This window comes from Solidesulfovibrio carbinolicus (assembly GCF_004135975.1).
Lineage (GTDB): Bacteria > Desulfobacterota > Desulfovibrionia > Desulfovibrionales > Desulfovibrionaceae > Solidesulfovibrio > Solidesulfovibrio carbinolicus.
This window is the reverse complement of the sequence record NZ_CP026538.1, coordinates 2,674,197-2,731,867: the sequence shown is the minus strand read 5'-3', so window position 1 is coordinate 2,731,867 and position 57,671 is coordinate 2,674,197. Positions and strand designations below refer to the sequence as shown.

Annotated in this window: 45 protein-coding genes and 1 tRNA gene (1 of these 46 only partly in view); 25 read left to right on the top strand and 21 right to left on the bottom strand. The window is 65.6% G+C overall.

Annotation, left to right across the window (positions count from 1 at the left end; translation table 11 throughout):
* Positions 1 to 194: 194 nt before the first annotated feature.
* The 7 genes from C3Y92_RS12265 to C3Y92_RS12235 all read right to left on the bottom strand — a co-directional run bounded on the left by C3Y92_RS12265 (position 195) and on the right by C3Y92_RS12235 (position 8,146).
* Complete coding sequence (locus tag C3Y92_RS12265; protein ID WP_129352914.1) at positions 195 to 1,013, bottom strand: hemolysin family protein; 819 nt, start codon at positions 1,011 to 1,013, stop codon at positions 195 to 197.
* 135 nt (positions 1,014 to 1,148) lie between these two features.
* Positions 1,149 to 2,231, bottom strand: coding sequence for a PilZ domain-containing protein (locus C3Y92_RS12260; RefSeq protein ID WP_129352912.1), 1,083 nt, complete (start codon positions 2,229 to 2,231; stop codon positions 1,149 to 1,151).
* 42 nt (positions 2,232 to 2,273) lie between these two features.
* On the bottom strand, positions 2,274 to 4,136 hold the full coding sequence (mnmG, locus tag C3Y92_RS12255; protein WP_129352910.1) for a tRNA uridine-5-carboxymethylaminomethyl(34) synthesis enzyme MnmG: 1,863 nt from the start codon (positions 4,134 to 4,136) through the stop codon (positions 2,274 to 2,276).
* Positions 4,137 to 4,308: 172 nt separating this feature from the next.
* Positions 4,309 to 4,962, bottom strand: coding sequence for a class I SAM-dependent methyltransferase (locus C3Y92_RS12250; protein ID WP_129352908.1), 654 nt, complete (start codon positions 4,960 to 4,962; stop codon positions 4,309 to 4,311).
* Between the two features lie 137 nt (positions 4,963 to 5,099).
* Positions 5,100 to 6,323, bottom strand: coding sequence for a M20 family metallo-hydrolase (locus C3Y92_RS12245; RefSeq protein WP_129352906.1), 1,224 nt, complete (start codon positions 6,321 to 6,323; stop codon positions 5,100 to 5,102).
* A 141-nt stretch (positions 6,324 to 6,464) separates the two neighbouring features.
* Positions 6,465 to 6,707 (bottom strand): PxxKW family cysteine-rich protein, encoded by a 243-nt coding sequence (locus C3Y92_RS12240; protein WP_006917742.1) that lies wholly within the window; start codon positions 6,705 to 6,707, stop codon positions 6,465 to 6,467.
* Positions 6,708 to 6,817: 110 nt separating this feature from the next.
* Positions 6,818 to 8,146: an amidohydrolase gene (locus C3Y92_RS12235; RefSeq protein ID WP_129352904.1), complete on the bottom strand. Its 1,329-nt coding sequence runs from the start codon at positions 8,144 to 8,146 to the stop codon at positions 6,818 to 6,820.
* A 111-nt stretch (positions 8,147 to 8,257) separates the two neighbouring features.
* Between C3Y92_RS12235 and C3Y92_RS12230 the strand changes: the two genes are divergently transcribed.
* From C3Y92_RS12230 to C3Y92_RS12215, 4 genes are all read left to right on the top strand, one after another.
* On the top strand, positions 8,258 to 8,773 hold the full coding sequence (locus tag C3Y92_RS12230) for an adenine phosphoribosyltransferase (protein WP_129352902.1): 516 nt from the start codon (positions 8,258 to 8,260) through the stop codon (positions 8,771 to 8,773).
* Positions 8,774 to 8,895: 122 nt separating this feature from the next.
* Complete coding sequence (gene mtnP / locus C3Y92_RS12225; RefSeq protein ID WP_006917735.1) at positions 8,896 to 9,639, top strand: S-methyl-5'-thioadenosine phosphorylase; 744 nt, start codon at positions 8,896 to 8,898, stop codon at positions 9,637 to 9,639.
* Positions 9,640 to 9,791: 152 nt separating this feature from the next.
* Complete coding sequence (locus tag C3Y92_RS12220; protein WP_129352900.1) at positions 9,792 to 12,638, top strand: FAD-binding and (Fe-S)-binding domain-containing protein; 2,847 nt, start codon at positions 9,792 to 9,794, stop codon at positions 12,636 to 12,638.
* A 311-nt stretch (positions 12,639 to 12,949) separates the two neighbouring features.
* On the top strand, positions 12,950 to 15,817 hold the full coding sequence (locus tag C3Y92_RS12215) for a caspase family protein (RefSeq protein ID WP_129352898.1): 2,868 nt from the start codon (positions 12,950 to 12,952) through the stop codon (positions 15,815 to 15,817).
* Between the two features lie 239 nt (positions 15,818 to 16,056).
* Here the strand turns inward: C3Y92_RS12215 and C3Y92_RS12210 are convergent, their stop codons facing one another.
* On the bottom strand, positions 16,057 to 17,172 hold the full coding sequence (locus C3Y92_RS12210) for an acyltransferase family protein (protein ID WP_129352896.1): 1,116 nt from the start codon (positions 17,170 to 17,172) through the stop codon (positions 16,057 to 16,059).
* Between the two features lie 72 nt (positions 17,173 to 17,244).
* Here C3Y92_RS12210 and C3Y92_RS12205 point away from each other — a divergent pair, with 72 nt between their 5' ends.
* Positions 17,245 to 19,422 (top strand): B12-binding domain-containing radical SAM protein, encoded by a 2,178-nt coding sequence (locus C3Y92_RS12205; protein ID WP_235669471.1) that lies wholly within the window; start codon positions 17,245 to 17,247, stop codon positions 19,420 to 19,422.
* Between the two features lie 264 nt (positions 19,423 to 19,686).
* Here C3Y92_RS12205 and C3Y92_RS12200 read toward each other — a convergent pair.
* The 3 genes from C3Y92_RS12200 to C3Y92_RS12190 form a co-directional block, all read right to left on the bottom strand.
* Positions 19,687 to 19,780 (bottom strand) — tRNA-Ser (locus C3Y92_RS12200).
* A gap of 85 nt (positions 19,781 to 19,865) precedes the next feature.
* Complete coding sequence (locus tag C3Y92_RS12195) at positions 19,866 to 20,399, bottom strand: nucleoside deaminase (RefSeq protein WP_129352894.1); 534 nt, start codon at positions 20,397 to 20,399, stop codon at positions 19,866 to 19,868.
* Between the two features lie 280 nt (positions 20,400 to 20,679).
* The gene (locus tag C3Y92_RS12190; RefSeq protein WP_129352892.1) at positions 20,680 to 21,492 is read right to left on the bottom strand and encodes a phosphoribosylformylglycinamidine synthase subunit PurQ; all 813 of its coding nucleotides are present in this window, start codon (positions 21,490 to 21,492) and stop codon (positions 20,680 to 20,682) included.
* A gap of 174 nt (positions 21,493 to 21,666) precedes the next feature.
* Between C3Y92_RS12190 and C3Y92_RS12185 the strand changes: the two genes are divergently transcribed.
* The 10 genes from C3Y92_RS12185 to C3Y92_RS12140 all read left to right on the top strand — a co-directional run bounded on the left by C3Y92_RS12185 (position 21,667) and on the right by C3Y92_RS12140 (position 30,617).
* Complete coding sequence (locus tag C3Y92_RS12185; RefSeq protein ID WP_043600621.1) at positions 21,667 to 23,298, top strand: CTP synthase; 1,632 nt, start codon at positions 21,667 to 21,669, stop codon at positions 23,296 to 23,298.
* A 210-nt stretch (positions 23,299 to 23,508) separates the two neighbouring features.
* Positions 23,509 to 24,045, top strand: coding sequence for a KdsC family phosphatase (locus C3Y92_RS12180; RefSeq protein WP_129352890.1), 537 nt, complete (start codon positions 23,509 to 23,511; stop codon positions 24,043 to 24,045).
* Positions 24,046 to 24,176: 131 nt separating this feature from the next.
* Entirely contained in the window at positions 24,177 to 25,607 is a 1,431-nt protein-coding gene (rpoN, locus tag C3Y92_RS12175; RefSeq protein ID WP_129352888.1) for an RNA polymerase factor sigma-54, read from the top strand.
* Between the two features lie 50 nt (positions 25,608 to 25,657).
* The gene (gene hpf / locus C3Y92_RS12170) at positions 25,658 to 26,206 is read left to right on the top strand and encodes a ribosome hibernation-promoting factor, HPF/YfiA family (protein ID WP_129352886.1); all 549 of its coding nucleotides are present in this window, start codon (positions 25,658 to 25,660) and stop codon (positions 26,204 to 26,206) included.
* Positions 26,207 to 26,656, top strand: coding sequence for a PTS sugar transporter subunit IIA (locus tag C3Y92_RS12165; RefSeq protein WP_129352884.1), 450 nt, complete (start codon positions 26,207 to 26,209; stop codon positions 26,654 to 26,656).
* Positions 26,657 to 26,744: 88 nt separating this feature from the next.
* Positions 26,745 to 27,632, top strand: coding sequence for an RNase adapter RapZ (gene rapZ / locus C3Y92_RS12160; protein ID WP_129352882.1), 888 nt, complete (start codon positions 26,745 to 26,747; stop codon positions 27,630 to 27,632).
* Between the two features lie 259 nt (positions 27,633 to 27,891).
* Positions 27,892 to 28,329: a PTS sugar transporter subunit IIA gene (locus C3Y92_RS12155; protein ID WP_129352880.1), complete on the top strand. Its 438-nt coding sequence runs from the start codon at positions 27,892 to 27,894 to the stop codon at positions 28,327 to 28,329.
* Positions 28,330 to 28,331: 2 nt separating this feature from the next.
* Complete coding sequence (locus C3Y92_RS12150) at positions 28,332 to 28,790, top strand: PTS sugar transporter subunit IIB (RefSeq protein WP_129352878.1); 459 nt, start codon at positions 28,332 to 28,334, stop codon at positions 28,788 to 28,790.
* Between the two features lie 98 nt (positions 28,791 to 28,888).
* Positions 28,889 to 29,524: a PTS sugar transporter subunit IIC gene (locus C3Y92_RS12145; RefSeq protein ID WP_129352876.1), complete on the top strand. Its 636-nt coding sequence runs from the start codon at positions 28,889 to 28,891 to the stop codon at positions 29,522 to 29,524.
* Between the two features lie 172 nt (positions 29,525 to 29,696).
* Entirely contained in the window at positions 29,697 to 30,617 is a 921-nt protein-coding gene (locus tag C3Y92_RS12140) for a manganese-dependent inorganic pyrophosphatase (RefSeq protein WP_015861248.1), read from the top strand.
* A 227-nt stretch (positions 30,618 to 30,844) separates the two neighbouring features.
* On the opposite strand, the gene C3Y92_RS12135 is transcribed toward C3Y92_RS12140, so the two are convergent.
* From C3Y92_RS12135 to C3Y92_RS12115, 5 genes are all read right to left on the bottom strand, one after another.
* The gene (locus C3Y92_RS12135; RefSeq protein WP_129352874.1) at positions 30,845 to 31,747 is read right to left on the bottom strand and encodes a nucleotide-binding protein; all 903 of its coding nucleotides are present in this window, start codon (positions 31,745 to 31,747) and stop codon (positions 30,845 to 30,847) included.
* 4 nt (positions 31,748 to 31,751) lie between these two features.
* A complete protein-coding gene (gene cooS, locus C3Y92_RS12130; protein ID WP_129352872.1) occupies positions 31,752 to 33,662 on the bottom strand; it encodes an anaerobic carbon-monoxide dehydrogenase catalytic subunit in 1,911 nt (636 codons plus the stop codon).
* Positions 33,663 to 33,781: 119 nt separating this feature from the next.
* Positions 33,782 to 34,432, bottom strand: coding sequence for a Crp/Fnr family transcriptional regulator (locus C3Y92_RS12125; protein WP_129352870.1), 651 nt, complete (start codon positions 34,430 to 34,432; stop codon positions 33,782 to 33,784).
* An 8-nt stretch (positions 34,433 to 34,440) separates the two neighbouring features.
* A complete protein-coding gene (locus C3Y92_RS12120; RefSeq protein ID WP_129352868.1) occupies positions 34,441 to 35,844 on the bottom strand; it encodes an HD domain-containing phosphohydrolase in 1,404 nt (467 codons plus the stop codon).
* The gene (locus tag C3Y92_RS12115; RefSeq protein WP_129352866.1) at positions 35,841 to 36,212 is read right to left on the bottom strand and encodes a response regulator; all 372 of its coding nucleotides are present in this window, start codon (positions 36,210 to 36,212) and stop codon (positions 35,841 to 35,843) included. The genes C3Y92_RS12120 and C3Y92_RS12115 overlap by 4 nt, the downstream gene beginning before the upstream one ends.
* A gap of 200 nt (positions 36,213 to 36,412) precedes the next feature.
* Between C3Y92_RS12115 and ftsH the strand changes: the two genes are divergently transcribed.
* From ftsH to C3Y92_RS12070, 9 genes are all read left to right on the top strand, one after another.
* Positions 36,413 to 38,440: an ATP-dependent zinc metalloprotease FtsH gene (gene ftsH / locus C3Y92_RS12110; RefSeq protein WP_129352864.1), complete on the top strand. Its 2,028-nt coding sequence runs from the start codon at positions 36,413 to 36,415 to the stop codon at positions 38,438 to 38,440.
* Positions 38,441 to 38,537: 97 nt separating this feature from the next.
* On the top strand, positions 38,538 to 39,377 hold the full coding sequence (gene folP, locus C3Y92_RS12105) for a dihydropteroate synthase (RefSeq protein ID WP_235669470.1): 840 nt from the start codon (positions 38,538 to 38,540) through the stop codon (positions 39,375 to 39,377).
* A gap of 29 nt (positions 39,378 to 39,406) precedes the next feature.
* Positions 39,407 to 40,174 carry a diadenylate cyclase CdaA gene (cdaA, locus tag C3Y92_RS12100; RefSeq protein WP_129352860.1) on the top strand — a complete coding sequence of 256 codons (768 nt, stop codon included), beginning with the start codon at positions 39,407 to 39,409 and terminating at the stop codon, positions 40,172 to 40,174.
* Positions 40,171 to 41,067, top strand: coding sequence for a CdaR family protein (locus tag C3Y92_RS12095; protein WP_129352858.1), 897 nt, complete (start codon positions 40,171 to 40,173; stop codon positions 41,065 to 41,067). Before cdaA ends, C3Y92_RS12095 begins: the two co-directional genes overlap by 4 nt.
* A 28-nt stretch (positions 41,068 to 41,095) precedes the next feature.
* A complete protein-coding gene (gene glmM / locus C3Y92_RS12090) occupies positions 41,096 to 42,448 on the top strand; it encodes a phosphoglucosamine mutase (RefSeq protein WP_129355874.1) in 1,353 nt (450 codons plus the stop codon).
* 199 nt (positions 42,449 to 42,647) lie between these two features.
* Complete coding sequence (gene galU / locus C3Y92_RS12085) at positions 42,648 to 43,520, top strand: UTP--glucose-1-phosphate uridylyltransferase GalU (protein ID WP_006919691.1); 873 nt, start codon at positions 42,648 to 42,650, stop codon at positions 43,518 to 43,520.
* Between the two features lie 72 nt (positions 43,521 to 43,592).
* On the top strand, positions 43,593 to 45,971 hold the full coding sequence (gene priA / locus C3Y92_RS12080; RefSeq protein ID WP_129352856.1) for a replication restart helicase PriA: 2,379 nt from the start codon (positions 43,593 to 43,595) through the stop codon (positions 45,969 to 45,971).
* A 26-nt stretch (positions 45,972 to 45,997) separates the two neighbouring features.
* Complete coding sequence (locus tag C3Y92_RS12075; protein WP_129352854.1) at positions 45,998 to 47,104, top strand: hypothetical protein; 1,107 nt, start codon at positions 45,998 to 46,000, stop codon at positions 47,102 to 47,104.
* Positions 47,105 to 47,169: 65 nt separating this feature from the next.
* A complete protein-coding gene (locus tag C3Y92_RS12070; RefSeq protein WP_129352852.1) occupies positions 47,170 to 49,203 on the top strand; it encodes a PAS domain S-box protein in 2,034 nt (677 codons plus the stop codon).
* A gap of 22 nt (positions 49,204 to 49,225) precedes the next feature.
* On the opposite strand, the gene C3Y92_RS12065 is transcribed toward C3Y92_RS12070, so the two are convergent.
* The 5 genes from C3Y92_RS12065 to C3Y92_RS12045 all read right to left on the bottom strand — a co-directional run bounded on the left by C3Y92_RS12065 (position 49,226) and on the right by C3Y92_RS12045 (position 57,167).
* A complete protein-coding gene (locus tag C3Y92_RS12065) occupies positions 49,226 to 50,893 on the bottom strand; it encodes a glycosyltransferase family 2 protein (RefSeq protein ID WP_129352850.1) in 1,668 nt (555 codons plus the stop codon).
* Positions 50,890 to 51,927, bottom strand: a complete 1,038-nt coding sequence (locus tag C3Y92_RS12060; protein WP_129352848.1) for a glycosyltransferase family protein — start codon at positions 51,925 to 51,927, stop codon at positions 50,890 to 50,892. Before C3Y92_RS12060 ends, C3Y92_RS12065 begins: the two co-directional genes overlap by 4 nt.
* 57 nt (positions 51,928 to 51,984) lie before the next feature.
* A complete protein-coding gene (locus tag C3Y92_RS12055) occupies positions 51,985 to 54,114 on the bottom strand; it encodes a methyl-accepting chemotaxis protein (RefSeq protein ID WP_129352846.1) in 2,130 nt (709 codons plus the stop codon).
* 96 nt (positions 54,115 to 54,210) lie between these two features.
* Complete coding sequence (locus C3Y92_RS12050; RefSeq protein WP_129352844.1) at positions 54,211 to 55,914, bottom strand: glycoside hydrolase family 3 protein; 1,704 nt, start codon at positions 55,912 to 55,914, stop codon at positions 54,211 to 54,213.
* Between the two features lie 50 nt (positions 55,915 to 55,964).
* A complete protein-coding gene (locus C3Y92_RS12045) occupies positions 55,965 to 57,167 on the bottom strand; it encodes a GGDEF domain-containing protein (RefSeq protein WP_129352842.1) in 1,203 nt (400 codons plus the stop codon).
* 132 nt (positions 57,168 to 57,299) lie between these two features.
* Here C3Y92_RS12045 and C3Y92_RS12040 point away from each other — a divergent pair, with 132 nt between their 5' ends.
* Positions 57,300 to 57,671, top strand: the start of a protein-coding gene (locus tag C3Y92_RS12040; RefSeq protein ID WP_129352840.1) for a glycosyltransferase family 9 protein. 1,179 nt of this gene lie beyond the right edge of the window; the window shows 372 of its 1,551 coding nt (coding positions 1-372); its start codon is at positions 57,300 to 57,302; the stop codon falls past the right edge of the window.

The following is a 57,671-nucleotide window of genomic DNA, read 5'->3' as shown; positions in this document are numbered from 1 at the left end:
AAAAGTGATTGAGGGTGGTTCGCCTTTGATGGAAACCACCGTTGCTTCGGCGGCCAAGGGACTAACCCCTGAAAATTTTATCAAGCGGCAGCTAGTGTCGCGTCCTAAAAAAATACGCTAGTTTTTTTAAGAAAAATAAATGGTTTTAGCTCGTTGACTATCAAAAACCATATGCGCTTTTCGCGGACGCGATACTAGGCCTCGGCCGGCTCGATGACGATGGAGCGGATCTGGCGGCGGTCGGCCTCGCGGACGGTGAAGCGCCGTCCGTCCAGGGTGAAGGCGTCGCCCTGCCGGGGCACGCGGCCGGCCAGTTCGGTAAGGAAGCCGCCGATGGTCTCCACCTGTTCCGACTCCAGGGACAGGCCCAGGGCAGCGTTGATGTCTTCGAGCATGGCCCGTCCGGAAACCTGATGGACGCCGGGCCGCAGTTCCCGGATCTCTTCGGGCTTGCTCGGATCATGTTCGTCCTCGATCTCACCGACGATCTCTTCCAGCACGTCTTCCAGGGTGAGCAGCCCCGAGGTGCCGCCGTATTCGTCCAGAGCCACGGCCATGTGCTTTTTCTGGCTGCGAAATTCCAGGAGCATCTTCTTGAGGTCCAGCGTCTCCGGGACAAACAGCGCCTCGCGCATGATGGCGCGCAGGTCGGGCGTTTCGCCGCAGACCGGCAGCATGTTGCTGAGGATGTCCTTGGCGTAGAGCACGCCCAGGATGTTGTCGCGGTTGCCTTCGTAGACCGGGATGCGGGAGTGGCCGTGGGTTTTGATCAGGGCGCAGACGGCGTCCAGGCCGTCGTCGATCTCGGCGCAGACGATGTCCGGGCGCGGCACCATGATGTCCGACACCTGCTTGCTTTCCAGCCGCAGGATGTTGAGGAGCATGGAGGCGTCTTCCGGGATGATGGAACCCTCCGCCCGGGCTTCCAGGATCAACTCTTCAAGGGAAATGCTTTTTTGGCGGAAAAATTTGGTCAGGGCATTCCAAAACCGACCATCGGAATCGTCGTCCAACCTGATCCTCCTAAGCGGGGCGCGCCGTCATGCGGCGTTTTTCCGCGAAGTACTCCGGGAATTGCGTCGTTTCCGTGACAAGCCCGGATAGCTGAACAAAAATACTAACAACGATCTTGGCGTTCGTCCATGGGGCTATTCGCCGCGTTGGCGGTAGATGGCCAGATGGCGGCGGTAGGCCCAGTCGTCCAGGGCCGGCACGCCGGCGGCGGCGGTTTTCCAGGACAGCGGCTCGCCGGGCGTGTCGCCGGGCACGGCAAAGCTCGTGATGTGAAAGCCCACGCCGACGATGCCCAGGGCCTTGGGATCGCCGTAGATATTCTGCAGGCGCAGAGCCAGATTGAACTCCACGGGCTGGCCGATTTCCGGCTCGGCCAAAAGCAGCCGGGCGATGAAGCGCGAGGTCGGCTCGAACAGGCGATGCCCCCGGCGGTAGGCCTCGTGCTGGACCTCCAGGCGCAGGCCGCCGCCGGAAATGTTGCGCAGTTCGATGTCGGGGGTGTCGAACTTGGGGTCAAAGCGCAAAAGCGGCTCGCCCCAGGTGGCCGGGTCGGCAAAGCGGCCTCGGTTGTTCTTGATGGTGGACTCGTGCCACAATTCCAATTCGAGAATGACGTTTTGCGGCGGCTCCACCCGCAAGAACCCGCGCTTTTGCTCCAGCTCCAGGCGAGTCGGCCAGTCCACGGTCATGTGGATGAAGTTGTCGCCGGCCTTGCCGATGGCCTGGATGGGGGCCACGAAGTTGTAAAAACTGTGCAGGTCGCGGTGGGGATCAAGGCGCAGGCGAAAATCGCAGGCCACGAGCTTGCCGATCCAGGTCGGGTTGGCCCGCACGAGCGAGGTCATTTCAAGTTCGATGCCGCGCCCCGGCGAGGCGGCGACGATGGCGGCGTCGGTCATGCGCGCGCCGGGATCGTCGCGCACAAAGCTCACCCGAACCTTGCTGCGCTGGGTCAGGGCCGTCTCCACCAAGGCCCGGACCTCGGCCGGCTTGGTGATCCAGGTGGTGGGGCGCACGTCCGTTGGCCGGTACTTGGTCTTCACGAACGCGCCCACGCCGATAATCGTGAAAAACATTGCGAAAGTCCCGGCCATGATGAGCAGGGCCTCGGGCGAGGCATGGCCGGTGTTGGTGTCGTCGAGCATCCGATCCCACCAACCGGGGTCAAAAAGGCTTAAAAAAGCCGGAAGGTGGGCAAACCCCCAGAATTCCGCCATGAATCGGTCATAAGCCATCGTCCGGGCGGGCACAAGGGGCTTTTAGGCCTGTCTGGACAGCTTTTTGAGATGGATTTCCAGGCAGGACACCGCCGCCGGGGTGACGCCCGAGATGCGCGAGGCCTGGCCCAGGCTGCGCGGGGCCACCCGGACGAGCTTTTCCACCACTTCCCGGGACAGCCCGGCCACGGCGGCGTAGTCGAGATCCTCCGGCAGCGCCACGCTCTCGTGGCGGCCGGCCCGGCCGGCCAGCTCTTCCTGGCGCTTCAAGTACCCGTCATATTTGACGCGGGTTTCGGCTTCCACGGCCGCCTCGGCCGGAACTTCGGCCAGTTCGGGCCAGAAACGGAAAAGATCGGGCAGGCTGACGGCCGGGCGGCGCAGGAGTTCGTCCAGGCGCAGGCTGCGCTCGGCCGGCTTGCCGCCAAGGGCCTCCCAGGCCGCGTCGTCGCAGTCTCCGGGCCGCACCCGGCGCTCGGCCAGACCGGCCATGGCCTTGCTGATGGACGCTTCCTTGGCCTCGTAGCGCACCCATTGGGCCTCGCCCACAAGGCCGATCTCCCGACCCAGGGCGGTCAGCCGGGCGTCGGCATTGCCCTCGCGAAGAAGCAGCCGATGCTCGGCCCGGGAGGTGAACATGCGGTAGGGTTCGCTGGTCCCCTTGGTGACGAGGTCATCGACCAGGACGGCCATATAGGCCTGATCGCGGCGCAGCAGAAACGGCGGCCGGCCGGAAAGCGCCAGACAGGCGTTGAGGGAGGCCCAAAGCCCCTGGGCGGCGGCCTCTTCGTAGCCGGAGGTGCCGTTTATCTGGCCGGCCAGATACAGCCCCGGCAAAGCCTTGGTTTCCAGGGTCGGGGACAGCTGCACCGGGTCGGCGTAGTCGTATTCGATGGCGTAGCCCGGGCGCACGATGACCGCATTTTCCAGTCCCGGGATGGTGGCGATCATGGCCTTCTGGGTCTCGATGGGCAGGCTGGTGGAGATGCCGTTGGGGTAGATCTCCGGGCTTTCCAGGCCTTCGGGCTCCAGAAACACATGATGGCGGTCGCGCTCGGGAAACCGGGCCACCTTGTCTTCCACCGAGGGGCAGTAGCGCGCGCCGGTTCCCTGGATGACGCCGGTGAACAGGGGCGACCGCTCGAAACCGGCCCGGATGGCCTCGTGGGTGCGGGCGTTGGTGTGGGTGAGGTAGCAGGGCACCTGGGGCAGCACCGGCCCGGGGCCGTGGAAGCTGAACCCCGGCGGTGGCGTGTCCCCGGGCTGGGGCACGGTCACGGAAAAGTCGATGCTCTTGGCCAGAAGGCGCGGCGTGGTGCCGGTCTTGAGGCGGCCAAGGGTCAGCCCATGGCGGCGCAGGCTGGCGGGCAAGCCGTCGGAGGGCGGATCGCCCAGACGGCCGCCGCGCAGCTGGGTCAGGCCGATGTGGATAAGCCCGCCCAGAAAGGTGCCGGTGGTGACGATGACGGCCCGGGCGGCAAACGTCTCGCCCGAGGCGACGCGCAGGCCGCTGACGCGCCCGGCCTCGGCCAGGATGTCCTCGGCGCTGTCCTGGCGCACGGTGAGGTTTTCCTGGGCGAAGACGTCACGCTTGACCACCCGCATGTACTGGTCGCGGTCGATCTGGGCGCGGGTGGCGCGCACGGCCGGCCCTTTGCTGGTGTTGAGCGTGCGGAACTGGATGCCGGCGGCGTCGGCCCACAGGCCCATCATGCCGCCAAGGGCGTCGATCTCGCGGACCATGTGCCCCTTGGCCAACCCGCCGATGGCCGGATTGCAGGACAAATGGCCGATGCGGTCCACGTTTTGGGTGAGAAGCAGGGTCTTGCAGCCGAGTCTGGCGGCGGCCATGGCCGCCTCGCAGCCGGCGTGTCCGGCCCCGATCACGATGATGTCGAACGTCATGGAAGTCACGCGCCTCCGGCGTAGGGAAAGGGAAAGAGCATGTAGGGGCGTTGCCCCGACGCCCCGCCGGGGGGCATAATCTCCCCCGGACCCCCTTGCAAGGGGTGGAATGGGAAAAAAATGGGGGGCATGGTCAGATCGGCGTTAACGGAAAGGGCGGCCTCAGGCGGCTTCAGGCAGCGTCGGGCTTGCGGCCCAGGCAGCACAGCCAGCCCTGGTCGGGTTCCTCGTGGACGGCGACGTCCACGAAGCCGGCGGCCTCGAACAGCTCCCGGAATCGGACCGGGGTCAAATAGGTCATGGGCACGAGTTCCAGCCATTTGCGGTTGCGGGCGTCGAAGCGCGGCGTGTCGTAGACCTCGGCCAGGAGCAGGAACCGGCCGCCCGGGCGCAGCACGCGCCGCACCTCAATCAGGTCGGCGGCCAGGTCGGGCCAGAAGTAATGCGTCTCCACGGCCGTGGCCAGATGAAAGGTGGCGCCGCGGTAGGGCAGGGCCGAAACCGAGGCTTGGCGCACTTCCATGTGGCCCGAGGCCACGGCCTTGGCGTTATGGCGTCGGGACAGGGCCACGCTTTTGGGCGAGGCGTCGATGCCGCAGATGCGCCCGCGCGGGGCCAGTTCGGCCAGCCGGGCCAGGGTGCGGCCGCCGCCGCAGCCGATGTCGAGGATGTCCTGGTCCGGGGCGACGTCCACCTGGGACAGGCCCCAGGTGGTCAGGGCGTAGTGGCTGCGGTTCATGCGCCGGCCGATGTATTCGCCAAGGATGCCGCCGGGCCGGCGGCACTGCTCCATGAGGAGCTTTTTCCAAGCGCGCTTGATATTCATCCTTCATCTCCGCCCGCCTACACAGCAATGCGTCCCCTCCGCAACCCCTTTGGGGGGTCCGGGGGCCTCAGGCCCCCGGCGGAGAGGTCCAGGAGAGGCAGAGCCTCTCCTGGCCGCCGGAGGCATCTTATGACAAACTAACTATACAACACCCTCGCCATAACTTTAGCATCGCCGATGGTTTTGGCGATGCTGGAGCGTTCGTTGGGCTGGTGGGCGTTGTGTTCCAGGGTGGCCCAGACCACGGCCGGGTAGCCACGGCGGCGCAGATAGGCGGCCACGGTGCCGCCGCCGATGCCCATGGGTTTGGGATCGGCTCCGTAGACCTGCCGGATGCCGTCCATGACCCGGGTGACGATGGTGGCGGAGACGTCGGTGGCTGGCGCGGCCTGCTCTTTTTGCACGATCTCGTAGCTGACGGTGACGCCGCAGGCTTCCTCAACTTCTTTGCCGAAGCCCGCGATGGCGGCCAGGACGTCGTCGAGGTTGTAGTGGGGCAGCACGCGGCAATCGACGTAGAAGACGTCGCGGCCGGGGATGGTGTTGATGTTTTCGACGTTGGCTTCTTTCTTGGTCGGCTCGAAGGTGGAGTTGGCGGGGTGGAACAGCGGGTCCTTGTCGCCGAACTTGTCGTAGAGCTTGGGGATCTTGAGGATAAAAAGCGAAGCGGCGGCCAGGGTGTTGACGCCTTCGGCCGGGGTGGAGGCATGGCACTGGCGGCCTTCCACGATAACCTTGAGCCAGAGCATGCTTTTTTCAGCCACTTCCACCATTTCGCTGGTGGGCAGGCCGAAGTCGGGCACGAGAAAGAGGTCGTCCTTGGAGAAAAGCCCGTCGTGGTGGGCGGCCACGTAGTCGAGGCCGTATTTGCTGCCGGTTTCCTCGTCGGCCACGAACAGCATCCCGTAGTTCATGGGCGGCAGCAGCTTTTTGGCGGCGATGGCCCGGCCGAGCAGGATGGAGCTGACCACGGCCTGCTGGTTGTCCTCGACGCCGCGCCCGTACACGAGGTCGCCGTCGACGGACAGCGTGTAGGGATCGTTTTTCCACAGGGCGCGGTCGCCGGGCGGCACGATGTCGAGGTGGGAGATGACCCAGAAGGTGCGCGAGGCGTCGGCCCCGGGCATGACCACGGCGAGGTTGGGGCGGTGGCCGCAGGGCACGCGGGGATCGGGAGCGTTTATTTCGCGGACTTCGGGGAAGCCCATGTCGGCCAGCAGGACTTTGAGGCGGTCGGCTTTTTCGCGTTCGCCGGGACCGCCGTTGTCGGGGCCCAGGGCGGGGATGGCGGTCATTTCGCGTTGCAGGTCGATGACGGCCTCGCGTTCGCCGTCGATATGGGCCAGCAAGTCGTCTAGCATAGGGGCTCCGGGCTTATGGGTGGAGAAGTCGCCAAAGCCGGCAATGTAGCCGGTCGGCGGGCGCTTGGCAAACCGGACGCAACGCAAAAAGCCGGGAGGCGCAAGACCTCCCGGCTGGGCGTGACGGAGAAAGAGCGGGGCCTAGCGACCGCGGGCGGCGCGCTTGGAGGCCTTGAGGGGGTTGATGTTGACCTTGCCGCCCTTATCGACTTCGAGCTTCATGTGGGTGGCGAAGTTGCAGACCTTCTGGGCCCACTTGCGCTCGGGCAGGGGATAGCTCTTGCAGTATTTGACCCCATCCTGCTCCATGGTGCGATCGCAGCCCTCGCACTTTTCCACGATGGGATGGCATTCGACGCCATTGACGGTGATGACCTGGGACATGGGATAACCTCCGGACCGCGCGGGATGGGGCGCGGGAATAGTTGCGGCGCAAAGCCAGCCTTTATTACGGAGCGTAGCGGGCCTGTCAAGCGACTTTTCAGGGGCTTCCGCTACCGCCCCGTCAGTCGGGCGGCCGTGTCGGCCGCGTCGCGGCGCAGCTTTTCGTAGTCAAAGGTTAAAAACGCGCCGTCGCGGTAGAGGACCCGGCCGGCGACCATGGTGAGAACCACTTCGCCGCCGCTGGCCGCGTAGACCGCGTCGGACACCGGGTCCAGGCCGGGGCGCAGGGCCGGTCGGGTCAGGTCCAGGGCGCACAGATCGGCCGGCGCGCCGGGCGTGAGGCGGCCCAGTTCGGGCCAGCCCAGGGCGGCGGCGCCGTCGCGGGTGGCCATGTCCAGGACCGCCCCGGCCTCAAGGGCCGTGGGGTCGCCGGTGCCCACCTTTTGCAGCAGGGCGGCGAAGGCCATCTCCGAAAAGAGGTTCAGCGCATTGTTGCTGGCCGGACCGTCGGTGCCCAGGCCAACCGTCACGCCGGCCTGGCGCAGGGCCTGGACGGGTGCGATGCCGCTGGCCAGCTTCATGTTGCTCTTGGGACAGTGGGACACGGCCGTGCCCGAGGCGGCCAGGAGCGCGATGTCGGCCTCGTCCAGGGCCACGCCATGGGCGAGAAGCGTGCGCGGCGAGAGCATCCCCAACTCCTGCAAATACGGAATGACCCGCTTGCCGTTGGCGTTGAGGCAATCGTCGTTTTCCCGGGCCGTCTCGGCGGCGTGGGTGGACAGGAGCAAGCTCCGGTCCCGGGCCAGGGCGGCGCAGCGCTCCAGGGTGTCGCGGCGGCAGGTGTAGACGGCGTGTGGGAACACGGCGGCGCGCAGCCGGTCATGGCCGGCGAGCTGTTCAGCCAGGGCCGCGCCTTCGGCCAGGGAGGCGTCGGCGGATTTGAAGCCGGCGCTTTCCATGTCGAACACGCCCTGGCAGATCACGGCCCGGATGCCCGCGGCTTCGGCGGCGGCGGCTGCGGCGGCGTTGTAAAAATAGGCGTCGAGAAAGCAGGTCGTGCCCGAGGCCAGCATCTCGGCGCAGGCGAGTAGCGTGCCCTGGCGCACGGCCTCGGCAGTCAGCTTGCCCTCGGCCGGCCAGATGTGCTGGCTTAGCCACACCGAGAGCGTTTCGTCGTCGCAAAGGCCCCGAAAAAGGGTCATGGCGGCGTGGCCGTGGCTGTTTATCAGCCCCGGCAGCACCATGGCTTCGCCCAGGTCAAGGGTCTCGGCCGGGGCGTAGGCGGCGGTAAGCTGCGCGCGCGGCCCCACGGCCGCGACCCGGCCGTCGGATATGGCGACGGCGGCGTCGCGCAACACCTCGCGGGCATCGTTTTGGGTGACCACAACGGCGGCCGTGACCAGGATATCGCAGGGCAGGGGGGCTTTGGCGTTTTCCATGGCCGCATCCTTTAGCCCATGGTGGCTGGCAGGCCAAGCCCGGCTTGACCGGATGGCGCAAAATTGCCTATGCGACTGCGGTTACCCGACTGTATTTCCAAGGAGAGGCCCATGGACCTGCGCACACTTATTCGCGACATCCCGGATTATCCCAAGGAAGGCATCCTCTTTTTCGACATCACGCCGCTTTTGGGCGATCCGGACGGGTTCCGCCGGGCCGTCGACCTTTTGGCCGAGCGGTTCGCCGATTCCGGAGCCACGAAAATCGTGGCCGCCGAGGCGCGCGGCTTCATTTTCGGCGCGGCGCTGGCCTACAAGATGGGCCTGGGCTTCGTGCCCGTGCGCAAGCCTGGCAAGCTGCCGTACAAGACGGTTTCCGTCTCCTATGACCTGGAATACGGCTCCGACACCCTGTGCATGCACGAGGACGCGCTTTTACGCGACGAAAAAGTGCTGGTCATCGACGACTTGCTGGCCACGGGCGGCACGCTGTCCGGCGTCATCGATCTCGTGGAGCATTTCGGCGCGGACATCGTCGGCATCGGCGTGGTCATTGAGCTGGAATTCTTAAACGGCAAGGAACAGCTGCGGTCCTACGGCTACGAGAGCATTTTGCAGATCGCCTAGGGGCGGATTTCGATCGACGCGGCGGTTGTCTGGGCAAAGCGCCCGAGGCGCTCTTCCCCGGCCCGGGAGCCTCTGGTACCCTGGCTCGTTCTTGGTTGACTATCCAGTCGGAGAAAAACGGCATGAAGATCGGCATCATCGGCGGCAGCGGCCTGGACGACCCCAATATCCTGGAAAATCCCTCCGACATCGAGGTGGACACCCCTTACGGCGCGCCAAATTCGACCCTGCGTCAGGGCCGGATCGCCGGCAAGGACGTGGTGCTTTTGGCCCGCCACGGCCGGTCCCACACGGCCACGCCCACCCACGTTAACTACCGGGCCAACATCCACGCCCTGCGTTCGGTGGGCTGCGCCGCCGTCATCTCCACCACGGCGGTGGGGTCGCTGCGGGCCGAGATCGGGCGCGGCGATCTGGTCATCCTCGACCAGTTCATCGACTTCACCCGGCGTCGGGCGCTCACCTTCCACGACCGGTTCGAGCCGCACAATCCGGCCCACACGCCCATGGCCGACCCGTTTTCCGAGCCGCTTAGAAAGCTGCTCATCGACGCCTGCCGCAAGTTCGGCTACCGCCACCACGACAAGGGCACGGTGGTCACCATCGAAGGGCCGCGTTTTTCCACCCGCGCCGAATCGAACATGTTCCGGGCCTGGGGCGCGGACGTCATCAATATGAGCGTGGCCACGGAATGCGCCCTGGCCGTGGAGGCCGGGCTGCCGTACGCGTCGGTGGCCATGAGCACGGACTACGACTGCTGGAAGACCGACGAGCCGCCCGTCTCCTGGGAGGAGATCGTGACGATCTTCAAGGAAAACGCCGAGAAGGTGACGAGCGTGCTTATTGAGGTGGTGGGGAAGATGTAGCCCGGCCGTCTGCGGGCTGACTGCTTTTTTGCGGGGCGTCCGGCGACGGACGCCCCGCTTGTTTTTCGCCGTTCCCAAATCCCCCCGTCCATGCCATAACGGCTCCAATGATCCCCCTTCCCGCGACGCGCCGCGTCGCCAAGGAGCCGTCCATGACCGAGCCGTGCCGCGCCGAAAGCCTGCCCGTTGCCCATAAAGCCTTCCACGACCGCATAAGCGCCTTCATCCCGGCCGAGCGCATCTTCCTCGGCCCGTTTCGCAACCTCGCCCTGGGCGACGACGCCAGCTTCTATCGGCTGATCCCCAAGATCGTCATCAAGGCCGTCACCGAAGCCGAGGTGGCCCGCATTCTTCGCGCCGCCGCCGCCGAACACGTGGCCGTTACCTTCCGCACCGCCGGCACCAGCCTGTCCGGCCAGGCGCTGACCGATTCCGTGCTGGTCTATCTGGCCGGCGCCTGGCGCGGGCTGCGCATCCATCCCGGCGCGGGCCACATCAGCCTGGAGCCCGGCGTCATCGGGGCCGAGGCCAACGTGCGGCTTGCCCCTTACGGCCGCAAGATCGGCCCGGACCCGGCGTCCATAAGCGCCTGCATGATCGGCGGCATCGCCGCCAACAATTCGTCGGGCATGTGCTGCGGCACGGCGGAAAACAGCTACAAGACCGTGGAATCCATGCGTCTGGTCTTCGCCGACGGCACGGCCCTGGACACCGCCGACCCGGCCTCCCGGGCCGCCTTTGCCGTGGCCCGGCCGAAACTGCTGGCCGAGCTGGCCGCCATGCGCGCCGAAATCCTGGCCGACGGGGAACTGGCCGAGCGCATCCGCCGCAAATTCAAGATCAAAAACACCACCGGCTATGGGCTAAACGCCTTTATCGACTTTGAAGACCCCTTCGACATCCTGCTGCACCTCATCATCGGCTCCGAAGGGACCTTGGCCTTTATCAGCGAGGTCACCTACCGCACCGTGGTCGAGCACCCCCACAAGGCCTCGTCGCTCATGATCTACCCGACCATCGACGCCGCCTGCCGGGCCACCATGGCCCTGAAACAAGGCCTGGTGTCGGCCGTGGAGCTCATGGACCGGGCCTCGCTGCGCTCGGTGGAGGACAAACCCGGGATGCCGGCCTATCTCAAGGAATTGTCCGAGGAGGCCGCCGCCATTTTGGTGGAAGTGCGCGCCGCCGACAAACCCGGGCTGCTGGCCGCCATCGACGGCGCGCTGTCCCGGGTGGCCGGCATCGAGCCGGTCTTTCCGCTCATCTTCATGGACGGCAAGGACGATTACGAAAAGCTGTGGAACATCCGGCGCGGACTTTTCACCTCGGTCGGCGGAGCGCGAAAGCCCGGCACGGCCGTCATCATCGAGGACGTGGTCTTTCCCATCGAGCGGCTGGCCGAGGGCACGGTGGAACTCCAGCGCCTCATGCGCGACCACGGTTTTGCCGAAGGCATCATTTTCGGCCATGCCCTGGAAGGCAATCTCCACTTCGTCTTTTGCCCGGACTTCGGCGACCCGGACGCCACGGCCCATTACCGGGCGCTGTTGGACGAAGTGGCGGCCATGGTCGTCGGCCGCTACGACGGCTCGCTCAAGGGCGAACACGGCACCGGCCGCAACATGGCCCCCTTTGTCGAGATGGAGTGGGGCCGCACCGCCTACGCCTATATGCAGCGCCTCAAGGCCGCCTTCGATCCCGAAGGCATCCTCAATCCCGGTGTGATCTTAAACGACGACAAGGAAGTGCACCTCAAGGACTTGAAACCCATGCCGGCAGTCGATCCCATCATCGACCGCTGCATCGAGTGCGGCTACTGCGAATCGGTGTGCCCCTCGCGAAACGTCACCACCACGCCGCGCCAGCGCATAGCACTCCAGCGCCACATGGCCCTGGCCAAGCAGACCGGCGACCTGGGCGAATTCAACGACTTCCACGACGCCTACGCCTACTACGGCGCGGCCACCTGCGCCGCCGACGGCCTGTGCGCCACGGTCTGTCCCGTGGCCGTGGACACCGGCTCCTTCACCAAAAGCTACCGCGGCCGGGAAGCCGGCGGCCGGGCGCGCAAGATCGGCCGGTTCGTGGCCGACCACTACGGCCTGGTGACGACCCTGGCCAGCGGCGGGCTGTGGCTGTCCCACGGCGTCCACAAGCTGCTGGGGACCAAGGCCATGACCGCCATGACCCACGGCCTGCGAAAGCTCTCGCGGGGCCTGGTTCCCTACTGGACGCCCACCGCTCCCAAGGGCGCGCCGCGCCTGGAGCTGAAAAACACCCGCCAAGGCAAGGGCCGGCGGGTGGTCTATTTCCCGAGCTGCACCACCCGGGCCATGGGTCCCTCGGCCCTGGACCCGGACCAGCGCGGGCTTTTCGCCGCCGTCATGTCCGTTTTGGCCAAGGCCGGCTACGACGTCATCTTCCCCGAGGGCTTGAAGGAATTGTGCTGCGGCCTGACGCTGGAATCCAAGGGCCTGCACGAGGACGCGGGGCGCAAATCGGCCGAGCTGGAGGCGGTGCTGCGAAAAGTGAGCGACAACGGGGCCATCCCCATCCTGTGCGACGCCAGCCCGTGCCTCTACACCATGCGCTGCAAGATGGAGCCGGGGCTTAAACTCCACGAACCCGTGGAATTCATCCACGACTTCTGCCTGCCGCATCTTGATCTGACCCCGGTTGACGCGGCCGTGGCCCTGCATGTCTCGTGCTCGTCGGTGAAAATGGGCCTGTCGGCCAAGTTCGCCGCCCTGGCCAAGTTGTGCGCCAAACAGGTGGTCATCCCGCGCAACATCCACTGCTGCGGCTTTGCCGGCGACCGGGGCTTTTTCTACCCCGAACTCAACGCCGCCGCCCTGGCCGATCTGCCCGGGCAACTGCCGGCCACGGTCACGGCCGGCTACAGCAACAGCCGTACCTGCGAAATCGGCCTGTCCTTCCACGGCGGCATCCCCTACCAGTCCATGGCCTACCTGGTGGACCAGGCCGCCCGGCCGAAGTAGGGGGAGGGGGAGATGCCTTGCGGCGGCCAGGAGAGGCGCTGCCTCTGCCTTTCCCTCTCCGCTGGGGGCCTGAGGCCCCCAGCCCCCCCGACTGGGTGATGCGGGCTGGCGGGAGTGTCGTGGCGGGCGAGAGGGTGAAAGGGGAGTGCGCGCCTGGGGCGCATGAGCGGAAATTCATGAAGCGTTAACAAAGGTCGAAACGCCGCGCCAGGGCTGGGGTTCCGGCCCTGGCACGGCCCTTGCGGGCTTGACGGGGACAGGCGGCGGGGAGAAGAATGCGCGCCGCCCGGTATTGGGCGAGGAGTCTGCCCATGCGCCTTCGCGTACTCGTTCTCACGCTGCTTGTTCTCCTTTTCGCCTGCACCCACGCCGCTGCCGCCACGCCGCCCGCCGAACCGATCCTGCGCATAGAAACCGGCATGCATACGGCGCTCATCAAGCGCATCGCCGTGGACGCGCTGGGCCGCTATCTGGCCACGGCCTCCGACGACAAGACCTGCCGCGTCTGGGACATCAAGACCGGCGAACAACTGCGCGTGCTGCGCCCGCCCATCGGCCATGAATACGAAGGCCGGCTCTACAGCGTGGCCATGAGCCCCGACGGCCGCTACGTCTTTTGCGGCGGCTGGTCCGGCTATGGCTGGGACAAGGCCCACAGCGTCTACATCTTCGACCGCGAAACCGGCCAGCTCGTGCGCCGGCTGACCGGCCTGCCAAGCGTTGTCAACCATCTGGCCGTCTCCCGCGACGGGGCCTATCTGGCCGCCGTCATGGGCGAGGACGGGCTGCGCGTCTGGCGGCTGTCCGATCTGGCGCTTATCGGCCAGGACCGCGACTATAAGGGCGAGAGCTACGGCGCGGCCTTTGACGGCAAGGGCCATCTGGCCACGGCCTGCTACGACGGCGCGGTGCGGCTCTACCGGGTGGCCGACACGGGCCTGACCCTTTTAGCCAAGACCCAGACCCAGGGCGGCGCGCGGCCCTTTTCCCTGGCCTTTTCCCCGGACGGCAGCCAGCTGGCCGTGGGCTTTACCGACACTCCGGCCGTGACGGTCCTGGACGCCGAGACCCTGGGCCTGCTTGGCGCGCCCAACCTCGCCGGAGTGGACAACGGCAACCTCGCCACCGTCGCCTTTGCCGTCGACGGGGCGCTTCTGGCCGCCGGCCGCTGGGTCACGGACCGGGGCTGCCCCATCCGCAGCTTCAAACCTTCCGATTACGTGCAATACCGCGACCTCGACACCGGCAAATCGGCCGTGGTGGCCCTGTGTCCGCTGCCCGACGGCGGCGTGGCCTACGGCACGGTGGCCCCGCGCTGGGGCGTGCTGCGCCCGGACGGCAGCTTCGGCATGACCCGCTCCCCGGCCATCCAGGACTACCGCTCCTCGGTGCGGGCCTTCTACCTCGACCGCACCGGCGAGACGGTGGGCTATGCCGTGGGCGGGCGCAAGGGCGTCTACCGCTTTGCCTTGCCCGGCCGCGATCTGCGCCATATCGACGCCGTGACCCCGGACATGGCCGCGCCGCGAACCCAGGCCGCGGGCCTGACCGTGGCCGGCTGGGAAGGCGGGCGCACGCTGACGTTAAACGGCCAGCCGCTCAAGATGAAGGATTTCGAGACGTCCTTTTCCCTGGCCATCGCCCCGGACAACCGCCGGCTGATCCTGGGCACCTCCTGGAACGTCCGGGCCTACGGAGCCGACGGCGCGCCGTTGTGGCAGACTCCGGCCCCGGACACGGTCTGGGCGGTGGGCGTCAGCGGCGACGGCCGCATGGTCGTCGCGGCCATGGGCGACGGCTCCATCCGCTGGTACCGTCTGGAGGACGGGCGCGAGCTGCTGGCCTATTTCCCCAATGCCGACGGCAAGCGCTGGGTGTTGTGGACCCCGACGGGCTACTACGACGCCTCCCCGGGCGGCGAGGACATGATCGGCTGGAACGTCAACAACGGCCCGGACCACGCGGCCGACTTCTTTCCGGCCTCGCGCTTCCGCGAAGCCTTCCACCGCCCCGACGTGGTGGACATGGTGCCGCGCGCCCTGGACGAGGACCGAGCCCTGGCCGCGGCCAACGTGGCCCGTGGGGGCGATGTGCGCGCGCCTTCGGTGCTGACTGCCCGGCCGCCGGTGGTGGAAATCCTCAGTCCGGCTCCGGGCGGGGGATTTGCCGCCCCGGACATGGCCGTCAAATACGCCGTGCGCAGTCCCGGCGGCGAGGACATCACCGCCGTGCGGGTGCTGGTGGACGGCGCGCGCGTGCTGGAGCAACGCCCCAATCTCGCCGGCCGGGGCCTAGAGCCCAGCGTGCTCACCAGCAACGTGGCCCTGCCCGAGCGCGACGTGGTGCTTTCGGTGGTGGCCGAGAACAAAAATGGCCCCTCGGCCCCGGCCACGGTGAAGCTCAAGTGGACCGGCCGCGCCGCCGCGCCGGCCGCGCCGGCCTCCAAGCTCTACGTCCTGGCCATCGGAGCCGGAGCCTATGCCGACAAGTCCCTGTCGCTCACCTATCCGGCCAAGGACGCCCAGGACTTCGCCGCCGCCATGGCCCTGCAAAAGGGCAAGCTCTACAGCGACGTGGTGGTGCGTACCCTCACCGACGAAGCCGCCACCAAGGAAGCCATCCTCAACGGCCTGGACTGGATCGAGCGCCAGACCACCCAGCACGACGTGGCCATGATCTTTTTGGCCGGCCATGGGGTCAACGACAAAAACGGCGATTATTACTTCTTGCCGACCACGGTGGAGCTGGAGAAGCTGCGGGCCTCGGGGCTGCCGTTTATGGAAGTGCAAAAGACCATCCGCAACATCGCCGGCAAGACGCTGTTTTTCGTGGACACCTGCCACAGCGGCTCCATCATGGGGGCGTCGCGTCGCGGCATGACGGACGTCAACGGCGTCATCAACGAACTCTCCAGCGCCGGCAACGGGGCCATCGTCTTTGCCGCCTCCACCGGCCGGCAATATTCCCTGGAAAAGCCGGACTGGCAAAACGGGGCCTTCACCAAGGCCCTGGTGGAAGGCGTGCTGGGCAAAGCCGACGTCAAGCGCACCGGCCGGGTGACGTTCAAGATGCTCGACCTCTACATCTCCGAGCGCGTCAAGGAACTCACCGGCGGCGAACAGACCCCGACCACCGGCGTGCCCGGCACGGTGGAGGACTTCCCCATCGCGGCCTACTAACGGAACGCGTTGATTCCCGCCCTTGCTGCCCCGCCGTCGCCGCCCGCGACGGCGGGGTTTTTTTCGTGGTTCGTCGCCACAGGGAGAAAACCGACAAACGGTCCGGTTGGCGGCTGGAGAAAGACAAGTCCGCTTGGACGATGTCGGGCGACGCCCCAGACAACGCCTCACGGCGGCGATAGCGGATTGTCGTGCTGCGCGGAGCGTCCGCTCGTTTGGCTTGGGATGCGGCAGGGAGGTCAGAGCCGTATGACGATGCCCCTGGCATGAAGGGCCAGGGCCAGCAGGAACATGACGGCCAGCATCAGCAGCCCCCAGCACAGGGAGGGAAAAGGGCCGGGCGGCAGGAAACCGAACAGGGCCAGATAAAGCGCCTTTTGCAGGTTGACGGTCTGGCCGGCGGCGTCGGCGACCCGGACATGGCGCAGGCTGGCGGCCAGAAATGAGGCCGTGACGTAGAGGAAAAGCGGGTTGCGGCCGAGGATGCCCAGCGGGCGCGCCCAGGCGGCCCTGGGACGGCCGTCGAGGACGGCGTGGGCGACAGCCAGCATAACGAGACCCAGGCCGCCGGTAACAAGCACGAAGGAACTCGTGCACAAGGATTTGTTGAAAGGAAAAACGACGTCCCAGGCCAGGCCGAGAGCGATCATGAGCAGTCCGAACAGGCCGGCGCGTCCGGGCCTGTCGCCGCCCTGGCGCAGCCAGCGGCCGGCCAGCACGCCGATAAGCCCCAGGGCGATGGCCGGGAAGGTGGACAGGATGCCCTCCGGGTCCCAACTCGTGTTGAATTTCCAGATGTGCCGGCCAAGGACGAGCTGGTCGAGCCAGCCTTGAAGGTTGGGTTCCATGCCCAGGGAGGGATGGCCGTGGCCGGGCACCGGCACGGCGGCCAGCAGCAGCCAGTAGCCAAGCAGCGTCACGGCGGCGACGACGGCAAGGGCGCGGCTGGACAACCGCGACTGGAGCCAGGCGGTGGCGAGATAGACCACGGCGATGCGTTGGAGCACGCCCGGGAGGCGCAGTTCGTCGAAGCTCAGGCGTAGGTAGGCGTTTTCCCCCAGCCCCAGGGCAAAGAGCACGGCGGCGCGCGGGAGGATTTTGCGCCAGAGGCTGAAGCGCCCCGTGGCGTCGCGGGTCTTGTCAGGGGCGATGGCCAAGGCGACGCATACGCCGACCAGGAAGAGAAACAGGGGAAAAACCACGTCGGCCAGGGTCAGCCCGTGCCACTGGGCGTGGAGCAATTGGGGATACACGAAGCGCCGGTCGCCGGGATTGTTGACCACGATCATGGCGGCAATGGCCAGGCCGCGCAGGGCGTCGACGGAAAGCAGTCTGGATATGGTGGGGGTGGGCATGGCCGACTCCTGAACGGCGGGCCGAGGCTGCTGCCGTCAGGGCCATGTTACGCCCCCAAAGCCCGAAGTGGAATGCTGGTGTGGATGGGGCCTTCAGTGGTCCTTGCCCAGGCCAAGGACGTTACGGGCTTGTCTGGAACAGGCGGGGTCAGTGTAACGTTTTTCGATGCCTATCGACTAAAAGCCCTGAGCATGGGGAGCCTCCGGGAACGGAGAGGAAGCTGCCTTGCCAGGAGGACGGGCGATATGGCCATTCGCAAAAAGGTGTTGCTGTTTAATCCGCCGCCCAATCCTGACATCGGGCCGCAGCTGCACCTTGAAAGTCTCGGCCTGGGCTATGTCGCCGCCTCCGTGCGCCGGGAGCTGGGCAGGACCCATGCGGTGACGCTTTGGGACTGCAGTCTGATCGACAAGTCCATGGCTCACGTACCCGAGGTGCTTCAGGCCATTGCGCCTGACTATGTCGGCCTGAGCCTTTCGGCCATGAACGCCGGGCAAGGCGTGGCCCTGGCCGCCCAGGTTCGCAAGCGCCATCCCCGGGCCAAGATCCTGATCGGCGGCATTCTGGCTTCTTCCCTGCCGGCTGAGGAATTGGCTTGCTACAGCCCGGACGCGATCATTCGGGGCGAAGGCGAAACGCTTGTCCCGCAGGCGTTGGCCTTGCTTGAGGACGCCGCACCTGGTCAGGTGTTGGAGCTGGTCCAGGAGCAAGCCCTTGATGTGGACGCCCTTGCCTGGCCCGCCCGGGACATGTTGCCCTGGCAGCTCAAGATGCATGCCCAGGCCAGCGTCGCCGCCTCGCGCGGTTGTCCGTACCGATGCAGTTTTTGCAGTATCCCCAAAGCCGGTCCCATCAGGAAATGGCGTCCTCGGGACATCGACGACGTGGTCGATGAGATGCGTTTTCTCTATAAGACCTACAACATCGCCCACTTCTATTTCGTTGACGACAACTTCATCCTCAATTCCAAGCCTTCCTTTCTGCGGGCCGAACGCTTCGCCAAACTTGTACGGGACAAACTGCCTTGCATCCGTTTCGGATTTATGTGCCGATCCTCAGCCATCGACAAACGACTCATCAATAGTCTGAAGTCTGCCGGCTTAGCGGGTGTTTTTCTCGGTATAGAGTCGTTTTCCCAGGCTGTCCTTGATCGCTATAACAAGAAGGAGACCGTTGAGGGGCACATACGGGCCATTGCCGTCCTTAACGATCTGGACATAACCATCAATCCGGGGTTTATTTTCTTCGATCCCTGGACCAGCGCTTCCGAGATGCGGCAGACGATAAGCGTCATGAAGGACATCGATTTTCCATCACTGCAATCCATCAATTCCAAATTGACCTGCTATCGCGGAACGGCCATCGAACAACAGCTGGAAGAACTGGAGAAGCCAGAGACACGTCTGGGTATACGCGGCTATGCCGTCAAGGAAGCGCAAACTGCAATCATTATGGAGCAATGTTGCGACATATTTCAAAATCAGCTGCTTTCTGATCCTGATTATGTCGAATATCAGCATTGTCAGTATGTGTTGGGATCGTTGCAGCCTTTTTTTCTCAATACGCCTCAGGAATCGCTCTTTGTGTTGCATTATGCGCAATGCAAGACGCTGTGGAAGGCCGGAGACATGGCCGTTTTGCAGCGGATAGACGACTATTTGCGCAGTGCGAGCGCTCCGGGAGCGTCAGCCGGCGCTGTGCTGGACGCCCACTCCCGGGAGCGCTGGCGCAAGGGCAATGCCTGCGCCAAGCTGTTTTTCACCCTGGCGCAACCGCATCTGGTTCGCGCCGTGGCCGCCGGCTGCGCCGAGGAGGCCCGGCTGGCCGTACTGGCCTTTAATGTGCCCGGCGGGCACCTCGACATGGCCGGCCTGCTCGACCAGCCCGGCGCAAACGGCGGGAGCAACGACGTCACCATCGCCCAGGCCCTGGGCTATGCCTGGGATGCCGGCTCTATGGGCGGCTATCTGCGCCGCTTGGTCCGCAACAATGACGTCCAGGCCCTTGTGGCCCTCGTGGAGTCGGCCTGCCTGACGTTCAACTTTGCCGTCATTGAAGCGGTGGAACGCTGCCTGGAGGAAGCGGGCATCCCAGCCGCCGAATCCGTGGTGGACAGCCTGGGGCAGGCTAGGCAACTGTTTCGCTCCAGCTATCCCGAGTTTGTTTTGGCCCAGGCCCAATCGTCGATGTCGGTCGCCTCAAGGGTCAGGACGACAAGACCCATGGTCAACTCCTGTCCAGCCGATTAAGCCTTTCGATCAGGCCGAAAAGACCGACGACAAGGCAGGGTGAGGACGCAACAGAGCGTATCCATCGAAAACCTCCTTCAAGGGGCTGTCGATGGCCCGGCTACAACCCTGGGACATGGGGGCGGCGTAGAACCGCGGGGCGAGGGCGTAATTTTTATTTGCGGGAGAGGGAAGAGGTCGTGGGGCAGGCCGTATTGGGACGCAAGAAATCAGCGGCGTTTGTGCGTCGCTGGATATTGTAACTAGCTTGTTTTGTTGATCAATTGGCGGAGAGGGTGGGATTCGAACCCACGTGCAGGCTATTAACCCGCAACCCGATTTCGAGTCGGGCCCGTTACGACCACTTCGGTACCTCTCCGCACAGAGAGCTGGAAGGGAGTCGGCAAATTATCCTCGGCCCGGCTGGTTGGCAAGCATTTTTTCGCGTGGGCCGCAATCACGCCTCAACCCGCTCCACCGCGCCGCTTTTCCCGGAAAAAATCCCGCAACAGTCCGCCGCATTCCCCGGCCATGATTCCGGACACGACGTCGAAGTGGTGGTTGAAAAAGGGCAGGTCCGGGCCGGGCAGCCGGGAATCGACGACCCCGGTGCGCGGGTCGGTCGCGCCATAGACGAGCAGGCCCACACGGGCGTGGATCATGGCCCCCAGGCACATGAGGCACGGCTCCAGGGTCACGGCCAGGATCGTGCCCGGCAGCCGGTAGTTGCCGACCTTGGCCGCCGCCTGGCGCAAGACCCGCATCTCGGCGTGGGCCGTGGGATCGTTTGTGGTGATGGGCGCGTTGCCGGCCCGGGCCAGCAGTTCGCCGTCGGCGGAGAGCAAAACAGCGCCCACCGGCGTCTCGCCCAGAACCGCCGCCGCCCGGGCCTCGGCCAGGGCCAGGGCCATCACCGCCTCGAAATCCGGCCAGCCCGGCGGCGGGGCGGGCAGTTCGCCACAGGCGGCGTCGAAGCGTCTGACGGGAACCAGGGCCATGGCGTTTGTCCGGCTGGCGCACTCGGCAAGGGGAGCGCGGTAATAGAGGTTCTTGTTGAGGCGGCACGGTGGCCAGAAGTACAGGGCACACGGCTTTCTTGGTCGCCGGAAGGTCCGACACCATGGACGCGGCAACGCCTTTACAGGCCGAAATCTGGACGACGCTGCGCGTTTGGCGGCGGTTGCGACCTTGGCCAACGGCGTCCTGGGATGGGCAGCGGCAAAAACGGCCCGGCGCGGGAGGTCCCCGGCCGGGCCGTAGACTGGCGGAAAAGCCCGATCAGGCCCCGGCGCGCAGATAGGCCACGGCGTTTTCGAAAAGAGCCGTGCCCAGGGTCGGTCGCGCGCCCCGGGTGTAATCGGGGTGGTTGGTCGGATGGTTGAAGGCCTCGGGATGGGGCATGAGCCCCAGGATGCGGCCCGTGGGGTCGGTCAGTCCGGCAATGGCCTGGGGAGAACCGTTGGGGTTGGCCGGATAGTCCATGGTGACCGCGCCCGTGGCCGGGTCGGCGTACTGCAGGGCCACGGCGCCGCTGGCCATAAGTTCGTCGAGGACGGCCGGCTCCATGGGCACGAGCTTGCCCTCGCCGTGGCGCACGGGCAGGTCGATGACCGAAAGGCCCTTGGTAAACACGCACGGGCTTTGCGGGTTGGCCCGCAGCGTCACCCAACGGTCCTCGAAGCGGGCCGAGTCGTTGTTGGCCAGGCTCACCTGGCGGGCGAAGTAGGCTCCGCCCAGGGCCGGCAGAAGGCCGAGCTTGACGAGGAGCTGAAAGCCGTTGCAGATGCCGAGGATAAGGCCTCCGGCGTCGAAGAAGGCGCGCAGCTGGTCAAGAAGCGGTTCGCCTGCGGCGGTCTGGGCATGTTTCCAGCGCACGGCTGCGGCCTGGGCCGCGCCAAGGTCGTCGCCGTCGAGAAACCCGCCGGGAAAAATCAAAAAATTGTAGGCGTCGATCCTTGTCCGGCCGGCCACGATGTCGGAAAAGAATACGATGTCGGTAACATCGGACCCGGCCATGCGGGCGGCATGGGCCGATTCGACCTCGCAGTTGGAGCCGAAACCGGTGATCACGAGGGTGCGCACCTGGGGCATACGGGGAAATCCTCCCAAGGGTTCCTTGAAAAATTGCTTCCGAAAGCTTACTTTGCGCGGCTGAACATACGGGGCCGCACCGGCCGCGTCAACCGCGCCCGGGCCAAAGGCCTGGCGGTGGGCGCATTCCGCCGGGGTCGCCGGGACGGACCCGTGAAACAAGGACGGCATGCCATGAAGACCAAGTTTATTTTCGTTACGGGAGGGGTGCTGTCCTCCCTGGGCAAGGGACTCGCCGCCGCCTCCATCGGCGCGCTGCTCCAGGCCCGGGGACTCAAGGTCACCATCCAGAAACTCGATCCCTACATCAACGTCGATCCCGGCACCATGAACCCGTTCCAGCACGGCGAAGTGTACGTCACCGACGACGGGGCCGAAACCGACCTCGACCTCGGGCATTACGAGCGCTACCTCGGCGTGCCCATGAGCCAGAACAACAACTTCACCTCCGGGCGCATCTATTTCAGCGTCATCCAGAAAGAGCGCCGGGGCGACTACCTGGGCGGCACCGTCCAGGTGATCCCCCACATCACCGATGAGATCAAGCGTTCCATCCTGGGCGTCGCCACTGACGAGGATGTGGCCATCATCGAAATCGGCGGCACGGTGGGCGACATCGAGGGCCAGCCCTTCCTGGAGGCCATCCGCCAGCTGCGCATGGAACTGGGCAAGGAAAACGCCCTGTACATCCACCTGACGCTGGTGCCCTACCTGCGCACGGCCGGGGAGGTCAAAACCAAGCCCACCCAGCACAGCGTCAAGGAACTGCGCTCCATCGGCATCCAGCCCGACATCATCATCTGCCGCAGCGAAGTGGATCTGGCCCGGGACATCAAGCAGAAGATCGCGCTTTTTTGCGACGTCGATGCCGACGCCGTGTTCACGGCCGTGGACGTCAAGAGCATCTACGAGCTGCCGCTGCGTCTCTATGGCGAGGGCGTGGACCAAAAAATCGCCATTTTGCTGCGTCTGCCGGCCAAAAACGCCGAACTCGAACCCTGGCGCGACCTCATGTACCGCCTGGAAAACCCGGTCGGCACTGTGTCCATCGCCATCGTCGGCAAGTACGTGGACCTCAAGGAGGCCTACAAGAGCCTTCACGAATCCCTGGTCCACGGCGGCGTCCACGCCGGGGTGTCGGTCAATTTCGTTTACGTCAACTCCGAGGAGCTGACCCGGGAAAACGTGGCCGCCACGCTTTCGGGCATTGACGGCATCCTCGTTCCCGGCGGTTTCGGCTCGCGCGGGGTGGAAGGCAAGATCGCCTCCATCGAATACGCCCGCACCAAGAAGATCCCCTTCTTCGGCATCTGCCTGGGCATGCAGTGCGCGGTCATCGAATACGCCCGCAACGTGCTGGGCCTGGACGGGGCCAACTCCGAGGAGTTCGACCTGACCACGCAACATCCGGTCATCTACCTCATGCGCGAGTGGTACGACTTCCGCACCCAGACCATCGAGCACCGCGACCCGACCAGCGACAAGGGCGGCACCATGCGCCTGGGCGCCTATCCCTGCGTGGTCGCGCCGGGCACCAAGGCGGCCGCCGCCTACGGCGCGTCGGAAATCTCCGAGCGCCACCGCCACCGCTACGAGTTCAACAAGGCCTACGCCGGCAATTTCGAGGAAGCCGGCTTGGTCTTAAGCGGCCTGTCCCCGGACGGCGAACTGGTCGAGATGGTGGAGCTGCCCGACCATCCCTGGTTCCTGGGCTGCCAGTTCCATCCCGAATTCAAGAGCAGCCCCATGCGTCCGCATCCGCTGTTCCGCGAGTTCGTGGCCGCGGCCAAGCGGCACAAGGGCTAGACGGCCCAAGCGCAAAAAGATGGCTCGGTCCGGGGAAGGCGGCTTCTCCGGACTTTTTTTGGGCCAAAGGGCTGCATGGCTTGGCAAGGCTCTAAAAACGTTTATCTTCTGGTCATGGTGCGATTTTTGGGCTAGATTGCGCCTGTCGGCGGCCAGGGTAGGGCGTTGCTTTTTCGCTTCGCGGCCGTCGTATCGCAAAGGGAGTCTATTATGTCCGAAGACGCCAAACTGGCCATTGCGCGCGCCCGGGACGTGGAGCTGCTGGTGCTCGACGTTGATGGGGTCATGACCGACGGCGGCATCTACGTCGATGCCCGGGGCGAGGTGATCAAGCGTTTCCATGTCCACGACGGGTTGGGCATCAAGGCGGCCCAGGCGGCGGGACTGGCCGTGGCGGTCATAAGCGGCCTGGACAGCCCGGCCGTGGCCGCCCGGATGCGGGAACTGGGCATCGAGGAGTACCACCCCGGCCACTACCGCAAGGTGGGTGTGCTGGAAGGCATTCTCGCCCGGGCCGGGTTGGCCCCGCATCAGGCCGCCTTTCTCGGCGACGATTGGGTGGACGCCGGCCCCATGGAGCTGGTCGGGCTGCCCATGGCCGTGGCCGACGCCCAGCCGGAGATCCTTGATCTGGCCTTGTGGGTGTCGCGGCGCGGGGGAGGGCAGGGCGCGGTGCGCGAGGCCGTGCGTTATATTTTGGCCGCCAAGGGCCGGTTGGAAGCCGCCTACCAGTGGTTCCTCGGCTGAAGGCCGATAGTGCCGATTGCCACAAGGCTTCAATTGTGGCATGGTTTTTGTTGGGCGGGGTGGCCCTCGTCCGGGCAAGGCCCACAGACAATTCCCGATAACGTCAACGACATTCGAGCACGGCGGTAAGCATGGCCCTGGAACTGCGGCAGCAACTCAAGCTTTCCCAACAGCTGGTGATGACCCCCCAGCTGCAGCAAGCCATCAAGCTCTTGCAGCTGTCGCGGCTGGAGCTGCTTGAAAGCGTGCAGCAGGAGCTTTTGGAAAATCCTCTTCTGGAGGAATCCGTCGAGGAGGACCGCCAGCCCGAACGCGTCATGGTCGAGGACAACAACGGCCCCACGGGAGCCGACGCGGCCATCGAAAAGGAACTGCTCAAAAACGCCGAGTGGGACGACTACCTTGGCGATTTCGCCAGCACGAGCAAGCAGTCCCTGTCCCGCGACCTGGAAGTGCCCGAGGAGGGCATGGCTTTCGACGCCCGTTTGGCCTCCAAGCCGTCCCTCGACGGCCACCTCGGCTGGCAGATGCACCTGTCTAATTTTACGGCCAAGGAAGTCGAGATCGGCGAGACCATCGTCGGCAGCCTCAATTCCTCGGGCTATCTGCGGGCCACGGTGGAGGAAATCGCCGGCATGGCCAACGCCGACCCGGCCCATGTCGAAAAGGTGCTCCACCGTCTCCAGCGCTTCGATCCCGTGGGCGTGGCCGCCCGCACTCCCAGCGAATGCCTGCTCATACAAATCGAGGTCTACGGCTATGACGATCCCATCCTGATCGAACTCGTTCGCGAGCATCTCGAAGACCTCGAAAAGAAGCGCTACAAGCCCCTGGCCAAGAAATTTCACCTGACCATGGAAAAGCTCAAGGAATACCTGGAGCTGATCCAGACCCTCGATCCCATGCCCGGGGCCAGCTATGGTTCGGGCGACCCGATCTACGTCAGCCCGGACGCCTTCGTCTACAAGTACGGCGAGGACTTCGTCATCCTGCTCAACGAGGAGGGGATGCCGCGCCTGGGACTCAACATGTCCTACACCGACGGCAGCCTGCCGCGAAACGACAAGGACAAGGACTACCTCCAGGATAAGATGCGTTCGGCCATGTGGCTCATGAAGAGCCTGTACCAGCGCCAGCGCACGCTTTATAAGGTTTTGGAGAGCATCGTGAAGTTTCAGCGCGGCTTTTTCGAGGACGGCGTGACCCGGCTGCGGCCGCTGATCCTCAAGGACGTGGCCGACGACATCAGCATGCATGAGTCCACCGTCAGCCGCATCACGTCCAACAAGTACGTGGCCACGCCCCACGGCATTTTCGAGCTCAAGTTCTTTTTCAACAGCGCCCTGGAGCTCGACGACGGCGGCACCGTGGGTTCCGAATCGGTCAAGGCCATGATCAAGCGGATTATTTCCGGCGAGAACGCCAAGAAGCCCATCAGCGACGAGGCCATCGCCGACATGCTCAAAGACGAGCTGCAAATCAACATCGCCCGGCGAACCGTGGCCAAGTACCGCACGGCCATGGGAATCGAGTCGTCGTCGAAGCGCAAGGCGGTTTTCTGATGCTTCGGGCCGGGATTCCGGCCCCTCACCACGCCAGCCTGGAGGATTCTATGAACATCACCTTTAATTTCAAGAATTTCGAGCCGTCTGACCATTTGCGCGATTATGCCAGGAAGCGCTTTGAAAAGCTTGGCAAGTACACCTCGTCCACCGACACCTCGGAAGTCCAGGTCAACCTGGCCGTGGAAAAGACCCGGCAGATGGCCGACGTCATCTTCCTGGCCGACAATATGCATATCTCGGCCCATGAAACCTCCGAGGACATGTACTCCACCATTGACCTGATCCTCGACAAGATCGAGGCTCAGGCCAAGAAGTTCCGCGAGAAGCAAAAGGACCGCCGCCGCCAGACCGTGGAGCAGGTCCGCATGGACGTCATCAGCATCAGCGAGGACGCCGCCGGCGGCCGCGTGCCCACCATCATCGAAACCGACGAGTACCAGCCCAAGCCCATGGCCGTGGAAGAAGCCGCCATGCAGCTTGAGGCCCTCAAGTACGAATTTTTGGTGTTCATCAACTCCGAAACCGAACGGCCCAACGTCATCTACCGCCTGCGCAACGGCGACTTCGGCCTCATCGATCCTGGAACGGGCGCTTAGATGCGGTTAGAGGACTATCTCCAGCCCGAGTTCGTCATCGGGAATCTTGCGTCGGAGTCCAAGTCCGAAGTGTTGGCCGAGCTCGTGGCCCCCATCAAGAAGCAGTGGCCCGATTTTGACGCCAAACGCGCCCATCAGGTGCTGCTCGACCGGGAAAACCTCGGCACCACGGGCATCGGCGACGGGGTGGCCATTCCCCACGGCAAGATGGAGAGCCTCGAACGCATCGTCATCGTCGTCGGGAGAAGCCTTGCGGGCGTCAGCTTCGATGCGCTGGACTTCAAGCCCTGCCGCATCTTCTTCCTGGTGCTCGCGCCCGAGCATGTCGCGGGCCTGCATTTGCGCATTCTGGCCCACATCTCGCGGCTTTTGTCCGACGAATCCTTCCGGCGGGCCTTTTTGGCCGCCGAAACCGACGAGGCCTTGCGGCAGGTGCTCGCCGCCGCCTAAGGCTGCCTGAAAAAACGTTTCCCGCGCGTTTGTCGTCACACAAACGCGCGGGAAATTTGTTAAGCCCTTGGGCCGGAAGGTGAATGCCATGGAACATGCGGCCAGGGAACTCCCCGTCGTTATCTTGACCGGCCTGTCCGGGTCCGGAAAATCCACAGCCCTTCGCGTCTTCGAGGACCTGGGTTTTTTTTGCGTGGACGGGTTGCCGGTCAGCCTCGTGCCCAAGCTCATGAGCCTTTTCGACGACAAGGGCGGCCAGCGCTACAAAGGCCTGGCCCTGGGCATGGACGTGCGCCAAGCCGACCTCGACACCGACTGGGGCGCGACCCTGGCCGAGGTGCGGCGCAAACAGGACCTCACCCAGATCATCTTTTTCGAGGCCGACAACGGCGAGATCATCCGCCGCTACGCCACTACTCGCCGCCCGCATCCTTTGGAAAGCGCCGAGAGGGGCCTTGAGCAAGCGGTCGTGGCCGAGCGCGAACGCATGCGCCCCCTTCGCGACGCCGCCGACATGGTGCTGGACACCACCCATTTCACCATCCACGATCTGCGCCGCAAGCTCCAGGAGAAATGGGCTTCCATCCGGCCCACCGCCGGAACCCTCAAGGTCCACGTCATGAGCTTCGGCTTCAAGTACGGCCCGCCCTCCGAGGCCGACATGGTTTTCGACCTGCGCTTTTTGCCCAATCCCTATTTCAACAAGGAACTGCGCGAGCGCACGGGCAAGGAAGCGGCGGTGCGCGATTACGTCCTGGCCGAGGAACCGGGCCGGGAGTTTTTGCGCCGGCTGACCGAATTTCTGCTCTATCTGCTCCCGCTGTACGCCAAGGAAGGGCGTTACCGCCTGACCCTGGCCTTTGGCTGTACCGGCGGCCGCCACCGTTCGGTGGCCGTGGCCGAGTCGGTCTTTGACACGCTCTCCAAGGCTGGCTACAATATCTCCCTTGAACATCGGCACATTGAACGCGGCTAGGCCGCAGGTCTTAAGCGCTACGGCAACGGGGGTTGCCGGCGAGAGCGGCGGGGCGGTTTACCCGGCCCAGGGGCTTTCGCTTTTGGCGATGGCGACGCCATCCCGGCTGGTCGCCTTGCCGGCCCGGCAGTCTCGTTCGCGGATGATTATCGTGTGAGATCTTGGGCTTCCGCGCGGCGTGGCCGGGACGGAAGCGGGATGCAATGCCGACGGTCTCAAACCGTCAAGACGGGGGCGACATGCTCCGGGATGCCTGTCTATGAATGCCGAGCCCCTCAAGGACGCGCCCGTTGGCGTGGTGGTCGTCACCCACACCGACTACGGGTCGCGGCTCATTGCCGCCGCCGAGTTCATCCTCGGCCCCCAGCAGCACTGCCAGGCCGTCAGCGTCGATCTGACCAAGGCCGTGGACGAATCCCTGGCCGCGCTGAAGGCCGCCATCAAGGATACCGACCAGGGCGGCGGGGTGCTGGTGCTGACCGACATGTTCGGCGGCACGCCCACCAACATGAGCCTGTCGCTTCTGGGTTCGGGCCAGCTTGAGGTCCTCACCGGCGTCAATTTGCCCATGCTCATCAAAATTTTGGGTTCGCGCACCCGTCCCCTGCAAACCCTGGCCGTGGAGGCCAAGCAGGCCGGTTGCCAGGGCATCGTCGTGGCTGGCGAGGTGCTGCGCAAAAAGGTGGCCGAGGGGTAGCCATGGCCTTCGTGCGCATCGACAACCGCCTCGTTCATGGCCAGATCATCGAGACCTGGCTGCCGTTTACCCACGCCAGCCGGATCGTGGTGGTCAACGACGACTTGGCCGCCGATCATCTCCGCCAGGAGATCATGTCCCTGGCCATCCCCGACGGCGTGGCCATTGTGTTTCTGCCCGTGGCCGATCTGGCCGGCTATTTCAGCCATGCGCCCCTGGACCTGCCCGAGGCGCTGATCCTGTTCGCCAGTTGCCGCGATGCCCAGGTCGCCTACGAATACGGGTTCGATTTCGCCAACTTGAACCTTGGCAATCTCCACTACGCCCCGGGCAAGAGGCAAGTCTGTCCCCATGTGGCCCTGTCCAAGGAAGACGAATCCTGTCTGGATTTTTTCCGGGACAAGGGCGTGCGGCTGGACTACCGTTGCGTGCCGGGCGACCCGGCCCAGCCCAGGATCTGACGCGACGGCCGACCCAATGGTAACCCACGCGAGGCCCATGCCATGACCCATCAGGCCGACATTGCGCTCCACGTCCTTGGCGTCGCTTTTTTTTTGTCCTGTGCTCCTCGTTCCGCTTTGCCGTAAACGCCGCCCTGCTGGAACGCCCCCTGGTCATCGGCCTGGCCTGGGGCCTGTGCCAGGGCGATTTGCCCGCCGCCCTTAGTCTCTGCATCTTCTACGAGCTTTTCTGGCTCGACGGCATTCCCGCCGGCACCCACATCCCGCCCAACGCCGCCGCCGCCACCCTGGCCGGATTGTCGCTTATGCACGTCTTTTCCCTGACCACCCCGGCCGAGGCCCTGTGCGTGGCCGGGGCCACCTCGGTCTTGGCCCGGCTGTTTTCCGGCCTGGAAGGGGCCCAGCGAGTGGTGGAGAACATCGTCTTTTCCCGCTACGCCGCCGCCCGCCAGCGCCAGCGCGCCCCATTTGAGCCGGGTAAGCTGGTCCGTCGGGCCTTGGTCAACACCGTGGTCATCCAGGGGCTGGTCTTTGCCGTGGCCCTGGCCGGCCTTATTGCCCTTTTTGCGGTGGCCCTGCCCATGGTGTGGCCGTATCTTGCGTCCTCCCGGGCGAGCTGGGGGCAGCTGTGGATTCTCGGCAGCCTGGGGGCGGTCTTGTCCCTGCGCTACCGTCCGGCCTACGCCGCCCTGGCCGGCGGCATGGGCCTGGCCGTGGCTTGGCGTTTTTTCTAGACTTTTTTTCACATGGCCGGCCTTGTGGTCCGGCTGGACTTTCGGGAAAAAAGACGTCGCCCCGGCCCGGTTTGGGCTTGGCAAGAGACGACTATTGGGATATTATTCACAAGTTACTCACGCGGATGCCGACCCGTCAGGGTCTTGGACAAACCCCCAGGAGGAAAAAGACATGGCTGTTTACGTCGTTGGTCACAAAAATCCGGATACCGATTCCGTCGCCGCCGCCATTGCCGTTGCCGATCTCATGAACAAGTCCCAGAGCATGGGCGCCATCGCCGCCGCTCAGGGTCCGCTCAATCCCGAAAGCGCCTTTGTGCTCGAAAAGTTCGGCGTGGCCGCTCCGGAGATCGTCACCGACGCCACCGACAAGAAGATCATCCTGGTCGACCACTCCGATCTGGCCCAGAGCCTGGAGAACCTTTCCAAGGGCGAACTCATCGGCATCTACGACCACCACAAGCTGGGCGATGTGACCACCTCCAATCCCCTGGACATCCTGGTCAAGGCCGTTGGCTGCTCCTGCACCGTGGTCAAGATGATGTACGACTGCGCCAAGGTCGAGATCTCCAAGCCCATGGCCGGCATCATGCTGTGCGCCATCCTGTCCGACACCGTCATGTTCAAGTCGCCGACCTGCACCCCGGCCGACAAGGAAGCCGTCGAGGCCCTGGCCAAGATCGCTGGCGTGGCCGACTACATGGCTCTGGGCGTCGAGATGTTCAAGATCAAGTCCGCCGTGGGCGGCACCCCGGCCAAGGACCTCGTTTTCCGCGACTACAAGGACTTCGACATGGGCGGCAAGAAGGTTGGCATCGGCCAGCTCGAAGTCGTCGACCTGTCCATCCTTGAGCCGGTCAAGGCCGACCTGTTGGCCGAGTGCAAGAAGGTCAAGGCCGAAGGCCGCCACAGCGTCTTCCTGCTTTTGACCGACATCATGAAGGAAGGTTCCGAGATGCTGATCGTCTCCGACGATCCCAGCTACGTGACCAAGGCCTTCGGCGTCGAAGTGAAAGGCGATTCCGTGTGGCTCGACGGCGTGCTGTCCCGCAAGAAGCAGGTCGTTCCGCCCTTCGAGAAGGCTTTCGCCTAGTTCTCGAGCGCGTAAACGCCAAAAAGGGAGCGGCTTCCGGGCCGCTCCCTTTTTTTGTGGGATGTTTGGCTGTCGTTGCGTCGTCGTGCTCCGGGGGGCCGTGCGTCGTGGCCGACGAGAGAGCGGTTCCCGCGTCCCCACGCCGGTCGCGGGAACATGGCGCGCCATGCTCGACCGGGCGAGGGCGGGCGCTGTTGGCAATAGCCCCGGGCGCGAATCGCCCCTTGTTAGACCCGCCCCAGGGCCTCGGCCAAGGCGGCGCAGGCGGCGTCGGCCAGGCCGCCCTCGGGCAGGGACAGCACGTTGCCCGTGGTCGCCTGCCGGGCGGCCAACCCCGGCAGGAAAGGGAAGGCGACCCGGACATCCGGCAGCGTTGGCGGCAGGGCGGCCAATGCGGCCAGCCCGGCCTGATCGACCCCGGTGACAACCAGGACTTGCCGGGTCAGCCCGAGCTGGCCGGCCATGGCCGCAACCCGTCCGGCCACGGCCAGGGACCGGGCCGAGGCTTCGCTGACCACGCACAAGGCGTCCACATCGGCCACCGTGCCCCGGCCCAGGTGCTCCACCCCGGCTTCGCAGTCGATAAGCGTCCAAACATCCCGGGCGGTCAGGACATGGGCCAGCATGGCCTGGAGCAGATGGCCGGCGGCGCAGGCGCAACCCGCGCCGCCGCCGCTGACCCCGCCCATGACCAGAAGTCGTTTGTCTCCGGGGCGCGGTCCGTACAGCGGGCCGTCGCCCACCGGGACGGCGACGCGGATGGCCTCGGGCAGATCATCGGCCCGGGGCGTCAGGTTGAGATACACGCCGTCGCCGATGCGCTCCCGCACGAGATCCTCGCGCTCGGCCAGGGAGGCGGGCAAGGCGGCCGGCTCCAGGCCGCAAGCCGCGCCCAGCGACAGGGCCGTGTCGGCGTCAATAAGCGTCACGTCCTGACCCGACCGGGCCAGCCAGTCGCCGAAAAGCGCGGCCAGGGCGGTCTTGCCGACGCCGCCCTTGCCGGCAAAGGCGATTTTTCTGACCGGTAGCCCGGGCTGGTCGTCTGAACCAAGCTGGCCCTGCGGCGAGGCGTTCCAGGAACCCAGGGACAAACGGGCTGCGGTCGGGGCGCTTACAGGATTGTCGTTCATAGCGTTAAGAAAAAACCGCGCCGTCGAAACGGTCGTTGAGTCCCAGGGCTAGGCGCTTGGCCGTGATGCGGCGGCTGATGGCCTCGGCCGCCTTGACCGGGTCGGGCTCGACCACGAAGCTGGCTCCGAAAACGCCCTCCAGGCCTTCCAGGGCCAGGCCCGTGACCAGCTCGCTGCCCAGGATGTTGGGCGGCAGGCCCAGATGGGTCATGATGCCGCTGGCCACGGCGTAAAGCCCGATGGCGGCGGCCTTTTCCGAATACCATTCCGGGGCGCTGGCGGCCACGGGCAGATCGGCGATGTCCACGCCCAGAGCGTCGGCCAACATGCCGCACAAGGCCAGAATGCGGGAGTTGTCCACGCAGCTGCCGACATGGAGCACCGGCGGCAGATCGAACCGGGAACAGAACTCGGCCAGCCCGACCCCGGCCTGCTCCAGACCTTCCGTGGTCATGAGCCCGGCCTTGCCCATGGCCACCGTGGCGCAGCCCGTGACCACCACCAGGATGTCCTGGCGGATGAGTTCTTTCGCCAGCCCGGTCAGCACGCCGTCATGGGGCAGCTTGGGGTTGTTGCAGCCGACGATGCCGACCACGCCGCGAACCAGACCGATCTTGATCGCGGCCAAAAGCGGTTCGGCCGAACCGCCCAGGGCCTCGATGACGGCTTCGTTGGAATAGCCGGTGCGCAGGCTCACCGGAGTGGTGGGAATGTCCACCCGGCCGGCGTCGCGGCGGGTAAAGGCCTCGATGGCCAGCTCGACGGCCTCACGGGCCTTGTCCCGGGCGTTTTCCAGGGTGAATTCCAGGTGCGTGCCGCCCGGAAAACGGGCTTTTTCAGATGTGGAGACAAACCGGGTGTGGTAGCACGAGGCAATCTGCACTAGGCTCGGCATGACGCACTGGTAGTCGGCAACGACCATCTCCACGGCTCCGGTGACCAGGGCCAGTTCGGTCATGAGGTGGTTGCCGGCCAGGGGCACGCCCTGGCGCATGAGCACCTCGTTGCCGGTGCAGCACAGGCCGGCCACGTTGACGCCGGCCGCGCCCGCGGCTTTGGCCTTGGCCAGCATTTCCGGGTCGCGGGCGGCGGCCAGGATCATTTCCGAGACCACCGGGCTGTGGCCGTGGACCAGGATGTTGACGCTGTCGGCGCGAAGCACGCCGAGGTTGGCCTCGACCGTGGCCGGACGCGGCGTGCCGAAAAGGACGTCGGAGAGTTCCGTGCCGATCATGGAGCCGCCCCAGCCGTCGGCCAGGGCCGTGCGGGCAGCGTGCAGGCAGATGGAGACCGGGTCGCAGTCCACGCCCATGTGGGTGCGGTGCAGCATTTCCACGCACTCGCGGTCGATGCCGCGCGGGGTGGAGCGGGTGGCGTCCCAGATGTCCCGGCGCTTTTTCGGAGCGCGGGAGAGCAGCGACAGGGCATGGCGGCGCGTGCCGAAGTCCTCGAAAAAGTGCTCGGCCAGGGCCTTGGCCTGGCTGGCCGCGTCCAGGCCAAGGGTAGCGATGCCGACTTCGGCGCACAGCCGGGCCAGTTTGTCCGTATCGCGCACGGCGTAGCCCGGAGCCGTGCCATGGCTCACGGCTTCAAGGGCTTCCAGCAGATCGCGGCCGTGGTCGGAGTGGGAGGCCGCGCCGGCGGCCACGAACCGGCCGAAATTGCGGGCCACGGTCAGGTCGCCGTCGGCTCCGCACACCCCGAGCTGACGCTTTGGGCCCTTGGGATTCACGCGGCACGGCCCCATGACGCACTTGTTGCAGGTCAGCCCCTGGTCGCAAAAGCTGCAATGCGGCGTCTGTTCGGCCAGCCGGTCCCAGACCGTGGCGATGCCTTCGTCTTTTGCCTTTACAAGCATCCGGCGGGCATCTTCCCACGGCGACAGTTCCTCGATGGTTCTCGTATCCTTGGCCATGCCATCCTCCCTTGGCGCGCGTCCGAAGGCTGGTCTCGGCGGTGCGCGCGGACGTTTGGCCCTGGTTACGGTGGGGCGGCGGGCGTGTCTGTCAGATTGCCGACAAAGGCGCTCAGAAACTACTCGTGGACCAGGGCTTCCAGGCGGGCCAGGTCGGGCAGGCAGATGACGCCCCGGGCGCGCAGCTCAATGACGCCGTCGCGTTCGAGGACGTTTAAGAGGGAAGACACGGTCTGGCGGGAGGAGCCGACGATGGTGGCCAACTGTTCGATGTTGAGCCCATGGGAAAAGCACAGAATATGCTCGGCGTCGGCGCTGACTCGTTCGGCTTCGTAGAGGAGCAACTGGATAAGGCGCTTGCGCACGTCGAGAAAGGCCAGGCCGTCAATGACCGAGAAGGCGTGGGACAAAAGATCGCCGAGCACCTTGACCATGGAGGAGGTCAGCGCCGGCATGTCGGCCAGGAAACGGCGCACGGCGGCCAGTTCGGCCACTAAAATATCCAGGTCGTCCAGGGCTTCCACCGAGGCCCGGGTGTGGGTGGTGTAGACGTCGCCCACGTCCAGGATGGCCATGGTGAATTCCTTGTCCTTGTAGGACAGGTAGACCCTGGCTCGGCCCTTGGCCACGATGAACAGGGAATTTTGGGCTTCGCGCGGGGCGTACACCTGCCGGCCCTTGGGGAAGTGCCTGGGCACGAAAGCGGCCCGCACGACGGCGAATTCGGGTTTGTCGAGGTCGCGCAGGAGATCGGAATCGGTCAGGCGCATGGGCGGGATCAGTAGGCCACGTCGCCGGCGGTCACGGCATCCCAGGCGGCGTCCACGGCGTCGGCGTCAAAGGCCGTGCCCCGATGCCGGGCCAGCTCCTCCAGGGCGGCGGCGACGCCGAGGGCCGGCCGGTAGGGGCGGTTGGAAGCCATGGCGTCCAGGACGTCGGCCACGGCCAGGATGCGGGCCGGCTGGCAAAGCGCCTCGCCGCCGAGGCCTCTGGGGTAGCCCGAACCGTCCAGGCGCTCGTGGTGGCACAGCACAATCTCGGCAACGGGCCAGGGAAAATCGATGTCCTTTAAAATTTCATAGCCCGTGGCCGCGTGTTGCTTCATGAATTCCCATTCCAAACCGATGAGCCGGCCGGGCTTGCACAGGTAGCGCACGGGAACGCTGATCTTGCCAATGTCGTGAAGCTGGCCGGCCACCTGGATGCAGTCCACGGTGTCGCGGTCAAGCCCCAGACGCTTGGCCATGGCCGTGGCCAGGCGGGCCACCGAGTCCTGATGGCCGGCGGTGTAGGGGTCGCGGAAGCGCACGGTGGTGGACAGGGATTTGACGGTCTGGTGGAAAAGGGCCTTGGTGCGTTTGAGGTTGTGGCGCAGGGCCTCCTGGGAACGCCGCCGTTCGGTGACGTCCTCCATGGAGCCTTCGTAGAGCACCACCGCGCCGTCGCCGCCACGCACGGCCCTGGCCTGGAGGGACACCCAGATGCGCGTGCCGTCGCCGCGCCGCAGTTCGGTTTCCATGGCCCGGACCACGCCGGTTTCGCTGAGGGCGGCGTGGAGGAATTGCCGGTCTTCGGGGCGGGTGAAAAGGTTGGCCGCCGCGTCGCCCAGGGCAGTTAGGGCTTCGGGGGAGGCAAAGCGCAGCATTCGGGACAAGGCGCCGTTAACCGTGACGAAGCGTCCTGCCGGCGTCATCTGGAAAAGGCCTTCCACGGCGTTTTCGAAAATGGTGCGGTATTTTTCTTCGGCCTCGGCCAAGGCCCAGCTCGTGCTTTTTTCCTCGGTGACGTCGCGCAGGAAGCCGACATAAAAAACGTCGCCTTCAGGCGAAACGGTGCGTTTGGCCGATTCTTCGATCCAAATCACGTAGCCGTCGTCGCACATGGCCTGGTAACGCCGGCCGTTGACGACGCCGGAGGCGGCAAGTTCGTCCAGCACGGACTGGCGGGCTGTGGGGTCGAGGTAGAATTGTTCCGGGCAGTCGGCCATGGCGGACAGAAAAGCGGCCGGGCCGGCATGGCCGAAAAGCGCGGCCGTGGCGTTGTTGACCTCTAGAAACTTGCCGTCCACGCCGCGCAGATACACGGCCGCGGGCACGTCGTGGAAGAGCAGGGCGCTGGCGTCGGCCATGGCCGTGTCGGCGGCGCTATTGGGCGCGGTTTCGGGCGGGGAAGGGTTCGTCATGTTCGGGTGATGAAACGTCGCACCACGGCCACCAGGCTGGTGGGTTCGAAGGGTTTGACCACCCAGCCCGAAGCGCCGGCGGCCAGGGCCTTGTCGCGCAGGTTTTTTTGGGATTCCGTGGTCAGGACTATAACCGGCATGAACCGGGTGTCGGGGCGATCCCGCAAGAGTCCAAGCAGCTCGATGCCGCCGATGTTGGGCATGTTGATGTCGGTGATGACCATGTCGAAGCCGCCGCCGACCTTGTCCAGGGCATCGGCGCCGTCCACGGCCTCGACCACGTCGAAACCGGCCTGACGCAGGGCGCTGGACACCAGGGAACGCACGCTCACCGAGTCATCCACGGTCAAAATTCGCTTTTCGGCCATTACTACTCCTTGCCGGCCCTGGCCTCAATACTTACCATAGGTGAACATATGAGGCATCGGAACCCTTGGCAAGCCTTCCCGGGCGCTCTGCGGGTGCGTTTGCGCCCGCGTGGACAGGTCGGGCGGCCTTGTGTTAGGATTTTTGCCTTATACAACCCACGGGCCGCTTGGGCCCCATCCGTCCCCTGGAGGACTCCAGTTTGAACAGCTTCGCGAAAAATCTCATGCTCTGGGCGGCCATCTCCCTGGTCATGGTCGTCCTGTTCAACTTGTTTAACCAGCCCCAGAGCCAAAGCGCCAAGCTCTCCTATTCCGAATTCATGCAGAAGGTGAATGCCGGAGACGTGGTCTCCGTCAAGATCCAGGGCAAAAAAATCACCGGCGTGGCGACGGGCGGCGGCAAGTTTTTGACGTATGCCCCCGAGGACCCGAATCTTGTCGGCTCGCTCATGGCGAAAAAGATCGAGGTCATGGCCGAACCGGACGAGGAATCGCCCTGGTACATGACGCTGCTCGTGTCTTGGTTTCCCATGCTCCTGCTGGTTGGCGTATGGATATTTTTCATGCGCCAGATGCAGGGCGGCGGCGGCCGGGCCATGAATTTCGGCCGCTCCCGGGCTCGCATGATCACCCAGGAACAGACGCGCATCACCTTTGAAGACGTGGCCGGCGTGGACGAGGCCAAGGAAGAGCTGACCGAGGTGGTGCAGTTTCTTTCCGATCCGAAGCGATTCACCCGTCTTGGCGGGCGCATCCCCAAGGGCGTGCTGCTGGTCGGCTCACCCGGCACCGGCAAGACCTTGCTGGCCCGGGCCGTGGCTGGCGAGGCGGGCGTGCCCTTTTTCTCCATTTCCGGTTCGGATTTCGTCGAGATGTTTGTCGGCGTCGGCGCGGCCCGTGTCCGGGATCTGTTCATGCAGGGCAAGAAAAACGCTCCCTGCCTGATATTCATTGACGAAATCGACGCCGTGGGCCGTCAGCGCGGCGCAGGCCTGGGCGGCGGCCACGACGAGCGCGAACAGACCCTCAACCAGCTTTTGGTCGAGATGGACGGCTTCGAATCCAACGAAGGCGTCATCCTTATTGCCGCCACTAACCGCCCCGACGTACTGGATCCGGCCTTGTTGCGGCCCGGCCGCTTCGACCGACAAGTCGTGGTGCCCACGCCTGACGTGCGCGGCCGCCGGCGCATCCTCGAAGTCCACACCCGCCGTTCGCCCCTGTCCCCGGACGTCGATCTTGAAGTCCTGGCCCGGGGCACGCCCGGCTTTTCCGGCGCGGACCTGGAAAACTTGGTCAACGAGGCCGCTCTGCAAGCCGCCAAGATCAACAAGGATCGGGTGGACATGGCCGACTTCGAGCACGCCAAGGACAAGGTGCTCATGGGCAAGGAACGCCGCAGCCTCATCCTTACCGACGACGAGAAGCGCACCACCGCCTACCACGAGGCCGGCCACGCCCTGGTCGCCAAGAAGCTGCCCGGCACCGACCCCATTCACAAAGTCTCCATCATCCCGCGCGGCATGGCCCTGGGCATCACCATGCAGCTGCCCGTTGACGACCGGCACAACTATTCCCGCGACTTCCTGCAAAACAATCTGGCTGTGCTCATGGGCGGCCGGGTGGCCGAGGAACTCGTGCTCAACCAGCTGACCACCGGCGCCGGCAACGACATCGAACGGGCCACCAACATGGCCCGCAAGATGGTCTGTTCCTGGGGCATGAGCGAGGTGCTGGGACCGCTTTCCTACGGCGAGAGCGAAAACGAGATCTTCCTTGGCAAGGATCTGGTGCACCACCGCAACTTCAGCGAGGAAACCTCGCGCCAGATTGACGCCGAGGTGCGCAAGATCGTGGAATCGGCTTACCGCCGGGCCAAAAACATCCTCGAAAACGAACCTGAAGCCCTGGAAGCCGTGGCCAAGGCGCTGTTGGAACGCGAGACCATCTCTGGAGCCGACATCGACATGCTGCTGCGGGGTGAACAACTCCCCCCGCAGGAAGCCCCGACCGGGACTCCGGCCGGGGCGGCCGGGACTTCCGCCGCCGCCTCGCCGGCGAGCGGGCCCGAAGCCGCTTCTGGAGCCGCCGCCGCCCAGGCGACGACGGCTGAGGCCGCCTCTGGGGCAGGCGACGAGTTCACCCTGGAGCCTGACGACGGCCAGCAGCCCGAGGGTTCCTCCGGCAACGCCGGGTCCGCGCAGGGCCAGGGCAAGGAACCGAAGTAGCTCACGTCAGCGGTTCGGCCGGCATGGGCCGCCCATGATGCGACAGATGCGTTCCACATCGCCCACTGGCGGCTGCGGCAAATCCAGGGAGCAGGACATGGCCTCGATCTGGCGGTTGGGCGGCGGGCGGACCCTGGACTGCTCCCGGGACCGCGTTGTCGGCATCGTCAATGCCACGCCCGACTCCTTCTACGACGGCGGCCGCCACGGGGACGTGGCGGCCGCCGTTTCCCATGGCCTGCGTCTGGCCGGGGAAGGGGCCGACATGCTCGACGTGGGCGGCGAATCCACCCGCCCCGGGGCCGCGCCCGTCACAGACGCCGAAGAAATCGACCGGGTCGTGCCGGTTGTCGCCGAACTGGCCCGCCGGCTGCCGGACCTGCCCATTGCCGTGGACACCTACCGGGCCGGCTGCGCCGCCGCCGCCCTGGCCGCCGGAGCCTGCGCGGTCAACGACGTTTCGGGGCTGGCCTTCGATCCGGCGCTGCTTGAGGTCGTAGCGCAGCGCCAGCCCGGCTACGTCCTCATGCATGCCAAAGGCCGGCCTGACGTCATGCAGCGCGACCCGCGTTACGACGATGTGGTCGGCGAAATCCTGGCCTATTTCGAACAGGGACTCACGCGCCTGATCCGGGCCGGGCTGCCCGAGGACCACGTGGTCCTTGATCCCGGCATCGGATTCGGCAAGCTCCCGGAGCACAACCTGGAAATTTTGCGCAATCTCGACCGGTTTACGGTCTTTGGCCGGCCGGTCTATCTCGGGTTGTCCAACAAATCGTTTTTCGGCGCGGTTCTCGGCCTGCCCGTGGGCGAACGCACCCTGGCCACGGCCGTGGCCTCGGCCCTGAGCGCCGGGCGCGGGGCGCGCCTGCACCGCGTCCATGACGTCGTGGCCGTCAAACAAGCCTTGGGCCTGGCCGCCGCCCTGGCCGGCTGAGCCGGCTTTCGCCGCAGGACCATACCGTCATGGGAAGCTTTTTTGACAACTTCCACCTGTCCTGGCGTGATCTTCTCGACATCGCGGCCGTCACCTTCGTCTTCTATCAGGCCTTGCTTCTTGTTCGCGGCACCCGGGCCGCCACGGTGCTCCACGGTTTTCTCTTGATCCTCGTGGTCTACTATCTTTCCGACCTGTTTAGCCTCAACACCCTGCACTGGCTTTTGACCAACTTCCTGGGCTCCATTTTCCTGGTCATCATCATCCTGTTCCAGGCCGACATCCGCAAAGGGCTGTCGTCGGTGGGGACGCGCGGGTTTTTCCGGGCCAGGCGGCGCGAGGAGGTGTCCGAGGCGGCCCTTGACGCCATTGTCCTGGCCGTGTTCCAGATGGCCCGCTCCCGCACCGGGGCGCTCATTGTGTTTGAGCGTCTGGTGCCCCTTGGCGACTACGTGCAGCGGGGAGTGGAACTCATGGCCAGACCGAGCCGCGAACTGCTCGGCACCATCTTTTTCCCGGACACGCCGCTCCATGACGGCGCGGTCATCATCCAGGGCGATACCGTGGCCGCCGCCGGCTGCATCCTGCCGCTGATCGCCGGCGTGCCCCTGGACGCGAGCCTGGGCACCCGCCACCGGGCGGCCCTGGGCATCACCGAGGAAACCGACGCCCTGGCCGTTGTGGTCTCCGAGGAACGGGGCGTGGTGTCGGTGGCCGAGGGGGGCAAGCTCATCTCCCCGGTGGACGAGCTGACGCTCAAAAACATGTTGTGGAACCTCACGGCCAAACGCCCATGAAATCCAACTGGCAATACCTGGCCCTGGCCCTGGCCTTGTCGCTTTTTTGCTGGTATCTGGTCACAGGCCGGGAGAAAGTCGATGCCTGGATGCCCATGCGGGTGGAGATGACGGGGCTGCCCGAAGATCTCTACGTCAAATCCGGCATGTTGGGGTCGGTGGACGTGCTGGTGCGCGGCCCCAGAGGGATCGCCCGCAAGCTCGACGACACCCAGCTTGTCTACAACCTCAACCTGTCCAAGATTGTTCCGGGACGCAATATCGTCCTGTTTGAGGTCAGAAATATCGTTTTGCCCAAGGTTTATGAGGCCGTGGAAATACGCCCGGCCCGGCTTGAGCTGGAGGTGGAGCGCCGCGCCGTCAAGACCGTGCCGGTCAAGGTGATGCTGCGGTCATCGCTCCCGGACGGGTATTCCATGTCGGCGGTGCGGGCCGTGCCCGACTCCGTGCGTCTGTCCGGGCCGGCCGGAAAGCTCGACAAGATCAGCGAGATCCGCACCCAGCCCATCACCGTGCCGCAGCCGATTCCGGCGCGCTACGACGAACGGGTGCCCCTGGACGTGCCTGAGGACATCGACGCCGCCCCTCCGGCCGTGCAGGTGGTCATGGGCTTTGCCGCCAAGGAGTCGGAGATTACGCTGCGCGCGCCGCTGACCATCAAAAAGCCCAAGGGCCGCGAGGCCGAAGTTTCGCCCCAGGCCGTCACGCTGCGGGTCAAGGGGCCGGCGGCCATCATCGGCGACAAGGATTTTCCGGGTTTGGTCGAGGCCGCCTTGGAACTGGCCGCCGACATCCAGCCGGGCAAGTACGAGGCCTCCTACCGTGTTAAGATGCCCCAGGGCTGCGAGCTCATCGAAGCCAAGCCCGACAAGGTTTCCCTCACCGTCAAATGAGGCCGGCGTGAACCGGCCGAATCAAGGAATGGACAACAAGCTTTTTGGCACCGACGGACTGCGCGGACGGGTCAACGCCTATCCCATGACCCCGGACGTGGTCATGCGCCTGGCTCTCTCGGCCGGCCTGCACTTTCGAAACGGCGGCCGCCGCCACAAGGTGCTCATCGGCAAGGACACGCGACGTTCCGGCTACATCTACGAATACGCCCTGTCCTCCGGGTTTTGCGCCGCCGGCATGGACGTTTTTTTGACCGGACCGCTGCCGACGCCGGCCATCTCGTTTCTCACCCGCGACATGCGGGCCGACGTGGGCGTGGTGATCTCGGCGTCGCACAACCCGGCCTGCGACAACGGCATCAAGTTTTTTGACCACATGGGCTTCAAGCTCCCCGACGCCGTGGAAGCCGAGATCGCCGCCCGGGTCCAGGGCTACGCCCAGGACTGGAAGCTGCCGGAACCCGAAGCCGTAGGCCGGGCTTTCAAGCTCGAGGACAGCACCGGCCGCTACAACGTGTTTCTCAAGAACTCCATCCCTCTGGACATCAATTTCGAGGGCCTGAAAATCGTCCTGGACTGCGCCCACGGCGCGGCCTACCGGGTGGCCCCCCAGGTTTTTGAGGAGCTTGGCGCCGAAGTCATCAAGATCGGGGTCGATCCAAACGGCTCCAACATCAATCACCGGGTCGGATCGCTTTTCCCCCAGCAGGTGGCCCGCATGGTCACCGAGGCCGAGGCCGACATCGGCATCGCCCTGGACGGCGACGCCGACCGGGTCATCGTGGCCGACGAAAAGGGGAGAATCCTCGACGGCGACCAGATCATGGCCATCTGCGCCCTGGATCTTCTGGAGCGCGGAGCCTTGCCGGGCAAGCTGCTCGTGGCCACGGTCATGAGCAACATGGCCCTTGAAGTGTTCATGAAGGACCACGGCGGCCGACTGCTGCGTACCCCCGTGGGCGACCGCTACGTGGTCGAGGCCATGCGTGCCGAAGGGGCGGTGTTTGGCGGCGAGCAGTCGGGACATCTTATTTTCCTGAATCATAGCACCACCGGCGACGGCACTCTGGCTGCCTTGCAGCTCATGAAGATCATGGTCCGCAAGGGCAAGCCGCTTTCGGAACTGGCCACGCTTTTGGCCCCGTTTCCGCAAAAGCTCGTTAATGTGTCCGTGGCCCGGAAAACGCCCTTCAGCCAGACGCCGGCCATTGAGGCTGCGGTCAAGGACGCCGAGGCGGCCCTTGCCGGACGCGGACGGGTGCTGTTGCGCTATTCCGGCACCGAATCCCTGGCCCGGGTCATGGTCGAGGCCGAGGACGCGGCCCTGGTTGAGTCGTTGTGCGGCTCTCTGGCCGAGGTGGTGGCCCAGGCCCTGGCTTAAGCCGAGGAGCCCTGGAACTCCCTTTTGGGGCTGGACTTGTTTATCTAAAGGAATTAACTTCGCGAGGCGATGCCGGCCGCCCCGAAAGGGGAGGGCGCGGTCTCGGCGGAGAGGTCATCATCCGGAGGGCCGGCGCGTTTGCGCGGGCCGCCGCCTCCGAGAAAATACCCGGGCAGTGCGCGCATTCAAGGAGAAGAGCATGGAAATCAAGAAGGTGGTCATTCCCGTCGCCGGATGGGGTACGCGGTCCTTGCCGGCCACGAAGAACATCCCCAAGGAAATGCTGCCCGTCTACAACAAACCCGTCGTGCAGTACGTGGTCGAGGAAGCGCAAGCCTCGGGCCTTCAGGACGTGGTGTTCGTCACCAACCGCAACAAGACCATCATCGAAGACCACTTCGACTACAACCTCACGTTAGAGGATCTGCTCACCCGCACCAACAAGACCGAAATGCTCAAGATGGTCCGGGAAGTGGCGGAGATGGTCAACATCATTTCCGTTCGTCAGAAAAAGCAGCTGGGCCTTGGCCACGCCGTGTTGTGCGCCCGTGAAGTCTGCAAGAACGATCCCTTTGCCGTCATGGTCGGCGACGACCTCATGTTCAGCATGGAACCCGGCATCAAGCAGCTCTTGACCGTGGCCATGACCGAGCACATGCCGGTTATCGGCGTCATGGAAGTGCCGCCGCACATGGTTTCCCGCTACGGCATCATCGACGGCGAGGAATTCGCCCCGGGCATGTACCGGGTGCGCGACCTGGTGGAAAAGCCCAAGGTCAACGAAGCCCCGTCGCGGCTGGCCATCGTCGGCCGCTATGTGCTGTTCCCGGACATCTTCTACCACCTGGAGAAGGTCACCCCGGGACATGGCGGCGAGATCCAGCTCACAGACGCCCTCAAGGGCTTGGCCGGCAACAACCGTTTGCTCGCCGTCAAGATTCAGGGCCAGCGCTTCGACGCCGGCGACTGGGTCGATTACCTCACCGCCAACATCTACTTCGCCCTGCACGACGAGGTGCTGCGCGAGTCCCTGGTGCCTCGCCTGCGTGAGCTTTTGCCGTTTGGCAACTAGGCCCGCCGCCCTTGTCCGCACCTTTTTGTCGCCCGGGGGCGTAAGCCTCCCGGGCGATTTTGTTGCCATGCCATGAACGACGCCCTGGCCGTCGCCCTGACCACCCCGCCTTTTGGCGTGTTGACCTATGCCGTGCCGGACGGATTCGCCTTGGCCGACTTTCCGGTGGGCCTGCGCCTGCTGATTCCAGTTGGCAGGACGCTGCGCGTGGGCGTGGTGGCTGGTTGCGGCGTCGCCGCGCCTCCGGGCGTGACCCTGCGCCCGGCCCTGTGGCCCCTGGAGCGCGCGCCGCTTTGCGACGCCGGCTACCTGGAGCTGGCCGCTTCCCTGGCCAGCCGGCATATGGCCACGGTTGGCCGCATCCTCGGGGCCATCCTGCCGCGCGGGCTGCGCTCGGCCAAGGTGGTCTTCACCTGCCGCGCCGCCGGTCTGCCCAAGGCCCTGACCGCGACCGCCTTGTGGCGCAAGTCCCCTGACCAACGTTTGGAACTCGTCCCGGCCTGGCGGGATGGGACCATGGCCTGCCGTCTGGAAGCCGGGCAGAGCGATCCGCTGTGCTCTCTCGCCGCCTCCCCGCCCTGGCCGGTGCGGCCTGGAGCGGCCAAGCAGGTGGCGGTTCTGGACGCGCTTTGCGACGTCGGCCCCATGGCCCTGTCCGAACTCAAAACCCGGCTCGGCCCGGGCACGCTGCCCCTGGTGCGCCGGCTGGCGGAACTGGGGCTGGTGCGCATCGACGAACTCGAAACAGCGGCCCAGGCTCAGCCGACCGCAACGTCCGCCGCCGTTGCCTTGCCGCCGCTCACCGACGAACAAGCCGTCGCCATGGACAGCCTGCTGCCCGCCCTGGACAGCCCCGACGGCGCGGCCCGGCTGGTCTATGGGGTCACCGGCAGCGGCAAGACGCGCCTCTATATGGAACTTGTGCGCCGTACCCTGGAACGGGGCCGCCAGGTCTTGCTTTTGGCCCCGGAAGTGGCTTTGGCGGAAAAGCTCCACCGGGCAGCCTGTCGGGCCTTTCCAGAAGTCGGGCCGGTTTTTTACCACGGCTACCAGTCGCCGGCCCTGCGCGAGGCGCTTTTCTGGCGTTGCGGCGGCGGGTCGCCGCCTGCCGTCGTGGCCGGCACGCGTTCGGCCCTGCTGCTGCCGCTGCGCGACCTTGGGCTGATTGTCCTCGACGAGGAGCACGACGGGGCCTTCAAGCAGGAGGACCGGCTGCCCTATCAGGCCAAGGAAGTGGGGTTTTTCCGGGCCAGGCAGTCCGGGGCGCTTTTCGTCCTGGGTTCGGCCACCCCGGACGTCAAGACGTTCCATGCAGCCCAGTCCGGCCATGTGCCCATGGTGCGCCTGGAGCGCCGGGTGGGCGGGGGCGGCATGCCGCAGGTGGAGCTCGTGGACATGCGCGGCGCGGCCAAGCTCACCGGTTCGGCGGTCCACCGCGAAACCGGCGACCGGGTCGGCGTGCTCACCGACGCAAGCGCCGCCGCCCTGGCCGAAACCGTGGCCGAGGGCGGCCAGGCCATGATTCTGCTCAACCGCCGGGGCTATGCGCCGCTGCTTTTTTGCCTCGACTGCGAAACCCCGGTGCGCTGTCCCCACTGCGACCTGTCGCTCACCTTCCATAAGGACCGGGAGCGGCTGGTGTGCCACTACTGCGGCCATGCAAGGCCCCATCCCTCGCCTTGTCCGGGCTGCGGCGGCACGAGCTTTTTGCCCATGGGCGTGGGCGCGGAGATGCTTGAGGAACAGCTGGCCGGCGTGCTGCCGGCCGATGCGGCAGTGGCCCGCCTTGACCGTGACGTAGCCCGTCGTCCCGAGGAGGCCCGGGCCGTGCTGGCCGATTTCGCCGCCGGCCGGTCCCGGGTGCTGGTCGGCACCCAGATGCTCTCCAAAGGCCATCATTTCCCGGACGTCACCCTCGTCATCGCCGCCGACGCCGACCTGGGCCGCAACCTGCCGGATTACCGGGCCTCGGAGCGGGCCTTTCAGCTGCTCACCCAGGTAGCCGGGCGGGCCGGCCGGGGCGAGCGGCCGGGCAGGGTGCTCATCCAGACCCGCATGCCCGATGACCCGTTTTTCAGCTTCGTCCTTCGCGGCGATTACGAAGGGTTTTATGAAGAGGAGCTTTCCCGCCGTCGCCGGTTGTGTTATCCGCCATTTGTACGCCTGGGACTGGTGCGCCTGAGTTTTCCCCGGGAATACGAGGAGGGCTACGCCCTGGCCGCCGCGGCCGGCGAGGCCATGCGCCGGGCGGCGGCCACCGTCGGAGCGCGACTGCTGGGGCCGGCGCCCGCGCCCTTGGCCCTGGTCGCCGGCCGGCGGCGGTTGCACTGCCTCATCAAATCGCCGGATTGGCCCGGGGTGCGCCAGGTGTTCGCCGCCGGGGCCAAAACCCTGGAGAAGGCGGACAAGGTGCGCTGCAACCTGGACCTGGACCCGGTGGACATGCTGTGAACCGATAGCCTTGGAGGCCATGGCCGATGGAAGCTTTTGTCAACGACGACGCCAAGTTGCTGCGGGAAGTCGAGCAAGCCCTGTCCCATCGGCGCAAGGACGGCCTCGACGGCTTGGTCGGCAATCTGGCCGCCGTGGTCATCAACGTGGCCGAGGCCGACCTCGTGCCGGCGGCCGAGGAACTCCTTGGCGGCACGAGCCTGCGCTTCGAGGCCGCCCTGGACCATCCCTTGAGCCCTGGCGGCGGCCCGGCAATCCTGCTGCGCGACCTCGAAGGCGCGGATTTTCTGCTCAAAAGCCGACCGGCCGGCCAACCTAATCCCTTTGTCGCTTACAACGGCGGCCACAAAACCGCCGGAGCCGCTCCCGGCCGTCTGGAAACCTTTGTTTTCGACTGCCCCGACCTGGCCCGTTACGTGTCCATCCAGCGTGGCCGGGGAGTCGCCTTCGCCACCCCCGAGCCCGTGGTCACCGATGTCTTTTCCTACATCGAGACCAAACCTTCGGCCCATACCGGCAACGCCCTGGGGTTTATCCAGTGGAACGGCCGTCCCGGAGCCTACATCCATGGCCGGTCCAACCTCTTGCCTTTGGCTCCGGTTGGTCCGGACGCCGCCGCGCGTCCCTATCTCGCCCGCATCGGCGGCCTGGACCATGTGGCCACGCGGGTGCGGGCCGCCCACCGCGACGCGGCCATCGTGGAGTTTCTGGAACTGACCAACTACCGCTTCGATTTCGCGGTTTACGTCGAATCGCTCAATTCCATCACCAACGTGGCCCGGCTTCGCGACGGCGACTACGCCCAGGTGTTCACCTCGGGCATTGCTTCGCCGGACACCGGGGGAGACGGCGGCCCCACCGAGGCGTTTATCGCCAACTACGGCCTGCGGCCTCACCACATGGCCTTTACGGCCGACGGCATCGAAGCCGTGGTGGCCGGCCTTGCCGCCCACGGCATGGGCTTTCTCTCGGAGCTTGTCGGCTCCCGGGAGGAAGGCCTCAAGCAGATTTTTTCCGCCATGTCGCCGCGCACTATGCTGGTCAACGAGTACATCGAACGCTATGACGGTTTTGACGGATTTTTCACCAAAAGCAACGTGACCCGGCTCACCAAGGCCACGGAAAACCAATAACCGGAACGGGTCGATCGCCCTTACGGCCAACGTGCGCGGCGATCCGTCCCCCGGAGCGGAAATCCATGCCGATTCCCGAGCCCACAAGCCGCCTGTCCCGCTGGCTTGGCCCGATGCCGATCCGTGTTGCCCTTCTTTACGCCCTCTTTGGGCTGGTCTGGATTCTAGGCTCGGACAATCTGGCCGACGCTTTGTTTCGGCACGATCCGGACATCCTGTTGCGGGTATCTTCCCTCAAGGGATTCTTCTTTGTGGGCCTGACCTCGGTGCTGCTTTACACCCTGCTGCGCCGCTACGACGACGCCTATCGCCACAAGGAACAGGAACTGCGAGACAGCGAGGAACGCCACCGGCTGGTGGTCGAGTACGCCCCGGACGCCATCCTCATCCACGACGGGGTGCGGTTTCTGTATGCCAACCCGGAAGCGGCCAAGCTGTTTGGCGCGCCGTCGCCCCAAGCCATAGAGGGCCGGGAGATCATGGATTTCGTGGACGGGGAGGTTCAGACTTCGGTCCGTGAACGCATCCGGCAGAACATTATTGAACGCGTGCCGGCTTTGCTGCGGGAACAGCGTTATCGCCGCCTCGACGGCGGCATGATCGAAGCGGAAGTGGCGGCCGTGCCCTTCGACATCAACGGCGGCCCCGGCGCGCTGGTTTTCATGCGGGATGTGGGGCCGCGCAAGGCCGCGGAGCGCAGCTTGCGCCGCAGCGAGCGCCAGTATCGACTCTTGGCCGACAATGCCCATGACCTCATCAACATTTTTGACGAAAACCTGGACCTCACCTACGTCAGCCCCTCCGTGACGCGGCTGTTGGGATTTTCCGTTGCCGAGGCCCTGGCTCGGCCCCTGGACGTCGGCCTGACGCCGGATTCGGTTCGCCGTGTCGCCGAGATTATTCGCCTGGATCCGACAAAGTCCGTGGACAGCAACTTCGTGCGTAAGCTTGAAATCGAAGCCTATCGCCGGGATGGCTCCACAGTGTGGCTGGAGTCCATGATTCGCGGCGTTTTCGACCAATCAGGCGCATTTCGCGGTTATATCGCCGTTTCGCGCGACATCAGCGACCGCAAACGGGCCGAGACGGAGCTGGAACTCTCCAGACAATTCAGCACGCTTATTCTGGAAGCCATTCCCGATCCGGTGTTCGTCAAGGACAGCGCCCACCGTTTCGTTCTGGCCAACGAGGCGCTGTGCGCCATGCTCGGGCAGCCGGCCGAGGCGCTCATTGGCAAGAGCGACGAGGATTTCGTGCCCATGGAGCAGGCGGCGGTCTTTGTCGAGCGCGACAACATCGTTTTGGAGACCGGCCAACCCGATCTGTACGAGGAGTACCTGACCGACGCCACGGGACAGGTACGGACCCTGCTGACGCGCAAGGGACTTTTTATCGACCACCGGGGCCAGCGCTTCATTGTCGGCGTCATCCGCGACATGACGGCGGAAAGAATCCGGGAACGGGAACTGCGCGACTCCCTGGCCGAAAAGGAAGTGCTGCTCAAGGAAGTGCATCACCGAGTCAAAAACAATCTGCAAATCATTTCCAGTCTGCTGTTTTTGCAAAAAGACGCGATGAGCGACCCTGTTTTGCAGGGCGCGCTGGAAGAAAGCCGCAACCGCATCGCGTCCATGGCCCTCATTCATGAGGAACTTTACCGTTCGGGCGATCTGGCCCGGGTGGACATCAAGGAGTATCTGGAGAGGCTGGCTCCCAAGGTGGTCCATGCGTTGCGAGGAGCCAAAAGCGTCGGGTTTGCCCTCAGCTTGGCCGATTGCCGGGTATCCGTGGACAAGGCCATTCCCATTGGGCTTATCGTCAACGAGTTGCTCACCAACGCGGTCAAACACGGACTGGCCAGCCGGGATACCGGGGCCATCGGGGTACGGCTGGAACGCGACGGCGGTCTGGCCCATATCACTGTCGAAGACGATGGCGCGGGCTTGCCGTCGGGCTTTCATCCCGACGCCACCCGGACCCTGGGGATGCAGCTCGTGGTGCAGCTCACCCGCCAGTTGCGGGGAACCCTGTCGTTTGGAAGCAGCGGCGAGGGGGCTTTTTTCCGTTTGAGCTTTGCTCCCGAGGACAGCCCTGCCTAGACGCAGAGTCTTCTTTCTCCGATCAGGAACAGGGCGCGTCCAAGCCGGCCTTAGCCAGTTCCTCGTATTTGCGGCGCAGATCGTTTAGGGCTGTTGCCCGTTGGGCGGCGGCCATGGCCGCGTAGCGTCCGGCGTGCTTGGCGGCGAGTTTTCGCCAGTTGGCCTGTCCGCCGGCCAACTGGTCCGGGCGCGGCCGGACCAGGGCCGGAGCCGGACGGCGGTGGGCCACGGCCAGATGGCCTTGGTAGACCGGCGGCGTGCCAGCCAAGGCCAGTCGCCAGTCATGGTCCACGTCGTCGTACTGCGACGGGCTGAAACGGATGTCGAAGCCGCCGGCTCCAAGCAAGCGCTCCCGATGAAAGAGATGGCAGCAGCCCATGACGGTCAGACACGGCCGCATGTGGGCAAATCCTCCGAAATCAAACCCCTGGGCATGAAGGCCCGAGAGCTGCGGCTCCTCCTGGCCCTGCTCGGGGGGCAGGAGCATGACATCGACGCCCTGGGCAATGGCCGGGTTGGCGGCGTCCAGAACCCGGCAGCCCCACACGCCGGCCTCGGGATAGGCCTCGGCGGCGGCGGCCAGCCGGGCGATCCAATCAGCCGGCAGGTCCACGTCGTCGTCGAGGTAGGCGACATGGGCGGCCCGGCCCAGACGATCATCACTGGCCAGCCAGTTGCGGGCGGCCGGCGCGCCGACGTTGACCGGCAGCCGGATGGCGGCCAGGCGGCCGGTCCCGACCCGGTCGGCCCAGGCGGCGACCACGTCGGGCGTGGCGTCGCCGGAGGCGTTGTCGAGCAGCAGCGTGCGCACGGTCCCGTCCACCCGGGAAAAGTCCGAGGCAAAAAGGCTGGCCAGGGTCTTGTCGAGATCGTCGGCCTTGTTGCAGGTGTAAAGGGCCACGCACAGGTCGCCGGCCAGCCGTCCCAGGGCGTGGCGGCGGTCCGAGGTCAGATCGTATAAGGCCAGACCGGCCGAGACGTGCTCAGGGAAGTCCCGAAGAAGCGCGGCCAGGGCTTTTGCGGCCACGTCCTCCCGGCCGGCGGCCAGGGCGGCCAGGGGACGACGAAACAGGCCCGCCGGCCAGGGGGCCAGGGCCTGGGCCATGTCGTAGGCGGTCAGGGCGGCCGGAGCGTCGCCGCGAAGCAGGGCCAGATCGCCCGCGACCTTGTGTCCCAGGGGCGTCAGATCGCCGGCCAGGGCCAGTTCGGCCAGGGCGGCCCCCCGGTCGAAGTCCCGGCCTAAAATGGCCCGATGCAGGGCGATGTGGAGCCAGAACAGGGCGGCCCGACCGTTTCGGATCTCGTTTTCCAAATAGGCCTCAATGCGCCCCGTGTTGCCCCCGGCCAAGAGGCGTTCATAGTAGGCAACGCTCTCGGGCGGCCTGAACCGGGCGGCCAGGGCTTCGACCAGAGCGGCGAAGCCTGCATTGATCCGGCCCGGCGGCGCGGCGCGAAGGGCCTGGGCCAGGGTGGCGGCCGTCGGGCCGTAAAGCGGGTCTTCCTCCAAGGCGGCGGCCAGCAGCTGGCGGCGAAGGCGCGGCCAGTCGGCGCTGTCCGGCGTTTCTTCCCCGGCCGTCCGGGCCATGGCGGCCGCCCGCAGCAGGTGGTCGCGGCCAAGGGTTCCGGCCAGAAGCAAATCGGCCAGCGGCAGCGGGAAACCGGGTGTGTCCAACCAGAGCGGAATCATCATGGGCCCCCCTGGGCAATGTCCCGCCACAGCTCGCCGTAGACGGCGGCCTGGGCGCTGAGCAAATGGCCGTGGTCAAGAGTTTCCCGGGCCTGAAGAGCCATGCGGCGGCGCAAACCGGCGTCCCCGGCCAGCCGGGCCACGGCCTGGACCCAATCTCTCGGGTCCGGGCCGACCAGGAGTCCGGTGCGCCCATCCTCCACCACCTCGTGGTAAGGCGGCAGATCGGCGCACACGCTCACTGCCCCGGCGGCGGTGTATTCCTGCCATTTGACCGCGCTTTTGACTCGATTAAAGGGCGTGTCGGCCAGGGGAGCCAGGCCAATGGACAGCCCCAGTCGGGGCAGACGGGCGGCGTAGGCGGCGTAATCGGCGGCAAAGGGGATGGCGGTGGCCCCGGTCGGAAAGCCCGGTGGCGTCGGGCAGCCGAAGCAAACGAACCGGCCGGTGAAATCGGGTTGTCGGGCAAGTTCGCCAAGGGCCGGGGCAAGACGGGCCAGATCGGCGGCATGGGATGGCGTGCCGGCAAAGCCTATGGCGGCAACGGGACGCGTTGGCGGCGCGGCAAGGCTCCATAGGGCGTCGGGCAGGAAGTTGGGCAGCACCCGCACCTGCCTGGCGCGACCGGCGTACACGGCGGCCAGGGCCGGGGTGCTCACCGTGACGCAGGCCGCCCGGGCGATGGTGTCGCGGACGAAAGGCAAAAGCGGGGCCAGATGCGGGAAAAAAGCGTGGTCCGGCGGCGTGGCCTCGAAATCGTCGTCGGTGTCGTACACAACGGGCTTGCCGCTGGCGAAGGCCGCCTCAAGCAGGGAAGCCGTAGCCGGTCCGGGAAAAAAACGCTGGATGAGGATGAGGTCGGCCGACTCGACAACGGCCGGACTGACAACATGGCCAGCTCCTTGGGCGGCGACTCCTGGGAGCAACCGTACGGCCGGCCCCAGGCACCGGGCCGGTTCGTAAACCCGCAGCCGGGCGCAGGCGGCAAAGGGATCATCGAAACCGTAGTAGGCGATGACGAGGGGCGAGGACGGCATGGGCGGCGCGGGGCGCTTGCCCGGAACGGGTCTCCGGGCAAGCGCCAGAGGGAGGCCTTAGGCCCGAAGAGCCTTGGGGCCTTTTTGCGGCGAGCGGAAGACGATCTCGGCCCGGGCCGTGTGTGGGTCGTTGTATGACACGGTGATATCCACGGATTCCTTGAAGAACTCGGCGGCGCCGCGCAAGATGCCCTCGTAGTATTCCGGGTAGCCGCGCTTGGACATATACGTCATGATCAGACGGTTGCCCTTGTCTTCGTAGGTGAAGCGGGGGGGCATGAGTCCGGGCATGTCCTTGGTGAGCCGGGCGTGGGTGTCGTTCATGGTCAGATAGAATTCCTTGAGGGTGTCGCCCTTGAAGTAGCGCGGGTAGTGCTTGTGGAAGCCCTTGATGGTGTAGCGGCCAAGAACCAGGAAAACGTCCTTGACGGTCTTGCCGGCTTTCTGGGCGGCCAGTTCGGCCATCTGGCGCAGCACTTGGTCGGGGTAGTTCTGGGTGGGCAAGAAGGTGGGGTGGCCCATGTCTTCCTGCATAGCTTCATAGACGGCTTCGCCGTACTGGTCCTTGATAAATCCCTGCATGAGCTTGGGCAGGATGCCCTTCATGTTGCCGCTGGATTCCCGGAGATGGACGGCGTTTGATTGTCGCTGGGCAAAGGTCGTGGCCAGGGTGAGCAGGGAATTGGCCAGCTCGGCCAGCTCGCGGGTGGCCTGGGCGGTCTGGCCCGCGCCTTCGTCGGCCTCGGCGGCTACATGGGCGATGACCTCGATGTTGCGGTTGATCTCTTCGGCGGCGGCGGATTGCTGTTCGGCGGCCGTGGCGATCTGGCTGACCTGCCCGTTGACCTCGCGGATGCGGGCCATGATGCGTTCCAGGGATTCGCCGGCTTTGTGGGTGGCTTCGGTGCTGGCCGCCACCCGGGCTTCGGTCTCCTGCATGGAGGCCACGGCGTGCTGGGAGCCGTCCTGGATTTCGCGGATGGATTTTTCCACTTCCTTGGTGGCGGTCATGGTCTTTTCGGCCAGTTTCCGCACTTCGTCGGCGACCACGGCGAAGCCCCGGCCGGCGTCGCCGGCCCGTGCCGCCTCAATGGCGGCGTTGAGCGCCAAGAGGTTGGTCTGATCGGCGATGTCGTTGATGACGCTGATGATGCGGCCGATCTCGGCGGCCTGGCCGTCCAGGGAGGTGAGCACCTGGCCGAGCTTGCCGGCGGATTCGGCCACGGCCTTGATGCCGGACACGGCTTCCCGGACTTCCACCGAGCCGGACTCAGCGGCCGTATTGGCGCTTTCGGCGGCATCGGAAGTCTGGGCGGCGTTTTTGGCCACTTCCATGACCGTGGCCGTCATTTCTTCCATGGCCGTGGCCACGGCGTCGGACTGGCCTTTCTGTTGTTGGGCGCCCCGGGCCTGTTCGTCGGAAGAGGCGGACAGCTCTTCGGAAGCCGAGGCCACGCGTTGGGCCAATTCGTTGATGTCGCCGCCAAGGTTGCGCAGTTCGGCCTGGGCGTGCTCCAGTTCTTCCTGCTTGGCCCTAAGCGGCGTCAGGTCGGTCATCGTGGCCACCGCGCCGAGCAGGTCGCCGCGCAGGCCGTGAAAGCAGGCGACAAAGAAAAAGCAAGGCAGAATGCGGCCGTCCCACAGGGTCAGGTCGCGTTCAGTCTGCAACGCCTTGCCTTCGCTTAAGCATTTCTCCGTAAGCGAGATGCCGGTTTTGTTATAGACGGCCTGGCTGACGGTTTTGCCCACGACATCCTTTTTGGGCTTGCGCAACATGTCGCACAAACTCTGGCTGCAATGGGTGATGATGCCGTCCTTGTTGGTGATGAAAAACGGCGTACTGACGGCATTTATTGCTCCGCGGTAGTACTCGCGCCGCAACATGTTGCAGGAAAGGGCCTGGGCGGCCTGTTCGCCAAGCGGTCCGAGTGCTTTCCAGGAATTGACGTCGTCTATATGAAATGCGGCTGGATCGTTGTTGATCGTCAACAACCCCTGATGCAGCATCCGTATGGGAGCGTTGACCCTGGAAGCGAGGATAACGGAGGCGATGCAGCCGACAATGGCTATCGGGATGGCGATATATAAACTGGGGAAGAAGGCGACAACAACGAGGCAAACACTGAGAACAAAGCCCAGCAGCAGGGTTGGCGCGCCGGGCGACGGCGTGGCGCTGTGGTCGTTCATGGGTGCTCCTGATTTCAATTTGTGTCCATACAATACCATTCGAGGCGAAAGGTCAATGCTGTTTAAGGTGTTAAGATGGCTTATTCAGTTGCTTTATTAGTATTTGAAGGTCGTAGCCGGCAAAACGGCAGGCAGGCGGCCCGAGAAGCGGAAGGGGGCAAAAAGGCCCTGATACAGCGCCTCCAGGCTGGCCGGAGCTTCGCCGTAGGTGGCCAGCCGCGCTCCGGACTGTGGGGCCAGGGCCAGGTCGTAGGGCGACTGGGCCGCTACCAGCACGAATTCGGGGCCGGCCTTGGCGGCCAGCTCCCGGGCCAGCCGTTCCTGGCCCGGCCGACGGCGCAGGTCCGTGGCCAAAAAGACGACGCTGCCGGCTCCAGCCGCTTTGTCAAGGGCCTGGGCGATGGCCGTGTCGTCGGGATCGGCCGGTAAAAAGAGCGTGCGCGGGCCGGGCCAGGCGGCGATGGTCGCTTCGGCCTCGGCGTCCACGGCCTCGCGGCCAAGGCGCGGCCGGATGACCAGAGCAGTCTCGGCGGGCAGGGGCAAGGCAGGGCTGGTCGGCCCCAGAGCCGTGAGGCTGCGTCTGGCGATGCGCCGGGCCAGGGCGGCGTCTTCGGGGCGGCCGGCCATGCTGGCCGGGTCGGGAGCGGGATTGGTCAGGGCGGCGGCGTCCAAAAGGCCGTAGCGTTCCTTGAGGCGAAGGACGCGCCTCACGGCGGCGTTGAGCCGGGCCATGGGCACGCGGCCCGAACGCACGGCCTCGGCGACGGCGTCCATGGCGGCCAGACGTTCGGCCGGCGAGCGGCCGGCGTCGGCGCCGATGAGGAGCACGTCGGCCCCGGCGGCCAAGGCCCGCACCGAGGCTTCGGGGATGCCGTAGGTGTCGGCCACGGCACCCATGCCCAGGGAATCCGTGAAGATGACGCCGTCAAAACCCATGCGGCCGCGTAGCGTTCCTTCCAGAACCCGGCGCGACAGGGTGGCCGGCAGGTCGGGTTCGCCGTCCAGTGCCGGGACGACCATGTGGGCGGTCATGACCGCCGGCGCGCCAGCGGCGAAGGCGGCCCGGAAAGGCGGAAAATCAAGCTTGTCCAGGGCGGCGGCGTCATGGTCCGAGCGCGGCAGGCCGACGTGGGAATCGATGGTCGTGTCGCCGTGGCCGGGGAAATGCTTGGGTGTGCAGATCATGCCGGCGGCGACGTAGCCGGCCGTGGCCGCTCCCGTGAAACGGGCCACGTCGGCCGGCGCGGAGCCAAAGGACCGGATGCCGATGACCGGGTTGGCCGGATTGACGTTGACGTCGGCCACGGGCGCGAAATTGACGTTGATGCCCACGGCCCGCAATTCCCGGGCCGTGGCCGAGGCGGCCAGCCGGGCCAGATCGGCCCGGCCCGTCGCGGCCTGGGCCATCTGGCTGGGAAAAAGGGTAAACCCTTTTCGCAGCCGGGCCACGGGCGCGCCTTCCTGGTCCACGCCGATCAACAGGCCCAGGCCATGCCTGGTGGCGGCGGACACCGCCTGGAGGCCGGCGTTGAGGGCGGCCAGCTGGCCAGGAGATTCGATGTTGCCCGGGACGCTGTAGAGGATGACGCCGCCGAGATGGCGCTGCCGGATAAGGCCGGCGATGTCGTCGGAGACGGTCGGCCCGGCGAACCAGACCATGAACACCTGGCCGACTTTTTCCTCCAGGGTCATCTCCGCGGCCAGTCGGGCGGCCCGGGACGCGGCCGAGGCCTCGACCGGGGTTGCGGCGCAAGCAAGGAGAATGGACAGCAGCCAGACGAAAATGCGGCAAAGACCCATAGGAAGGCTCCTGGGGTGGAGTTTTGCTCCGGGGTGGCCCGGGGGAATTGTCATTCGATGGCCGGCGCGCGTTTTTCCCGATACATGGCGGCGTCGGCGGCCCGCACGAGGTCGTCGATGTCCTGGCCCGGGACATGCAAGGCCACGCCGATGGACACGGACAGGCCCGGCAGGCCGCGCTCGGCGGCCACCTCGGCCACGCAGTCCCGGATGCGTTCGGCCATGACGGCGGCCTCGTCGGCTCCGGCGTCGGGCATGACCACCACGAATTCGTCGCCGCCAAGCCGGGCCAGCAGGTCATAGACCCGGACCCGGGCGGCCATGGCCCGGGCCACGTCGCCAAGGACCAAGTCGCCGGCCTCGTGGCCGAAGGTGTCGTTGACGGCCTTGAACCGGTCGAGGTCGCAAAAGAGCAGGGCCACCGGCGCTTCCCGGCGTGCGGACAGGCTGAGTAGCGCCGGCCCGTGGCGACGCAGGAAGGCCCGGTTGGGGATGCCGGTCAGTTCGTCGGACTCGCGCTGCCGGGCCAATTCCTCATGGATCTTGACGTGGAGCAGATCGCCGGCCAAAACCTCGCAGAAATGCTCCAGGAAATCCGTCCCTTTCGACGGCGTGTAGCGCGAGGGATCGACGTCGGCCATGGCCAGGACGCCGATGCGGCGCTTGGGCTGATACTTGTCGGCCAAGGGCGCGATGAAGCACGAGCCGTCCCGGAGTTTGGGCTGATCGGCCAGAATGGCCGGATCGAAAAAGAAATCCGGCCGGGGCAGGGCGGCCAGGGGGCCGACGTAGACCCGGCGGGGATCGGTTCCCCGGGGCAGGGCGTTTACGGCCGCGCCCAGGGCCTTGGCCGTCGGGCAGGGGAATCCCGGAGGCACGTAGGCGGCGAATTGTTCCCGGGAAAGCAGGCAGGTCAGGGCCGCGACCCCCATGGTACGGGACAATTCCGCCAGCATGTCGGGCAGATCGGCCATGCGTCGCAGCCGCCGCGACAGGAGCATGGCCGAGCGGAAAGTGGCGAAGGCCTGGTCGTTGGCCCGAAAGATTTCCTGCATCCGCACGACCCGGGCGCCCTGTCGGCGGACCTGGCCGCGCAGTTCTCCGATCTCGGCGGTCTGGCTTTCCCGGCAAGCGGCGGCCTCGGCCAGGGTCTCGATGAGACGGCGAAATTCGTCGCGCCGGCCTTCGGGAAGGAAACGCTCCAGTTCCAGGGCCTTGGCGGCGACGGCGGTATCGTCGATGGGGGTGCTCATGGGTGTGTTGGGGCCGGCCGGCCAGGCCATGCTGCCTGGCTTTGCTGGTAGCACCTTCAAGCCGGGGCAACAAGTCGGCCGCGTCCGTCGCGGCAATTTGTCCGAAACGCCAAGGTCCGTCATGGAGCCGGCATGAACATCGTGTTGCAAAACCTCACCCGCTTTGGCGATTTGCTCCAATCCCAGCCGGCCGTCAGCGAACTTGCCGCCGCCGGCAATGTCGTCTCCCTGGCCTGTCTGGAAAATTTTGCCGGCGCGGCCGGGTTGCTGGCTGACGTCTCGGAAGTTTTTCCCCTGCCCGGGGCGAAATTTCTCGCCAGCCTTGATCTCGATTGGAAGCTGGCCCTGGCGACGGTGGCCGACTTCGCGGATACGGTGGCGACCCGAGCCCGGCCGGACTGCGTGGTCAACCTGACGGCGGCCCTGCCGGCCAGGCTCATGGCCCGGCGACTGTGCGGCGAGGCCGTGCGCGGTTTTACCCTGGACCCTTTCGGCTATCGCCAC

Bases quoted from the DNA above. Each gene is read 5' to 3' on its own strand.
- C3Y92_RS12220 (WP_129352900.1), top strand. From the start codon at position 9,792: ATGACCGAGCCGTGCCGCGCCGAAAGCCTGCCCGTTGCCCATAAAGCC.
- glmM (WP_129355874.1), top strand. From the start codon at position 41,096: ATGGACAACAAGCTTTTTGGCACCGACGGACTGCGCGGACGGGTCAAC.
- C3Y92_RS12260 (WP_129352912.1), bottom strand. From the start codon at position 2,231: ATGGCGGAATTCTGGGGGTTTGCCCACCTTCCGGCTTTTTTAAGCCTT.
- folP (WP_235669470.1), top strand. From the start codon at position 38,538: ATGGCCTCGATCTGGCGGTTGGGCGGCGGGCGGACCCTGGACTGCTCC.
- cooS (WP_129352872.1), bottom strand. From the start codon at position 33,662: ATGGCCAAGGATACGAGAACCATCGAGGAACTGTCGCCGTGGGAAGAT.
- C3Y92_RS12050 (WP_129352844.1), bottom strand. From the start codon at position 55,914: ATGGGTCTTTGCCGCATTTTCGTCTGGCTGCTGTCCATTCTCCTTGCT.
- C3Y92_RS12215 (WP_129352898.1), top strand. From the start codon at position 12,950: ATGCGCCTTCGCGTACTCGTTCTCACGCTGCTTGTTCTCCTTTTCGCC.
- C3Y92_RS12240 (WP_006917742.1), bottom strand. From the start codon at position 6,707: ATGTCCCAGGTCATCACCGTCAATGGCGTCGAATGCCATCCCATCGTG.
- C3Y92_RS12245 (WP_129352906.1), bottom strand. From the start codon at position 6,323: ATGCTAGACGACTTGCTGGCCCATATCGACGGCGAACGCGAGGCCGTC.
- C3Y92_RS12190 (WP_129352892.1), bottom strand. From the start codon at position 21,492: ATGCCCCAGGTGCGCACCCTCGTGATCACCGGTTTCGGCTCCAACTGC.
- C3Y92_RS12060 (WP_129352848.1), bottom strand. From the start codon at position 51,927: ATGCCGTCCTCGCCCCTCGTCATCGCCTACTACGGTTTCGATGATCCC.
- C3Y92_RS12135 (WP_129352874.1), bottom strand. From the start codon at position 31,747: ATGAACGACAATCCTGTAAGCGCCCCGACCGCAGCCCGTTTGTCCCTG.
- C3Y92_RS12055 (WP_129352846.1), bottom strand. From the start codon at position 54,114: ATGAACGACCACAGCGCCACGCCGTCGCCCGGCGCGCCAACCCTGCTG.
- C3Y92_RS12195 (WP_129352894.1), bottom strand. From the start codon at position 20,399: ATGGCCCTGGTTCCCGTCAGACGCTTCGACGCCGCCTGTGGCGAACTG.
- hpf (WP_129352886.1), top strand. From the start codon at position 25,658: ATGAACATCACCTTTAATTTCAAGAATTTCGAGCCGTCTGACCATTTG.
- C3Y92_RS12180 (WP_129352890.1), top strand. From the start codon at position 23,509: ATGTCCGAAGACGCCAAACTGGCCATTGCGCGCGCCCGGGACGTGGAG.
- C3Y92_RS12065 (WP_129352850.1), bottom strand. From the start codon at position 50,893: ATGATGATTCCGCTCTGGTTGGACACACCCGGTTTCCCGCTGCCGCTG.
- C3Y92_RS12155 (WP_129352880.1), top strand. From the start codon at position 27,892: ATGAATGCCGAGCCCCTCAAGGACGCGCCCGTTGGCGTGGTGGTCGTC.
- C3Y92_RS12210 (WP_129352896.1), bottom strand. From the start codon at position 17,172: ATGCCCACCCCCACCATATCCAGACTGCTTTCCGTCGACGCCCTGCGC.
- C3Y92_RS12125 (WP_129352870.1), bottom strand. From the start codon at position 34,432: ATGCGCCTGACCGATTCCGATCTCCTGCGCGACCTCGACAAACCCGAA.
- priA (WP_129352856.1), top strand. From the start codon at position 43,593: ATGAACGACGCCCTGGCCGTCGCCCTGACCACCCCGCCTTTTGGCGTG.
- C3Y92_RS12165 (WP_129352884.1), top strand. From the start codon at position 26,207: ATGCGGTTAGAGGACTATCTCCAGCCCGAGTTCGTCATCGGGAATCTT.
- C3Y92_RS12230 (WP_129352902.1), top strand. From the start codon at position 8,258: ATGGACCTGCGCACACTTATTCGCGACATCCCGGATTATCCCAAGGAA.
- C3Y92_RS12120 (WP_129352868.1), bottom strand. From the start codon at position 35,844: ATGACGAACCCTTCCCCGCCCGAAACCGCGCCCAATAGCGCCGCCGAC.
- C3Y92_RS12070 (WP_129352852.1), top strand. From the start codon at position 47,170: ATGCCGATTCCCGAGCCCACAAGCCGCCTGTCCCGCTGGCTTGGCCCG.
- C3Y92_RS12235 (WP_129352904.1), bottom strand. From the start codon at position 8,146: ATGGAAAACGCCAAAGCCCCCCTGCCCTGCGATATCCTGGTCACGGCC.
- C3Y92_RS12115 (WP_129352866.1), bottom strand. From the start codon at position 36,212: ATGGCCGAAAAGCGAATTTTGACCGTGGATGACTCGGTGAGCGTGCGT.
- C3Y92_RS12075 (WP_129352854.1), top strand. From the start codon at position 45,998: ATGGAAGCTTTTGTCAACGACGACGCCAAGTTGCTGCGGGAAGTCGAG.
- mtnP (WP_006917735.1), top strand. From the start codon at position 8,896: ATGAAGATCGGCATCATCGGCGGCAGCGGCCTGGACGACCCCAATATC.
- C3Y92_RS12205 (WP_235669471.1), top strand. From the start codon at position 17,245: ATGCTGGTGTGGATGGGGCCTTCAGTGGTCCTTGCCCAGGCCAAGGAC.
- C3Y92_RS12250 (WP_129352908.1), bottom strand. From the start codon at position 4,962: ATGAATATCAAGCGCGCTTGGAAAAAGCTCCTCATGGAGCAGTGCCGC.
- galU (WP_006919691.1), top strand. From the start codon at position 42,648: ATGGAAATCAAGAAGGTGGTCATTCCCGTCGCCGGATGGGGTACGCGG.
- mnmG (WP_129352910.1), bottom strand. From the start codon at position 4,136: ATGACGTTCGACATCATCGTGATCGGGGCCGGACACGCCGGCTGCGAG.
- rpoN (WP_129352888.1), top strand. From the start codon at position 24,177: ATGGCCCTGGAACTGCGGCAGCAACTCAAGCTTTCCCAACAGCTGGTG.
- C3Y92_RS12045 (WP_129352842.1), bottom strand. From the start codon at position 57,167: ATGAGCACCCCCATCGACGATACCGCCGTCGCCGCCAAGGCCCTGGAA.
- C3Y92_RS12095 (WP_129352858.1), top strand. From the start codon at position 40,171: ATGAAATCCAACTGGCAATACCTGGCCCTGGCCCTGGCCTTGTCGCTT.
- C3Y92_RS12140 (WP_015861248.1), top strand. From the start codon at position 29,697: ATGGCTGTTTACGTCGTTGGTCACAAAAATCCGGATACCGATTCCGTC.
- C3Y92_RS12185 (WP_043600621.1), top strand. From the start codon at position 21,667: ATGAAGACCAAGTTTATTTTCGTTACGGGAGGGGTGCTGTCCTCCCTG.
- rapZ (WP_129352882.1), top strand. From the start codon at position 26,745: ATGGAACATGCGGCCAGGGAACTCCCCGTCGTTATCTTGACCGGCCTG.
- C3Y92_RS12150 (WP_129352878.1), top strand. From the start codon at position 28,332: ATGGCCTTCGTGCGCATCGACAACCGCCTCGTTCATGGCCAGATCATC.
- cdaA (WP_129352860.1), top strand. From the start codon at position 39,407: ATGGGAAGCTTTTTTGACAACTTCCACCTGTCCTGGCGTGATCTTCTC.